Raw genomic sequence first — 57671 nt, 5'->3', positions numbered from 1 at the left:
GGCTGCAATTTTGCCATCGCCGAGACCGGCTCGATCGTGCTGTTCGAAAACGAAGGCAACGCGCGGATGGTGTCCACCGTGCCGAAAACGCAGATCACCTTTATGGGCATGGAACGGATCATTCCGTCCTGGACCGATCTCGAAGTGATGGCGACGCTACTGCCGCGTTCGGCGACGGGACAAAAGCTGACCGTCTACATGTCCGGCATTACCGGCCCGCGGCGAACCGGCGATGGCGACGGTCCGGAAGAAATGCACATCATCATCCTCGACAACGGGCGCTCCGAACAGCTCGGCGATCCGGAGTTCCAGGAGCTGCTGAACTGCATCCGCTGCGGCGCCTGCCTGAACGCCTGCCCGGTGTACCGCCACATCGGCGGCCACGCCTACGGCGGGACGTACAGCGGCCCGATCGGGGCGGTGCTGACGCCGGCGCTCAACCGCAATGTGGCCGAATGGGACGACATCGCTTCGGCCTCCAGCCTGTGCGGGGCTTGTTACGAAGCTTGCCCGGTCAAAATCCCGCTGCATGACATGCTTGTCTACTTGCGCAGACGCAAGGTCGAGCAGGGCTACGGGAACAAGCTGGAGAACGCCGGGATGAAGGGCTTCGCCGCCGTGATGGCGAACTCCAAGCGGTTTCACCAGGCGCTGAAGCTCGGGCGCATTGCGCAAAAGCTCGTCGTGCGCGGCGGCGAAATCCCGGCGCGGATCGGCCCGTTGAAGGGCTGGAACAGCTACCGCGTCGCTCCGAGCTTGGACCGGCAGCCGTTCCGCGAGCGCTGGGGCGGGCTGGAGCGGGAGCTGAACGCGGCGGCCCAAGCGGCGCAGCCGGCGGCGCGCCGGAACACGCAGGAGCGGCTGCAGGCCGCGCTGAAGAAACGTCCGGCCGGCGGGCAGCAGCCTTCAGGCTGGCAACCGGCCGGTCAGGCATCCGTAATGAAAGAAGGTCATACGTATGATGGATAAGGACTACGGCCGTTGGCTCAAGGAAATGGAAGCGGATTCGCGCGCCAAGCAGGAGCAGTTTATGAACCGGATCGCCGGGCGTCTGAAGCGGCCGAGACTTCAGGAAGCTCCGCAGCGCGCTTTTAAGGGAGCGCCGGATTACTGGCGGGAGTTTGAGTGGAGTCCGGAGGAGAAGCTTAACCGGTTTGCGGAAAGCTTCACGAGCGCCGGGGGGCATGTGGTGCGGCTGGCGGATATGGAAGCGGCCAAGACGTTTATGCTCGGTAAAGCGGAGGAAATGAAGGCGCGGTATATTTTGCGCCAAAACGATCCCGCGCTGGCGGAACTCGGGCTGGAAAGGGCGCTCGCCGCTTCCGGCGCCCGGCTGTCGGTGTGGAACGGAGGCGCCGAAGAGCCGTGGATCGCCCGCGCCGCGGAGGCGGACTCGGCATCGTGATGGCCGATTGCGCCGTGGCTTACACCGGCTCCCTGGTCGTTAAATCGTCCCCGGAAAAAGGCCGCTCGGTCAGCCTGCTGCCGACGGTGCTGATCGCCGTCGTTCCCGTCGGGCGGATGAAGACACGGCTCGGCGAGGTGCTGGACGAATTTGACGAAGCGGGACGCTCCGCCCTGCCGGCCGGCATCCATTTCATCTCCGGGCCGAGCCGCTCCGCGGACATCGAAAACGACCTGACGATCGGCGTGCACGGCCCCGGCGTCGTGTTTGCCCTGCTGGTCGGTTAGTACAGCACCTCGATATTTTTGTCCCGCAGCAGCTTTAGCCAGGTTTCGGATGGACGGCGATCGGTGATCAAATAATCGATCTGCTCCCAATCGGCCAGCTTGACGAAGGCGGTTTTGTCGAATTTGGTGTGGTCGGCGAGCAGGATCACTTTGCCGGCATGGCGCAGCATATGCTTCTTGAGCTCGCATTCCGGCTCGTTGGAATCGGAGACGCCTTTGGCGAGCGACATGCCTTTGCAGCTGATGATGGCGGTGTCGGCGTTGTATTTTTGCACCGTCTGTTCGGCGGTCGGCCCGACCAGCGACAGCGAGCGGCCGCGCAGCGTACCGCCGGTCGAGATGACCTGCAGCCCGGCGCCGGCGAATTCCTGCAGCACGCTGACGGAATTGGTGATGACGGTGACGTTGTTTTTCGGCGGCAAAGTTTTCAAAAACTCAAAACAAGTCGAGCTCGGGTCAACCATCAGCGTATCGCCGTCATGGATCAGGTCCATCGCTTTCAGGGCGATTTGCCGCTTGACCTCCACGTTCAGCGTATTGCGGGTCGTATACGGAAGATCCTCGTTCGTGTGCAGGACCAGCATGGCGCCGCCGTAGGTGCGGTTGACGATCCCCTCCTTTTCCAGCTTTTCGAGATCGCGGCGGATCGTCTCTTCCGTCACCTCGAACATCCGGCTTAATTCCGACACCAGCACGCGTTTGTCCTGGTGCAGCAGGTCGATGATTTTTTGCTTTCGTTCAGCCGCCAGCATGGCGTTCACCTCGGGATTTCTTTTTATAAGGCCCCAAATTGGCCTAGTCTTCCATTTCATCATAGCGGTAATCCTTAACCTTTTGAACCTCTCGTGGCTAAAGCCGCGAGATTCTTGGGTAGTCCGTTCTGCTGAACAGAATTGGCACATAATGTGCCGCCAAGCTATCCCCGAAGTTCCTGCGGTTCCTGCATTTACGCAGATAGGAGCCTCTTGCCTTCGGCAAGGATGTTTTTGCTTGCATTGATATCCCGATCATGGCGGGTTTGGCAGGCCGGACATATCCACTCCCGAATATGAAGGTCTTTAAGTTCTTTATTTTGGTAACCACAACACGAACAGAGTTGAGAAGAGGCGAAGGTTTGGCCTACAGCAACAACGATACGTCCGTACCACATTGCCTTATATTCAAGTATCGTTCTAAATTGATACCAGGACACTTCACCAATCGCTTTGGCCAGATTGTGGTTTTTCATCAGGTTAGACACCTGCAAATCTTCAATCGCAATCATGTCGTGGTTTTTGACAATATGTGTTGATAGCTTTTGCAGGTAGTCTGTTCGGCAGTTAGCAATGCATTCATGGATTCGGGCGACCTTCACTCGTTGTTTATTCCAGCCCGAGGAACCTTTCACCGGTCTGGAAAGAATCCGCTGTTCCCGAATGAGTTTTTGTTCCATCTTCCGTAGGAATTTTGGATTCTCAAACATTTCACCGCTGGATAGAGTGGCGAAATCTTTTAGCCCCAAGTCAATTCCGACTTCTTGGTTTGTTTTTGGCAGGGGGTGTACATCGGTTTCCACTAACAGCGAAACAAAGTATTTGCCGGAAGGATTACGCCTAATCGTCGTATGCAATATACGACCTTCTACTTCTTTTGACTTGGCAAACCTTACTAACCCTATTTTAGGGAGTTTCATCTTGTTGCCTACGATCGAAATATTTCCATTGGTATAGTTGGTTTGATACGACTGTACAGGATTCTTTTTACTCTTAAATCTCGGTGCGTTAGTTTGTTTCTTATAAAAACGGTTAAACGAATATGCCAGATTTTTCAAGGCATTTTGCAAAGAAAATTTGTCCGGTTCTTTTAACCATTCGAGTTCTTGCTTCAATTTCGTGAGTTCGGCAGAACATGCAGCATACGACAGTCCTTTTCCTGTGCTGCGGTAAGCTTCATTCCATAATCCCAAAAAGTGGTTAAATACAAAACGTGAACAGCCGATCGTCTTGTTGATGAGAACAGCCTGATCTTTGCTCGGATAAATGCGAAATTTATAGGCTTTATGGATAAGCATGCTCTCACTTCACTTTCTGATCTTGAATATACTTTCGGATTGGTTTGTTCGCTCACCATAGTAACAAAATAGGATGATTCATCACCATAATAATTTTACCATACGTAACGACCATGTCGATTCATTGACATGTCAAATAACATGCCTGAACCGAAGTTTTCTTACTCATGACTAAAGTCGCGAGTTTGCGAAAGCTCGTGATCAATGTCATAAATCAGACAAAAACAAAAATAAAACAACACGAACAATCTTTATTTCGTTGACAACACAGAAAAACGGGCGTAGGATGGGATTGAAGAAAGCAAGTTTTAAAAATCGGCAACATTTCAAAGCGAGGAGCGCTGAAGGGATGAATCATCATATCGCTGTCGATATCGGCGCCTCCAGCGGGAGGCTGGTTGCGGGAGAACTGCGGGACGGTTTAATAACGCTGCGGGAAATCCATCGGTTCGACAACGGCTTTGCGGAGAAAAACGGGCATTTTTACTGGGATCTCGATCATTTGTTCCGGGAAATTTTGCGGGGACTGACGGAGGCCAAACGGCTCGGCATTGCAAAATGCACGCTTGGCATCGACACCTGGGCCGTGGACTATGCGCTTCTGGACAGCCAAGGCGAACGGATCGGGGACGTGTTCTCTTACCGCGATCCCCGCACGAATGAGGCCGTGGACGAGGTCCACCGGCAGATGCCGTTTGCCGAAATCTACGCCAAAACCGGAATTCAACACCTCTCCTTTAATACGCTGTATCAATTGTACGCTCATGACCGCCGCGAGCTGGCGGCCGCCGAGCAGATCCTGCTCGTTCCGGACTATTTGTATTATTTGCTGTCGGGGCGGCGGATTCATGAAACGACAAACGCTTCGACGACGGCTATGCTGAACCTGCAAACCCGGGATTACGATCCGGAATTGCTGGCCCTGCTCGGGTTGCCGCGGGCGAAGTTTCCCGCTTTGACCGAACCGGGAACGCCGCTTGGTCCGCTGAAGCCGGAGCTGATGCAGGCGCACGATCTTCCCGAATGCGAGCTGATCTGCGCCGCAACGCACGACACGGCTTCCGCCGTGCTTGGCGTACCGGCCAGCGGAGCATCCTGGGGGTACCTCAGCAGCGGAACATGGTCGCTGATCGGTGTGGAGCGGGACGCGCCGCTGGCTACGCAGGAGGCGATGGAGCGGAATTATACGAACGAATGGGGCGCCTACGGGACGTACCGCTTTTTGAAAAACATCATGGGTATGTGGCTGATCCAGGAGGTCCGCAAGGATTACGGAAAACAGTACAGCTTTGCCGAACTCGTTACGCTGGCCGAGGAAGTTTCGCCTTTCCGTTCGCTGATTTCCTGCAACGACGACCGCTTTCTCAACCCCCGGCAAATGACGGAGGAAATCCGGCGTTACTGCGCGGAAACCGGTCAACCCGTTCCGGATACGCCGGGCGAGGTGGCGAGGTGCATTTTTGACAGCCTGGCCTTATCTTATGATTTTTACATTAAAGAGCTGGAACGTTTGACCGGGGAAAAAATCAACACCCTGCATATCGTCGGCGGCGGGGCCAACAACGAACTGTTATGCCAGCTGACGGCGGACGTGCTGGGGATCGCGGTGGAAGCGGGGCCGACGGAGTCGACCGCTTTGGGCAATCTGGCCGTGCAGATGGTGAGCTGCGGCGTTATCTCGAATATCGGCGAGGCCAGGGAAATCATCCGGCGCTCTTTTGCGGTTCGCAGCTATGCCCCGCAGCCGGTCGATCCGGAAGCGATCGCTGAGGCACGCAGCCGGTTCGCGGCGCTGACGGCGCCGACGGTCCATCCATAAATGAAAAAAAGAGGAGGAGAACACGATGGAGCAAAGCATTGCAAACAGCTACAACGAAGCCAAAAAGCTGTACGAACAGCATGGGATTGACGTTGAAGGCGCGCTTAAGCAGCTCGCCCGGATCAAAGTATCCGTACACTGCTGGCAGGGGGACGACGTCCGGGGATTTTTAAGCAAAGACAAGGAACTGAGCGGCGGCATCGCGGTCACCGGCAGCTATCCCGGCCGGGCGCGGACGCCGGAAGAGCTGCGAAAAGATTTGGAGCAGGCGTTCGCTCTGATTCCGGGAAAACATAAGGTGAACCTGCATGCCATTTACGCCGACACGGACGAAACCGTGGATTTGGATGTCTTGGAGCCAAGGCATTTTACCGGATGGGTTGACTGGGCGAAGGAGCAGGGGCTTGGCCTCGATTTCAACCCGACATGTTTTTCGCATGATAAAGCCAAAGACGGGTTTACGCTCAGCCATCCCGACCCGGAAATCCGCCGGTTCTGGATCGACCACTGCAAAGCCTCGCGCAAAATCGCCGAATCGTTCGGCAAAGCGCTTGGCCAGCCGTGCGTGACAAATGTCTGGATTCCCGACGGTTTCAAGGATTCCCCGGTCGACCGCCTGTCGCCGCGGGTGCGGCTGAAGGAAGCGCTTGACGAGGTTTTCGCCGAGGAGATCAGCGAGGAATACAACATCGACGCCGTCGAAAGCAAGCTGTTTGGCATCGGCTCGGAAAGCTACGTCGTCGGATCGCATGAATTTTATATGGGCTACGCGCTGACTAGAGGCAAAGCGGTGTGCTTCGATTCCGGCCATTTCCATCCGACCGAAACGATTTCGAATAAGCTGTCTTCCTGGCTGCTGTTCGGCGATCAATTGCTGCTGCACGTCAGCCGTCCGGTCCGCTGGGATAGCGACCATGTCGTCACGATGGACGATGAGCTGCTGGATATCGCGCGGGAACTCGTTCGCGGCAATTTGCTGGACCGCACGCATATCGGACTCGACTTCTTCGACGGCAGCATCAACCATATCGCGGCTTGGGTGATCGGCACCCGGAACACGCTCAAAGCGCTGCTGCGCGCGATGCTGGAACCGGTCGAGCGGTTGAAGGAGCTGGAGTTGGCCGGCGATTACACGTCCCGGCTGGCGCTGGTCGAAGAATTCAAATCGTATCCGTACGGGGCGATCTGGGATTATTTCTGCGCTGCGCAGGGCGTTCCGGTGAGAGAAGCGTGGCTGGCGGACGTGAAAAAATACGAAGAGAACGTCCTGGCGGTTCGCGGGTAAAGTAAAGCGGCGTTTACGGATTTTTTTCAAAATATATAAGAGGTTGTTCAAAAAGTCATCTTTTGATCACGAAGCAGGTCAAGAAGCGGAATCGACGTCGAATCTTGAATTCAGCCGGGCCTTCCGGTGCTCACGTACCCAAAACGTACGCTCCGCTCCTGACGTCCCTAACTTCATCCAACCTTCTCGGTGCTGAAAAGCCGACTTTTTGAACACGAACTAAAAGGAGAGAACCTGCTGTGAATACGATAACGGAGATGGAGAAAAGCCGGGTTTCGCGGGACTTGGAAATTCCTTTTGTCCGGGAAATGGCGGAGATTACGTACCATATGTGGCGGCTGGGCTGGGACGAACGCAACGGCGGCAATATCAGTTATTTGCTGGACGAGGCGGAGGTGCTTAAATATCTTGGCGCCGGGCAAGGGGAGAAGACGAGAAGCATTCCGCTTTCTTTTCCGGTGAAGGAGCTGGCGGGCAAATATTTTGTCGTGACAGGGTCGGGCAAATATTTCCGGAACGTGATCTCCGATCCGGCAGCGAACCTGGGCATCGTGCGGGTCGCCGCAGACGGGGAGCGGGTCGACGTGCTGTGGGGACTGCGCGACGGCGCGGTTCCGACCAGCGAGCTGGCCTCGCATTTCATGAGCCACATCGAACGGTTGAAGGCCGATCCTGAGCACCGGATCGTCATGCACTGCCATGCCACTAACGCGCTGGCGATGACGTTCATCCATGATCTGGACGAGAAAAAGCTGACGAAAACGCTGTGGGAAATGTGCACGGAGTGCCTGGTTGTGTTTCCGGACGGCGTCGGCATCGTGCCGTGGATGGTTCCGGGCAGCCCGGAAATCGGGCGGGCCACCGCCGCCAAAATGCGCGATCATCGCGTCGTGATTTGGCCGCAGCACGGGATATTCGGCAGCGGCCGCACGATGGACGAAACGTTTGGGCTGATTGAGACGGTGGAGAAGGCGGCGCAGATTTACATGCTGGTCGCGCACCATCCGATCAAGCAAAGAATCACCGATGCGCAGCTGCTTGATTTGGCTAAAGCGTTTGGGGTCACGCCGGCCGCGGGGATATTGGAATAAAGGATGTGCACCGAAAAACGGGCTCCGATTTGGGGGTCCGTTTTTTTGACATTATGGTGTCTTTCATTACGATAGACCATCAGCCCGACCTAAATCAACTGCCAAACGAATTAAAGTTTTCTTTTCAGGCTCAACCTTATAAACCGTACTTGAAGTTAGCCCCCGGCAACCGATCGTGGCAAGAAACGCGGAAGGGCTTTGAAAGCTTGAGGACAAGGAAGGCCGGTGGGTGGGCGGCAGATCAACACTCGTTGTCCGGGTGCTTTGCATGATTATCCCGTTTTATCAGGTAGCAAGGAAATGGACAAGCTCTATAAAAGTAAATATTTGGTGGAGAATCAGATCGATTCGAGAAAATGAGACAGTCTTGGGAGAGGGAAGCAGGTTTATAGGAGAAGAAACAGACCGGACAGGAGATCAATACAGGAGACCAAGAGTTGAGATTCAAGGACAAGACGCGGTGGAAACGAAAAGACCGTGATTTTACTTCAGCCTGAACCCTTCCGTCTGCAACAACGCCCGACTGTTCATGCTAACCCCCATACCGTTCATGCTAACTACCAGCTATCAAGTTGATCCGCATCAAACTCCCCCTCCACCGTTCCAACGTCTCGATCAGGCTGCAGCCGCAAGGGGCGGATTCGTTTGACGCCCGATCAGCCGGCGGTAGGGAAGCACCGGTATCGCCACACACATCTGCAGCAACTTCTGCCCCCTGAACGAAGGGATAATCGTGCAAAGGCAGCGGGCAGGGACTCCAAGGTAGAGCCACCAAGACACGAACCCTTTAGACCGCCCCCTCACCTGGCGTTGATTTCGGACACTGCTCGGAGCGGCTACGGTGCAAAAGGTACATCAAGGCTTGTCTGCCGATTTCTTGCTGTGAAAGTTGAGTTTAGGGCAGCGTCTACAGATTGGAAAGAGCCTCCCCCTGCGCCCAGCGTTGAAGTCAGATCCAGACAAAGACGCTGTCAGACGTTTTTCTTAATTAACGAAAACGCTATTGCCTTTTTGAACGGACGACTTTAAAATAAAAGTATCAAAATTTGTACGTACAACATTTTATCTCAAGTTTTTTATAATCCGATGTATGTACAAGTTGGCGATCAAGAAACAATACTTTTTTGGGAGGCGTTTTATATTATGATGCAATTGAAACCGCATTCTTTTTGGTTTGTGACCGGCAGCCAGCATTTGTACGGTCCGGAGACCCTGGAACAGGTTGCCGAGCATTCCCGGATCATCGTCGAACAGTTTGGCAAAGATCCGGTGTTTGGTTTTCCGGTGGTGTTTAAACCGATTGTTAAGAGCTCTGATGAAATATACAAATTGATTTTGGAAGCGAACGGCGATGAGACGTGCGCGGGGATCATCACCTGGATGCACACGTTCTCCCCGGCCAAGATGTGGATTGCGGGGCTGTCTCAGCTGCAGAAGCCGCTGCTTCATTTCCATACGCAATTTAACCGCGATATTCCGTGGGAAACGATCGATATGGACTTCATGAACCTGAACCAGTCGGCGCACGGTGACCGCGAATACGGCCACATCGGCGCCCGCTTGGGGATCGCCCGCAAAATCGTCGTCGGCCACTGGGAGGACGCGGAGGTGCGCGCCAGCATCGCCGGCTGGATGCGGACGGCCGCAGCTTACGCCGAAAGCCGCCAGCTGAAGGTAGCCCGGTTCGGCGACAACATGCGCGAGGTGGCCGTGACCGAAGGCGACAAGGTGGAAGCTCAAATCAAGTTCGGCTGGTCGGTGAACGGCTACGGCGTAGGCGACTTGGTGCAGGTGCTGAACGAGGTGAGCGACGCCGAAGTGAAGGCGCTGCTGGAAGAATACGCGGAAACGTACACGATCACGCAAGCCGGCTTAAGCGAAGGACCGGTCCGCGATTCGATCGCTTATCAGGCCAAGCTGGAAATCGCCATGAAACGCTTCCTCGAGGCCGGCGGGTTCGGCGCGTTTACGACGACGTTCGAAGACCTGCACGGACTGAAGCAGCTTCCGGGCCTGGCGGTGCAGCGCCTGATGGAAGCGGGCTATGGCTTCGGCGGCGAAGGCGACTGGAAAACCTCGGCCCTGACGCGCGTGCTGAAGGTGCTGGCGAACAACAAAAGCACGTCCTTTATGGAGGACTACACGTATCATTTCGAGCCGGGCAACAACATGATTCTGGGCGCGCACATGCTTGAGGTATGCCCGACGGTCGCGGCGACGAAGCCGACGATCGAGGTGCATCCGCTCGGCATCGGCGGCAAGGCGGATCCGGCGCGGATCGTGTTCGACGGCCAGGACGGACCGGCGGTGAACGCCTCGCTCGTCGACCTGGGACACCGGTTCCGGCTGCTCGTCAACGTCGTGGACGGCGTGAAGGTCGACAAACCGATGCCGAAGCTGCCGGTGGCCCGCGTGTTGTGGAAGCCGCAGCCGTCGCTGCGCGAGTCGGCGGAAGCGTGGATTTTGGCCGGCGGGGCGCATCATACCGTCCTGTCCTACGCCATCACGGCGGAAAATCTGGCGGACTGGGCGGAAATGGCCGGCATCGAAGCGGTGTTCATCGACAAGGACACGTCCGTACAGCGCTTCAAAAACGAGCTGCGCTGGAGCGACGCCGCATACCGCTTGCGTTAATCGCAGCCAGGCCGGACCGGCGGGTGGATATTGCTTGCGCTAACCGCAGCCGCTTCACGGCTCCGGCGGTTGCATTGGTTTCGTATTTTGCTTAACCTATGCGTTCACCCGGCATGTGATACAATAGCGGGTATATAGGTGATTGTGAGGGTGGACGAGAAATGAACGATAAAAAAATTCCAAAATATTTGCAGTTGAAACGCGAACTGCTGTCGTGGCTGGAGTCCGGAAAATTGCAGCCCGGCGATCAGTTTCCTTCGGAAAACGAAATTGCCGAGCAGTTTGGCTTAAGCCGTCAGACTGTGCGGCAAACGTTCGGGGAGCTGGAGAAAGACGGCTGGCTGGAGCGGATCCAGGGCAAGGGGACGTTCGCCCGCAATCCGGAGCGCCGGGAAGGCGAAGCCGTCAAAACGATCGGCATCATTACGACGTATATTTCCGATTATATTTTTCCCCATATCGTCAGGGGGGCGGAAGCGGAGCTGCGCAGCCGGGGGTACCGCCTGCTGCTGTCGAGCACGGACAACACGAAGGAGAAGGAAATGGACAGCCTGCAGCTGATGACGAGCCAGCCGCTCAGCGGCCTGATCATCGAGCCGACGAAAAGCGCGGAGGGAAATCCGAACCTCGGGTATTTTTTGGACCTGCAGGAAAAGGGGATTCCGTATTTGATGATCAACGAGAAATACCGCGAGCTGGAATGCCCCTGCCTGAAGGTGGACGATGAGGCGGGGGGCCGCAAGGCGGCGCGTTATCTGCTGGAGAACGGGCACCGGCAGGTCGCCGGATTTTTCAAAAGGGACGACCTGCAGGGCGTTAACCGTTTGAAGGGTTTTTTGTCGGCGCATCGGGAATACGGAATTTCCGTCTCGCCGCAGCACGTCGTTACTTATACAACGGAGCAGAAGGCCGACTTTACGTATATGCGGACCATCGAGCTGTTGCAAGGGCCGCCCGAGCAGCGGCCGACCGCTTTCGTCTGCTACAACGACGAACTGGCGGTCATCCTGATGGACGCTGCCGCGGCCTGTGGTTTGCAGGTTCCGGAGGACATTTCCGTCATCGGGTTCGACGACTCCAGCCTGGCGGCCGCCTCGGGAACAAAGCTGACGACGCTGACCCATCCGAAAACCGTCATGGGCGAGCTGGCGGCGAGGCAGCTGATCGGCATGATCGAACAGGGCGATAGATATGAGGATACGGTGTTTGAACCGGAGCTGATCGTGCGGGATTCCGTGCGGCATCTAAGCGGCAACTAGAGCACGGATTCCGTGCGGCATCTAAGCGGCAACTAGAGCGGGATTCCGTGCGGCAGCCAGAACGGGAACCCCGCGCGGCAGCTGAACGCTAATTCGAGCGGGAATCCCTCCGCCTGCAGCGGGAGTATTTTTGGGAATGTGAAATTTTGGGTTAACTTTGAAATGGGTTCGGAAAGGAGCTGGACGAACGATGCTGGAAACGTTAAAACAGCAGGTGCTGGAAGCGAATCTGGACCTGCCGAAACACGGGCTAGTCACTTTTACCTGGGGGAACGTAAGCGGAATCGACCGGGACAGCGGTTTGTTTGTCATTAAACCGAGCGGTGTGCCTTATGAGGAATTGAAGGCGGAGCATATGGTCGTCGTTGACCTTGAGGGCAACGTGGTGGAGGGCGATCTGCGCCCATCCTCCGATACGCCGACGCATATGGTGCTTTACCGTTCGTTCCCGGATATCGGCGGCGTCGTGCACACGCACTCGCCTTGGGGCACAAGCTGGGCCCAGGCCGGGCGGGCGCTGCCGGCGTACGGGACGACGCATGCGGATTATTTTTACGGGGAAATTCCTGTGACACGGCCGATGACCAAGGCGGAGATTGATGGGGCTTACGAGTTGGAGACAGGCAATGTGATTGTGGAGCGCTTTAAAGGGCTCGATCCAAATCAGGTGCCGGGGGTGCTGGTGCATTCCCATGCGCCGTTCGTGTGGGGCAAGGATGCCCACAACGCCGTGCATAACGCGGTGGTGCTGGAGGAGGTAGCGAAAATCGCCGCCCGCATGCTGCAGATTAATCCGGACACGCCGCCGATGGACCAGACGCTGCTGGACCGCCATTTCTTGCGCAAGCACGGGGCAAACGCGTATTACGGGCAGAAGTAACCAAGGCAAGTTGTGCGAAAGTCAAGGCAAATGAAGTGAACGTCCAAGCTAACGTCCATGGGGAAACAGCAAGTTTTGCCGCTAGCTGGCCGCTAGCAGGTGTTCGCTATTTTTGGGGGAGGGTATGAACATGGGCAAAAAGTACACGATTGGCGTCGACTACGGGACCCAGTCCGGACGCGCCGTGCTGGTCGATCTGGCGGACGGCCGCGAGGTGGCCGATCACGTTACGCCTTATCCGCATCATGTGATCGATGAGCGTCTTCCCGGATCCGGGATCAAGCTGGAACATGACTGGGCGCTGCAGCATCCCGGCGATTACCTGGAAGTGCTGCGGCGTTCCGTACCGGCGGTGCTGAAGGAGTCGGGGATCGATCCGGCCGACGTGATCGGCATCGGGATCGATTTTACCGCCTGCACGATGCTGCCGGTCGACGCCAAGGGGCAGCCGCTCAGCTTCGACCCGGAGCTGACGGACAATCCGCACAGTTGGGTGAAGCTGTGGAAGCATCATGCCGCACAGCCGGAAGCCGATAAAATCAACGAGATCGCCGCCGCGCGGGGAGAAGCCTTTTTGCCGCGGTACGGCGGGAAAATCTCGTCCGAGTGGATGATCGCGAAGGTATGGCAAATTCTCGACGAAGCGCCGGAAATCTACGAAAAAGCCGACATGTTCCTGGAGGCGACGGATTGGGTCATCGCGCAAATGACCGGCAACATCGTACGCAACAGCTGCACGGCCGGCTACAAGGCGATCTGGCACAAGCAGGACGGCTATCCGGGCAAGGAGTATTTCAAAGCGCTTGATCCGCGGCTGGAAAACTTGACGGACACGAAGCTGCGCGGCGCGGTGATTCCGCTCGGAACGAGCGCGGGCGGGCTGCTGCCGGAGATGGCTGAGATGATGGGCCTTGCGTCAGGCATCGCCGTCGCGGTCGGCAACGTTGACGCGCATGCGGCCGTGCCGGCCGTTGGCGTTGTAACGCCGGGGAAACTGGTGATGGCGATGGGGACGTCGATCTGCCATATGCTGCTGGGCACCGAGGAGAAGCAGGTGGAAGGCATGTGCGGTGTCGTCGAGGACGGCATCATTCCGGGCTATTACGGTTATGAGGCCGGGCAATCGGCGGTAGGCGACATTTTTGAATGGTACGTCGAGGAAGCGCTTCCCGCCTACGTCAAAGAAGCGGCCGACAAAGAGGGCCTGAACGCGCATCAATGGCTGGAGCGGGAAGCGGCCGCCTACAAGCCGGGGCAAACCGGTCTGCTGGCGCTCGACTGGTGGAACGGCAACCGTTCCGTGCTCGTCGATACCGATTTGACCGGGATGATCCTCGGCATGACGCTGCTGACCAAGCCGCAGGAAATTTACCGGGCGCTGCTGGAGGCGACCGCTTTTGGCACCCGCAAGATCGTCGACGCGTTCCATGAGAACGGCGTCAGCGTCGACGCGCTGTACGCCTGCGGCGGCCTGCCGCAAAAAAACCGCCTGCTGATGCAAATCTACGCGGACGTGACGAACCGTGAGATTTTCGTGGCGGATTCCAAGCAGACGCCGGCGCTGGGCGCGGCGATGTTTGCGGCCGTGGCGGCCGGCGCGGCGGCGGGAGGTTACGACACGATTCTCGACGCGGCGGGGAAGATGGCCCGGGTCAAGGAGGAAACGTTCAAGCCGATTCCGGAGCACGTGAAAGTGTACGACCGTCTGTATCAGGAATACAGCAAGCTGCACGACTACTTCGGCCGCGGCGAAAACGACGTGATGAAGCGGCTGAAGCGGATTAAGAAATCGGCGGAGTAAGGATGTTCTGATTGGAATTTTCCAATAGAATGGAAAGTAAGTGGAAAATGCAGCGAATTGATTGGATATATCCAATAGATTAAGCTCGGTAGGCTCGAAATGGGCGATTTGAGCGAAAACTATTGGATATTTCCAATGAGCGCACGAAACGGCGTTCGAAATTCCGACAATCTGTTGGATTTTTCCAATGAGAAGTGGAGGGCGTCAGGTTGCGGAGAAATGTTTCATTGGATTACCGGCGTATGGTATGCGACAATATGGGCAGGCAGTGCGTTCTTGTGAATAGTAGGTAAGCTTATGTGATAGTAGGCAGGTTTATGAGAATAGGAGGGAGAGGGATCATGCTGGAGATGGATGGTTGGCAATTGCAGCATCTGGAGCGGATTGAGCTGGAGCGGGGAGTGCTGCGGGAGGTTGCGCCTTTTTTGCGGGAGCGGGAATATCGCCGCTCCATTCTGGTGGCGGACGAGAACACGTACAAAGCGGCGGGCGAAAGGCTGGCCCGCGAGCTTGAGGGCGCCGGACTCGCCGCCAAGCTATGCTTGATCCAGCCGAACGACATGGGCGACGTCGTGGCTGATGAGGCGTCGCTGGTCCAATTGCTGCTGGAGGTGGGTCCGGAGGAGACGGATGCGCTGATCGCCGTCGGGTCGGGCACGATCCACGATATCGTTCGCTTTGCCGCCCATAAGAGCGGCAAGCCGTTTGTTTCCGTCCCGACGGCGCCTTCCGTGGACGGCTTCACCTCCGCCGGCGCGCCGCTCATCATCCGCGGCGTCAAAAAGACCGTCCCGGCCGTGCCGCCGGTCGCCATTTTCGCCGACCTCGAGATCCTGATGTCGGCACCCCAGCGCCTGGTCGCCGCCGGCTTCGGCGACATGCTGGGCAAATACACCTCCCTGTTCGACTGGAAGTTCTCCAGCCTGACGGCGGGGGAACCGTATGACGAACAGGCGGCGCTCATTACCGAACGGGCGCTGCGTTCGTGCGTGGAGCATGCCGGAGAGATCGGCGCCCGCTCGGAGGAGGGCATCCGCGCCCTGATGACGGCGCTGATCGAGTCCGGCATCGCCATGCTGCTGTTCGGGCAGTCGCATCCGGCCTCGGGCGCGGAGCACCATCTCTCCCACTATTGGGAGATGGAATTTTTGCGCCGGGGGGAGCGGGCGGTGCTGCACGGCGCAAAAGTGGGCGCGGCCTGCGCCGAGATCGCCCGCGTTTACCATGACGCGGGCGAGCGGGGGATCTGCCCGGGCGCCGAGCCGGAGGCGCTCCGGCGGCACGGCGCGCAGGTCCGCGAATGGCTGAAGGATGTGCCCGAGGAGGGGCAAATTCGCGATTTGTTGCGCCAGGCGGGCGGACCGGCGAGCCGCACGGAGCTGGGCATCGACGATGATTTGTTCGCGCGCAGCCTGCGCGAAGCCCATCGGGTCCGGGACCGCCATACTTTGCTGCGGGCGCTTAACGAAGCGGGCGAGTGATCACGGAACGGAAGCGTTGTGGGGACCTATCGCAAGGTAGCGGTGAGGAACTCCGAGGCTTTTAAACGATTCGAACAAAAACGAGCCGAAGGCGGCATAAACCGCGGGTCGGCTCGTTTTTTTAGCAATCGTTTGCTTTAATATTCGCTCGCTTTGTTCATGAAGAGATCCTTTCCGCTTCTCCGATGTTCAGCATGGCCATAAGGGCGAGCAGGGCGCTGGTGGGATGCGAGTTTTTCCGCACGACCAGTTCGGTTTTCGTTTGCCGGAATGACTCAGGAACCTGGTGAACGTAAAGATTGCCGGCGTTCGCTTCTTTCTCGACGACAACCCGCGGCAGCAGCGAGATGCCTAGCCCTGCGGATACGCCGCCAATTATCGCCTCCAGCGTGCCGAACTCCATCGTGTGCGGGTAGTTCTGGCCGCGGGTGTGCTGCCAACTCTCCAGCAATTCCCGGTACGCACAGCCCCTGCTGTACACGAGATTCGGTTTGGCGAGCGCTTCGTCGAGCTCCGTGATGTCCGGCGGGGAAATCAGCACCACTTCTTCCTCAAAGACGGGATAGGCCTCCAGGTCAGGGTGGTTGCAGTGGCTGCTGATGAAGGCGACGTCCAGGTCGTATTGCAGCATTTTTTCCATCAAACGATCCGACAAGTCGGTGATCAGCGAAATTTCCACTTTCGGGTACCGTTTGTAATATTGGCTCAGCAGCTTGGGCAGGCGTACGGCCGCCGTCGTCTGCGAAGCGCCGATCAGAAGCGGGCCGCCCGGTTCGCCGGATGAGGTAAGGGCCGCGGCGGCTTCATCCAGCAGGCCGATGATTTTGTCGGCGTAATCCAGAAGCATTTTGCCGCTGGAGGATAACGTCATCCCCCGGTTATGGCGATGAAACAGCGCGGTTCCGAGTTCGGATTCCAGCTGCCGAATGCGCGAGGTCACGTTGGACTGCACGTAGCCAAGCCGCAGCGCCGCTTTCGTAATGGAACCTTCTCTGGCCACCGCCTGAAAGATGCGCAAATCCGCGCTCTCCATGGTCGTTCTCCTCCGTTTCTTTTTGATATCAAAAAACATGATATCAGATATCTGTATCAATCATTATACATAATTGCAGGCCTCCGGTACAATACAAACATGATTCGCGAAAGGGAGGCTGCAACATGAAAATGAACGGGTTCAAATATACCGGCCTGCTCCTGTTGACCACGTTTTTGATGGGAATTGCTTTTCCGGTCGGCAAGCTTGGGTTAAATTATGCTCCGCCTTTCTTACTGATGGGGATGCGGTTCGTTTTGGCCGGAGGTTTGCTCGCGCTGTTGACGATGAAAAAGCGGCAGCCTCGCGGGTTAAAGCAATGGCTGCAAGCCGCAGCCCTCGGCTTGTTCCAGTCGGCCGGCGTCATGGGCTGCGCCTACTACAGCATGCATTGGATCACTTCGGGGGAATCGGCGATCATCACCAGCACGAGCCCGCTGATGCTGCTCGTCATCGGGGCGGTCATGAACCGCGGCGCTTACCGCGTATGGCAATGGCTTGGGGTAGCGATCGGGTTTGCCGGCGTGATATTAACGTTTGGACTGCATATGAAAATCGAGCCCGGCACCTTTGTTTCCTTCGCGGGTGCGGTTTGTTTCACCATCGCCACGCTGATCATCAACCGTATTGGCCCGGCATTTGATTTAAAGGTCCTCGCCGCTTATCAGATGATGGCCGGAGGGACAACGCTGCTCGTGTTAAGCTGGCTGACGGAAAAGCCGTTTTTCTCCGTGACCTTGACATCGGTGCTGGTGCTGCTCTGGCTGGTGGTTATGTGCTCGATCGTGCAATTTTCGGTCTGGTTTTATTTGCTTCAAAACAGCGATCCGGCCAAAACGAGCGCATTCCTGTTTTTGGTGCCGCTGTTCGGCGTGCTTACGAGCCGGCTGCTGTTGGGCGAGCAGGTGAACTGGTATGTCTACGCGGGCGGAGCGCTGATTTGCGCCGGTATTTTCATGGTGAATTGGCAGGGGAAAAGGGAGCACGGCAGCGTCAAAGAAAAAGAGGCCGGAGCAAACGTCAAGGCGAAGTCGAAGTCGAAGGAGAAAGGTCAGAGGGGCCGTACCTTAACGGACATATAAAGAGGAGGAGCAGATATGAGCTTTCACAACAAAGTAGTTTTAGTCACCGGCGGAGGCACGGGAATTGGCCGGGCCACCAGCCTGCTGCTGGGCGAAAGAGGAGCGGCCGTCGCCGTCAATTACTCGCGGTCCGCCGAGGAGGCGGAGGAGACCGTGCGGGAAATCAAACAGGCCGGGGGCCGGGCGCTGGCCATCCGCGCGGACGTGTCGCGGGACGACGAGGTCCGGAACATGGTAGCTCAGGTGGTACGCCAATTCGGCACGATTGATTATCTCGTCAACAACGCCAGCATCACCCGATATATCGCGATGCAGGATCTGGATGCCGTAACCGAGGAGATATGGGACGATCTGCTTGGAGTGAACGTCAAGGGGATGTTCAACTGCGCGCGCGCCGCGGCGCCCTATTTGAGAGAGGGAAAGCAAGGGGCGATCGTCAACGTCGGAAGCGTCGCGGGAACGACGGGAAAAGGCTCGTCCCTTCCCTACGCCGTTTCGAAGGCAGCCGTGCACGGTTTGACCAAATCGCTGGCGCACGCCCTGGCGCCGGAGATCCGCGTATGCGGCATCGCTCCGGGAGCGGTTGCGACGAGATGGTGGGAAGGTAAAGAAGAGCAAATGCGGTCGCTCATCACCCAACTGCCCCTGGAGCGAATATCCCCGCCGGAAGAGATCGCCCAGCTTATTTGCGCCGTTCTGGAGCAGCCTTCGCTTACCGGGCAGATCATTACGGTGGATAACGGGCAGACGATGTAGCCGGGCAGCGTGGAACAAATTGTGAAACTCCGGCTCTAACGGACCTGAGCGACCTTATTCGCTCGAAAAGACAGAGTTTCTTTTTCTAACGGGCCTGCTTGCGGGACCACCCTCATAGAAAATAGCGGAACTTTATGGCCTTATTTTCCGGAACCCGACATGTTCATCCCCATTAGCGACAATTTTTGTCTTTATTTTTCAATGAACGGTGCGAAAAGTGGTCATCTCCCTGTGATTCACTAGAATAGCGACATAAATTTCCCCTATTCCTCTCCAACTGGGTGATCCCGCCGAATTAGCGACATTTTTTGTTCTTATTTCCTGGCTTGTGTTTAGCCCAAAGCGCAAGTCTGCCAGAAGTTCAATAAACGATCTCCCGGGCAGACTTTTTGTTATGCCGCCGTTCGGCTATCGTCTTCGGCTATCGTCTTCGGCTATCGTCTTCGGCTATCGTCTTCGGCTATCGTCTTCAGTTATTGTCTTCGGCTATCGTCTTCGGCTATCGTTTCCGGCTATCGTTTTCGCACGTTGTTTTCCCGCTCTCCTTTTCTTGCAAACGGCCATTGCCGCATCGCTTATGAGACGGCAAAGGCGACGCGCCTAGTGGACCTGGTGCACCAGGACAACAAACTCGTGTCCTGCCCACCGCTTGCCTCACTCCTCATGCACGTCGTACAGCACGCGGGCGAGCAGGTCCTGGCTGTAGTTGCCGAAGTTTTTGCCGTAGATCGTCAGCCCCCGCTTGTTGACGGCTTTGTCGGTGACGGCGATGCGCAGCGTCAGCTCGGATTTGTAGTCCAGTCCGATTTCAGCCAGCGTAACGTCCGAAATCCGGCAGCCGTCGATAAAGCTGCCGTCATGGTTGATGCGGATCAGCTTGAGCATGCCGTACTGGTTCAAATGCGGCGGCCACCAGTCCGGGTTGAAGGTTCCGCGGGCGTCCCCAAAATCCCCTGGACTCGTCCAGAAGCCAAGCTCCACGCCGTTCAGATAAAAATAAATGTCCGACGGATAATTGTCGTTAAAACCCGGGGCTTCCGAACCAAGCTCCAGGGAAAACTGGATCTCGCGGAACGTCTGATTCGGCTTGAGGTAGTTCGGAATCCGGTATTCCAGGTAACCTTCGGACAGCCAGATGATCTCCGAGTCGATCCGCTGCGGATCGGCGAAATAACGGGGATCGTCGAAATCCCCGATGATGCTGTCCTTGGTGGCCAGCCCGCAGGTAGGGGCCACTTGATAATTGCTGTAGTGCCCGACCTGAATTTCCACTTCGTATAAATTGTCCACTTCCTTGCTGCGCAGATCGACCATCAACTTATCCTTGTTCAAATAGCAAATTTTCTGAATCCCGTGTTTGCCGACGGAGGTGTTGATTTCGATCAGTCCGCTCTCTTCCAGCTTCTTGATATGCATCGTAATCGCGCCGTTGCTGAGGCCCAGCTTGGTGGCCAGGTCGTTTAAATTCAGCGCCTGATTTTTGGCGAGCAATTCGAGGATTTGAATTCTGATCTCCGAACTCAACGCTTTAAAAATATCAATCCCGCTCATCAAATCCTTAATGTAGATCATCGTCATGAACCTTCTTCCGCTAGAGATAATAGAGTTCTAATTTTCATTTATTTTAGATAATTATAAACTAACAGCACTATTTAATAAATAGTTAAATGAAAAAATGTAAATTCAACTTCAAAATTACTTAAAATTTGCAGAAAAAATGCACTTCAATTCACTTGATTATAAAACAAAATGCCAAAGTAATGCGGATTAAATGCTGATTTCGCCGTGAAACCACGGTTTTACAGCTTGTTTTAAATTGATTTCATAAAAACATAAAAAGATTTAGAAAAATATATTTACAACGATATTCTCATGTGCTATTTTATACCTGTAAGCGGATTCATTCAAGTTAATTCAAATCAGTTTATAAATTTATAAAACGGAGGGTGATACATTTGTCGTCAACCGCACCAAGAGCAAGCATGGTCGTAGACAAAGCATTCAAGATAGCCGAAGTAGATAAACGTATATACGGCTCATTTATCGAGCATCTGGGCAGAGCGGTATACGGGGGGATTTACGAGCCTTCGCATCCTACGGCGGACAGCTTAGGCTTCCGCAGCGACGTAAAGCGGTTGATTCAGGAATTAAACGTACCTATTATCCGCTATCCGGGCGGCAACTTTGTTTCCGGTTATAACTGGGAGGACGGAGTCGGCCCGGTGGAAGCCCGCCCCAAACGGCTGGAGCTGGCCTGGAGAACGGTGGAACCGAACCATGTGGGAACGAACGAGTTTGCGGCCTGGGCGAAGGAAATCGGCTCGGAGGTCATGATGGCCGTAAACTTGGGCACCCGCGGCGTGGACGCCGCCAGAAACCTGATCGAATACTGCAACCATCCCGGCGGCAGCTACTGGAGCGATTTGCGCCGGAGCCACGGCTACGAACAGCCGCATCGCATCAAAACCTGGTGCCTGGGCAACGAGATGGACGGGCCGTGGCAAATCGGGCAGAAGACGCCTCAGGAATACGGCCGGATCGCTTATGAGACGGCCAAGGCGATGCGCCTGGTGGACCCGGACATCGAGCTCGTATCCTGCGGAAGCTCCAGTTCTTCGATGCCGACGTTCCCGGAATGGGAAGCGATTACGCTCGATCACACCTACGAGGTGGCCGATTACATATCCCTGCATCAATATTACGGCAACCGGGACAACGATCCGGCCAACTACTTGGCCAGATCGATGGATATGGACCATTTCATCCGCACGGTGATCGCGACATGCGACTATATCAAGGCGAAGAAGCGCAGCAAAAAAACGATGAATCTCAGCTTTGACGAATGGAACGTCTGGTACCACTCCAATCAGGCGGACGCGCAAATCGCGCCGTGGAGCATCGCTCCGCCGCAGCTCGAGGACATCTACAACTTCGAGGACGCGCTGCTCGTCGGCAGCATGCTGATTACGTTCCTGCGCCACGCCGACCGGGTCAAAATGGCCTGCATGGCCCAACTGGTCAACGTCATCGCCCCGATTATGACCGAAAACGGCGGCCGGGCCTGGAAGCAGACGATTTTTTATCCATATATGCATGTGTCCAAATACGGACGCGGCACGTCGCTGCTGCCGATCGTCGACTCGCCGGTTTATGACGCCCGGGATTTCACCGATGTTCCTTACCTGGACAGCGCCGTCGTCTACAACGAGGCGGAAGAGGAGCTCACGATTTTTGCCGTCAACCGTCATCTGCAGGAAGCGCTGGAGCTTACCTGCGATATTCGCGGCTTTGAGGGTTACCGCCTGACCCAGCATCTGGTGCTGGAACATGAAGATTTGCAGGCCGTCAACACGGCGGATCGGGAGAACGTAAAACCTCATGCCGGGGGCGATGCGGTGTGCCGTGACGGCATGGTGAGCGCCCGTCTTGCCAAAGCTTCGTGGAACGTAATTCGCCTAAGCAAGCGGGCAACCGAATAGTATAGAGCGTGCCTAGAAATTCAAATTCCAAGGAGGGTCAAGTATGAAAAAAGGAATCGCCATGCTTTTGATTTTAACGATGGCCACGTTTTTGTGGGGCTGCAACAAGTCCTCGTCGACGGCCGGAGGGGAAACCTCCGTGCTCGATGGGGGGGCCGGCGAAAGCGCGACGGAGCTGTCCTACTGGACGTTTGTGGAGCTGCATGGACAGCATTTCGAGAAGATGCTGGAGAAGTGGAATGCCGAAAATCCGGACCGGCAGATTAAGTTGAACGTGACGGTTATGCCTTATGACGATATGCACAATAAATTGTCCATCGCCGTGCAGACAGGCGTCGGCGCGCCGGACATCGCCGATATCGAGCTGGGGAAATATCCCGACTTCATGCAAGGGACCCCGCAACTGGAATCATTGAACGACGTGGTAGAGCCTTACAAGGATACGGTCGTTCAGTCGCAATTGGATCTTTACAGCAAAGACGGAACGGTATACGGCCTTTCCACGCATGTCGGGGCTACCGTAGCTTTTTACAACACGGAAATTTTAAATGAAGCGGGCGTTGATTATAAATCGATCGTCACCTGGGACGATTTCAAAAAAGCCGGGATGCAGGTATATGAAAAAACCGGCAAATACATGGGGACCGCGGATACGAGCGCAACCTGGCAAGCCTCGATGCTGCTGGCCCAGCAAGGGGCCGATTTTACCGATGATGCCGGCAATCCCAAGGTGAACTCCGAAGAATTGGTCAAAGGGCTGTCGATCCTTAAAGATCTGCAGGACAACAACGTCATCGCCACGATCGCCGGCGGTCAACCCGATACGGAAGAAGCTTATGGCGAATTTAATGCCGGCAACTATGCGACCGCTTTCATGCCGCTCTGGCAAATGTCGAGATATACGAACTATATGAAGGATCTCTCCGGCAAGATCGCCATCGCTCCTTTGCCCGTGATCGAGAAAGGGATGCCTCGTTCATACGGCGGCGGCGGTACGGCAACCGTTGTCACCAAAACGGCCAAGGACGTTCAGCTGGCCAAGGAGTTCATCGCTTACGCCAAGCTTTCGCTCGATGCCAATATCGAAATTTGGAATACGCTGGGCTTTGATCCGATCAACATGGATGTCTGGAATATGAAAGACGTGACGCACAATCCGGAAAACCAGTTCGTGAAATACTTCGTCAACAACCCGTTTGACGTGCTGAACGAAATTAAAGACGAAATCCAGCTGATCAAATCGACTTCGGCTTCACCGACGATCAACAACGTGTTGTGCACGGTTACGTTAAACGAAATTTTCGAGGACGGCAAAGACATCAAGCAGGCGCTGGACGATGCCCAGGCGCAAATCGAACAAGAACTGAAATAGAATGATAAAGTTACGGAGCTGCTCTTTTCCGCAAAGAGTAGCTCCGTTTAAAAAGGAGTAGAGTGATGATAAAAAAATTCCTATACTCGCAAAAAGTTGCTCCTTACGTTTTTGTGTTGCCGTTTGTGCTGGTGTTTCTGATGTTTTGGGTGTACCCGCTGGCGAACTCGGTCGGAATGAGCTTCCAAAAGGTCACGTTGGGACAGGAACCGGCCTGGATCGGCTTTGACAACTACGGCAAATTGATGGGCGACGGCGTGTTTCTTAAAGCGGTGATAAACAGCGCCGTCTATATGGTGCTGACCTTGGTGATCCTCATCCCGTTTCCGATGCTGTTTGCGGTGCTGATCAACACCAAATTCATGTGGGGAAGGGAATTTTTCAAATCCTCGTTTTTCTTTCCCGCACTGACTTCCGTCGTCGTGGCCGGGACGATCTTCCGGCTGATGTTCGGCGAAATGGAAGGCTCGCTCATCAACAGCTTTTTGGGCTGGTTCGGCGTGGATCCGGTCAAGTTCCTGAAGGGACAGGCGACCGGGATGATCGCTTTGGTGGCATTGGCGACGTGGCGGTGGACGGGGGTTAATATGCTTTATTTTTTATCCGGACTCAAAAGCATCCCCGAAGAATACTACGAAGCCGCGTCGATTGACGGAGCTTCCCGTTTTCAGCGCTTTACGAAAATCACTATGCCGCTGCTGAAGCCCACGACCATTTATGTGCTGACGATCAGCATTTACGCGGGGCTGGCGATGTTTATCGAGAGCATGATGTTGTGGAACGGCAACAATTCTCCGAAAAATATCGGGCTCACGATCGTCGGTTACTTGTACCGGCAGGGCATCGAGAAGAACAATTTGGGATACGCGGCGGCGGTGGGCATCGTGCTGCTTGTCATTACGATGGCGATTAATTTAACGCAGCTGGCCTTCACCGGCATGTTCAAAAAGGAGGAGGAAGCATGAAAAAAGAACTGCCGCTTAAAATCGTCCTTTTTGCTTTTTTCGCCGTGCTGTGCGTGCTGATCCTCATTCCGTTTTACGCGGTGACGATCGCCTCCTTCAAACCGGGGGAAGATTTGATCCGTTATGGGCTGAATTTGCGGTTTGACCTGTCCGCCATGAGCCTCGACAACTTCATTTATTTGTTTACCGGGGATCATTCCTATTTTCTATGGTTTTTCAATTCACTGCTGCTGACGGTTGTGCAGGTCGTTCTGACGCTGCTGGTCAGCGCAACGGTCGCATACGGCTTCTCGGCTTATGAATTTAAAGGAAAAAACACTTTGTTTGTTTGCGTTCTGCTCATCATGATGGTTCCGTTTGAAATTTTGCTGCTGCCGCTTTATACGCTGACCTACAACATCGGGTTGATGAACTCGTATTCGGCGATCATTTTGCCGGGCATCGCCAGCGCGGCGACGATTTTCTTCTTCCGCCAATATTTGCGCGGGATTCCGAAGGAGATCATCGCGGCCGGCCGGGTGGACGGAGCTAGCGAATACGGCATTTACGTCCGGCTGATCCTTCCGGTGATGAAGCCTTCTTTTGCGGCGATGGCGATTTTGAACGGGATGAACAGCTGGAACAATTTCCTGTGGCCGTTTATGGTGCTGAGCAACGCCGATAAATATACGCTGCCGATCGGGCTCAAAACGCTGCTGACGCCTTACGGCAACAACTACGACTTGCTGATCGTCGGCTCCTTTTTTTCCATCATTCCGATCTTCATCTTGTTCGTCGCTTTTCAAAAGTACTTTATCGACGGGATGACGGCGGGAGCGGTGAAAGGCTGAGCGGGTAAAAGAGCATTTGGGAATTGGGGAGCTGTATTAAAATTAGGGCGAGGCTCTGGGCATAAGCAAGCTATAAAAACTCGGGCGAATCGTGCGAAAAAATAACGGAAAAAAACGGCGCTAATTCGGCAAGATCGCCCACTTTGGGAGAAATAGAGGAAATTTATGGCGCTACTTTCTTGAATCGCAGGGAGATGACCGCTTTTTGCACCGTTCGTTGGAAAATAAGTACAATAAATTCCGCTAATGGCGATGAACAGATTCAATCCCCGAAAATAAGACCAGAAAATTCCGTAATTTTCCGAACACATATATAAAGGAGAGAGAACCGATGGACAAAAATAGAGAATTTGTAAATCCGATCGTGGAGCAGCGGGCCGACCCGTGGGTATACAAGCATAGCGACGGATATTACTACTTTACCGCTTCGGTCCCCGAGTACGACCGGATCGAAATCCGCAGATCGGCGACCATTCAGGGATTGGGGGAGGCTGAGGCGGTCGTGGCTTGGCGCAAATACGACTCCGGCCCGCTGAGCGCCAACATCTGGGCGCCGGAAATTCATTATATCGACGGCAAATGGTACATTTACTTTGCCGCCGCCCGTACGACGGAGACGAGGGAAGGTCTGTTCGACCACCGGATGTACGTGCTGGAGAATGAAGCGGCCAATCCGCTGGAAGGACGGTGGGAAGAAAAGGGGCAGATCCGCACCCGCTGGGAAACGTTCTGCCTCGACGCAACGACGTTCGAGCACCGCGGGGTACGGTATTATGTCTGGGCCCAGAAGGACCCGGACATCGAGGGCAACTCCAATCTGTACATTTCGAAAATGAGCAACCCGTGGACGCTGACCGGGGAACAAGTGATGATTGCGACGCCGGAGTATCCGTGGGAAACGATCGGCTTTAAAGTGAATGAAGGTCCGGCGGTGTTAAAGCGGAACGGGCGTATTTTTATCGCTTATTCGGCCAGCGCCACCGACCACCACTACTCTATGGGGCTGCTGACGGCCAGTGAGGAAGCCGACCCGCTTGATCCCGCAGCCTGGACGAAATCGCCGGTTCCCGTGTTCCAAACGAACGAGGAGACAGGGCAATACGGGCCGGGGCATAACAGCTTTACCGTGGCCGAAGACGGGCGGGACGTTCTGATTTACCACGCCCGCAATTACAAGGAGATCGCCGGTGATCCGCTGTACGATCCAAACCGCCACACGCGGGCCCAGTATTTTGGCTGGAACCCTGACGGAACCCCGAATTTCGGCATTCCCGTGAAAGACGGAGTCCGCTCTTGAGACGAGTAAAGACGGGTTAGACCCGGAGAAAAAAAGCAACCAACCGCTGCCGGATGGCCGCGGGGAGGCTGCTTTTTTTCACATATAGCAGAATATTATAAAATTTCCGGCGGAGTAGAGTACGGTGCGCAGGTAGAGAAGGGAGGGGAAGAGGGAACTGGAGGCCAAAGGACATCAGAGGCGTTATCTGCGGAAAAACGAAGGTTTGTAAAATGTAACGGACAGAGATGCCGCTATTTCCCTCGAATCGGCCAGGGTGAACTCGTTTAGAGCAAAATAGCGACATTTGGGTCCGTTAGGTTGGGAAATACCCGGGAAATGGATGGATAAGGTCGCTGGAGTCCGTTAGAGCAGCATCCCCAGCTTAGAAAGGGCCGAAGTACCCGGAACTGCGGATCTTGTAAGAAGGGGAAGGGTACTCGTAGTAGAACAGAAGAGGGAATGGGTATGGGGGGGAAAGTTTACGGCCCGCCTTTAAAGTCGTTCTGACCTTATAATCCATTGAATAAGAACACGACTTTAACGGCGGGTTGAACCCCATACCCATCCTCTGATCGCTCTAACGTAGAAGTCAGAGTCATAAAAGGACGCCGTTAGGCGTTTTTCTTATGGTTTGCGCCGCCGGAGGATCAAAATAGTGCTATAACGAAGCAGGATAATGTTTGTTCCTCTTTTTGCGAATAACTTATAATTATTGTAAACGTTTCATCAGACCATTCGCTGGAAGGTTGGTGCATGTGAAACATTTTCCGGCTGGAGGAATGCAACATGATTAAAGTGCTAATTGTCGATGATGAACCGAAGCTGCGCGAAGGACTTCGTACGTTTATCGATTGGAATGCGCTCGGGTACGATGTGGTTGACACGGCCGCAAACGGCAACGAGGCGTTGGATAAATATAGGCGGCATCATCCCGGCTTGGTTGTGGCCGATATCCGGATGCCCGGGATGGACGGTTTGCAGCTGATCGAAAAGCTGCGGAGCGAGGATCCGCAGCTTCATATCTTGATCCTCAGCGGTTATGCGGACTTCAGCTACGCCAAACAAGCGATAACGCAGCGGGCCGACGGCTATTTGCTGAAGCCGGTCGACGAGGATGAGCTTAAGGAATATCTGGCGAAAATCAAAAAGGCGGTCGAGGAAGAGACCGCTTCCGAGGAATGGCGGCATGTTACGGCGGAGTGGACCCGCGAATCGCTGATCCAGTCCGTATTGGCGGGTACGGATGAGCAGCAGACGGCGCCGCTGTATGAGCGGGCCGGAGAAGTGGGGATCACGGGCAAGGCGTATCAGGTTTTGCTGGTGGCCGTACATGCCGAGGATGACGCCGATATGAGCGCAGGGGACCCGGTGAGAAAAAAACTGGCCCACCTGTTTGAGGATACCGGGCGGGGGTGGGTGTTCGGCATTCAAGCCAAGCTCGGCGTGCTGTTAAGGGAACCGCTGCTCGCTGTGGAATACGAAAGCGTATACAGAGAGATCCGGGAAGAGCTAAACGGCGCCGGAGCGGAATTTACCGCGGCGCTGGGGAACAAGGTCGGCTGTCTGCCGGACATCCGCAGCTCTTACCTTGAGGCGTGCGAACTTATTAAGCTGCATTTCTTTTTGGATCAGGGCGCCATACTTTCCCCCGAAGCGCTGCGGAGCGGGGCGCCTGCGGAATTGCCGGACTCCTCGATCGAAGAGATCGGCGAGCAGCTGTATTATGCCCTGGATATCGGGAATCGGGAGGCGGTGAAGTCGCTCGTTCGTAAAGCCGGGCGGACCCTTGCCGCCGGCGGGTATCCGGAGAAGGAAATCAAGCGCCGTTTTGTGGAAGTGTTGACGTCGATTCTCGGCAGGGCCTTGAAGCAGTCTTCCGCTTTGCAGGACCGCAGCAAAGAATTTTCCGATTATATATCGGAAATACACAAAATGCGGACGATCGAGGGGCTGTACGAGAAAACGGAATTCCTGCTGCAGCAAATCATGCATCAGCTGGGCGAAGGCGGCAAACACCGCGAAGTGAAGATCATGCTGGATTTGATTCACCGCAATTTCAACGAAAATTTGAAGCTGGAGACGTTGTCGGGCATTTTTAACTATAACAGCGCTTACCTGGGCAAATTGTTCAAAAACGCCACCGGGGAATATTTTAATACTTACTTGGACAAAGTGCGGATCGAAAAGGCCAAGGCATATCTGGAGGAAGGGCTGAAGGTGTACCAGGTGGCCGAGAGGGTCGGTTATACCAACGTCGATTATTTCCACAGCAAGTTCAGAAAATACGTCGGGACTTCCCCGTCCGCATACCGCAAAACAGCGAGCAATGTGTAAGGAAAATGGCGCAGGATTGGATGAAGTGCCTGAAGCCAAAGCAGCGAATGTTGGTTGAACAACGAACATCGCTGCTTTTTGCGGTTAAGCCGGGGAGAAGGGACAAGCGCGGCTTTCTGATACATCCAATTGTACGTACAAGATAATTTATTGAATGCGTTGTATAGAGGGCGTTTAATAGTTTTAGACTTTTTATTTTAAACAAATCCATAATAAATACGGCATAAAATCGCTAAATCCACATTTTTAACATCATTTAATAGGTACGTACATAGATTCGGAAAAACAAATAAAATATTGACATGTACGGACAATAGGATTAGTATTTTAACCATAAGCATGAAGATTATGGGTTTGAGAGGAGGCTGGTTCCAAAGTCAATGTTTTTGTAAGGGGTTACAAACGGGGTTGTTAAAGCATGATTTTGACCTGCATGTATGTACATTACACGACTGCACAGAAAAACAAAGCTGGAGGGGAATAGGTTGAGAAAAAAATGGACGGTTACGTGTATCCTTGTTTTTGTGGTAAGCGCTTTATTGGCGGCTTGCGGCAGCGGTGCCGATAAAAACACGATCAGCTTTTGGACGCCGCTGACCGGGGATGACGGGGCTTACATGGATCAGCTCGTCAAAGATTACAACGCCACCAATCCGGAGTTTAAAGTCAAACATATCGTAACGGCGGACATGTATACAAAGATTTCCACCGTGCTGAATACGGGAAAAGGCGTGCCGGACTTGGCCATTATCCATGCCGACCGCGTGCCCGGCTACGTCAAGCAGGGAATGCTCGAGCCGATGACGGCCGTCCTGGGGGCGCAGCCTGAAATCAAAGAAGCCAATTATTTGCCGCAGGCGTGGGCGACCGGCAATATCGGCGGAACGCAATATACGGTGCCGCTGGACATCCACAGCAACGCGATGTATTACAACAAAGATCTGCTGAAGAAATACAATGCGGAATCGTTCCTGGACGATAACGTCGTCACGATCGATGAGATGCTGTCGCTTCAAGGAAAGCTGGACGAAGGCGATTATGTCGTAAACGACGCTTTGCTCGGCTGGGTGATTCTGGCGCAGGTGCAGAACCTTGGCGGGGACATTCAGCAGGACGGAAAACCGGCCGTAAATACGGAGGTGATGAAGCAGGCGTTCGAAAACGTCAAAAAAATCGCCGACGCGGGGCTGATGACGCCGTTTGGCGAAGACGGCTACCTGATGTTCCAATCCGGGAACGTGCTGTTCTCCACGGACGGAACCTGGAGCTCGACGGCGCATGCCGCGGTGGAAGGCCTGAACTTCGGCGTGACCAACATTTACTCCCCAACGCCCGAGAAATTTACGAACCGGGCTTCTTCCCACCTGTTTGCCATGCTGAAAAACGATGACCGCAGCGACGAGAAAGAAGCGGGCATCGGCGCCTTCCTGGAGTTCATTCGCCAAAATTCCATGGAATGGGCGAAAGCCGGCCAAATCGTCGCCAGCAAGCAGGTGATCGAAAGCCCGGAGTATCAAACCTACATCCAATCCTTCTTCACGTCCAACGAGGAGGAGATTAAATCCCTTTACATTTACACCTATGAATATTATCCGTATGTGGCCGAGGCGGTGGATACGTACGCGGCCGATATCGTCCGCGGCAACGTCGGCATCGACGAAACGCTGCAAACGATGCAGAAATACGTGGAGGATAAAATCGCGGAAAGCAGCAAAGCGGCGGAGTAGCACGCGATGAAAAACAAAAACAAACTTGCGCCCGTTTTTTTTGTTGGTCCGCACTTCATTTTGTTTGTCATTTTTGTTTTCGTGCCGACGATTTACGGAATTTATGCTTCGTTTACCCAGTGGAATCTGATGAACGATCCGGTATGGGTCGGGCTGCAAAACTATAAAACGATCCTGTTTGACGGAGATTCGACGTTCTACAACCAATTCCGCAACGGGCTGAAAAACACGTTTATTTTCGTCGGACTTAGCGTTCCGATTTTGATCGTGCTTCCTTTGCTGATCGCCGCCGCGCTGGAGCACAAAAAAGTGAAGCTGAAGGGCGTCATCCAGTCCATCCTGTATGTCCCCGGCCTGATCTCGATTTCGGCGGCGGCGCTGATCTGGCTGCTCATCTTCAACAAGCAGCTCGGGATCGCCGGGAACGTGTTCGGCTCGGACGTGGCCTGGGCGGCCAATCAGCCTTATGCCTGGATCATCATTATCGTCATTACGGTATGGGGCGGCGTCGGCGGGAACATGATCATTTACCGCGCCTCCATTAACGGGGTGGCCAAAGATTTGTACGAAGCCGCCGACATCGACGGCGCGGGAGCGGTCCGCAAATTTTTCAGCATCACCCTGCCGTCGATCCGCTTTCCGGTCATTTATACGTTTGTGATGACGACGGCCGGCGCTTTTAACGTATTCGGCCAACCGCTGATGATGACGGACGGGGGGCCGCGGCAAAGCACGCACGTCCTGATGATGTATATCCGCCAGCTCGCCTTCGGCAACGGGGAATCGATCGCCGGGATGGCGTCCGCGATGGCGGTGCTGCTGGGGCTCGTTATTTTGGTCATATCGGCGCTGCAGTACTATGTGATGAACCGGAACGCTGCATAATCCGGGAGCAACGAATGGAAGAAAAGAACAGGGGGTGTCAACTCGCATGGAGAACCGCGCGCCAAGCGAATTAAGCCGGCTTCCGGGTCCGGGGATCGGAACGGGCTCCAAACGCATATCCTTCACCGTTTCCGTTTCCCAGCTTATCGCTTATCTGTTTTTAATCGCGCTGTGCGTCATTTGGGTCGTTCCGGTAATCTTCGGCGTCACCACATCGTTCCGCTCCCAATCGGAGGTCGTGTCCACCGGGTTCAGGCTGCTGCCTGCCGAGTGGATTGTCGATAACTACGTGACGATTCTGGAAAATACGTCAACGGCGCCCATTTTGCGCTGGCTGATCAACTCTTTATATATTGCGGCGTTTCATACCTTTTTGGTGATCGTCGTCATTTCGCTGACGGGATACGGTTATTCCCGCATGAACTTCAAAGGCAGAGACACGCTGTTTTTCACGCTGCTGGGCATCTCTTTTTTTCCGGCTGTCGTGAACCTGATCCCATCCTATAAAATCATCGACGCGTTAGGCTGGGTCAATACGTCCTGGGCGATGATCGTTCCGGGGCTGGCGGGCATGGGCAACATCTTTTTGGTACGGCAGTTTATGAAAGGAATTCCCCATGAGCTGGACGAATCCGCCCGCGTCGACGGGGCCGGCGATTTGCGGATTTATTTTTCCGTGATTCTGCCCTTAATCAAACCGGTGCTGATCGTGTGCGGCTTATTTTCGTTCGTCGGGTCCTGGAACGATTTCCTTTGGCCGGTCATCGTGTACACCGATGTGGTGAAGATGCCGGTGACGGCGGGGCTGCTGCTGCTGCAGGACATTTACGGCAACTACCGGATGATCGGGCAGCTCATGGGGTCGGCGATTCTGGCGATCATTCCGACGTTCCTGCTGTTTGTGTTCGCGCAAAAATATTTTTTGCAATCGATCAATCTGAATTCGGGGATTAAGGGCTGACGGTTCGATAATCCATTCGATTGCAGGGGGAGGACTATTCATGGAAATAAGAGCGTTTGGCAGGTGCCTGATTATGGTTTTGGCGTTCGCGATGCTGATGCCGGCCGCGGCTTCCGCCGGCAGTTTGCCGGCGAAAAAGCCGGGAAAACCCCCGGCGTTTACGAACGTCTCCGTGCACGATCCTTCAATCGTAAAGGACGGCGGGACGTATTACGTGTTCGGTTCGCATATCGAAGCGGCCAAATCCGCCGATTTGCTGAATTGGGCGACGTTCACGAACGGGTATGAAACGCCGGGCAACGCGCTGTACGGGGATTTATCGGAAAATTTGGCCGGTTCGTTCGCCTGGGCCGGGGAAAACGATTCGGACAGCAAAGGCGGCTTTGCCGTCTGGGCGCCGGGCATTATCCGGAACGAGCATTTCGTCAATGAGGACGGCACGACCGGGGCTTACATGATGTATTACAGCGCGTCCTCCACCTATATCCGTTCGGCGATCGGGCTGGCGGTATCGAAAAATATCGAAGGACCTTACAAGTACGTCGATACCGTCGTATATTCGGGTTTTACGAAGGATGAAGCGTACGATGCGGACAGCAAGGTGAACAAAAAATGGACGAATACGAATATCGGAAGGCTGATCGAAGACGGAGATCTCGCGGGCGTGAACACGAGCTGGTTCAAGACCGACGGCTCCTATAATAACGCACTTTATCCAAACGCGATCGATGCCGCACCGTTTTTTGACCGGGACGGGAAGCTGTGGATGGCTTACGGCTCCTGGTCGGGCGGCATCTTCCTGCTGGAGCTTGATCCGGCGACAGGCCGGCCGGTTTATCCCGGGAAGGACGGGACGACGGCGGACGGCCGGATAGTCGACCGCTATTTCGGCACGAAAATCGCCGGCGGGCACACGAAGTCCGGGGAAGGCCCGTACATCGTTTATGATCGGGAGGCCGGCTACTATTATTTGAACGTGTCGTACGGATGGCTCGGAGCAAACGGCGGATACAACATCAGGCAGTTCCGCGCTTCGCGCCCGGACGGCCCTTACGTGGATGCGGCGGGCCAAAATGCGGTACTGCCGCCAAATACGGAAAACTCCGCTTACGGCATCAAAATGATGGGCAACTTCCTGTTCCCGCGGGAAATCGGAGAAAGCGGCACGGGGATCGGCTACGGTTATGCGTCCCCAGGGCATAATTCGGTGCTGTATGATGAGCGGACCGGCAAATATTTTCTTGTGTTCCATACGCGTTTTCCGCAAAAAGGAGAGCTGCACGAGCTTCGGGTTCACCAGATGTTCCTGAACCGGGACGGTTGGTTTGTCGTCGCTCCGGAGCGTTATGCCGGGGAAAATCTGCAAACGGTGAAGGCATCCCAGGTGGCCGGCGATTATAAATTCGTCAACCACGGGTTGGCCTACTCCGGGGATATCGTTAAATCGGTGAACATCCGTCTGAACAAGGACAACACGATTAGCGGCGATGTGACGGGGAAGTGGCAGCTGTCCGGCAAATACGAGGCGACCCTTGACTTGGGCGGTCAGGTCTTTCGCGGCGTATTCGTCCGCGGCTGGGACGCCGATTTGGGCGGCGAAACGCTGACTTTTACGGCCATTTCCGGCAAAGGGGAGTCCGTATGGGGAATTCGGCAGCCGGATATGTCCGACCGGCAGGTCATCAAAGCGGTGGTTGAAGACTTGGATTTGGGGGATACGAGCCGGGTGATGGCCAATTTGAACCTGCCGGGGCGGGGGACCCGCGGCGCTGCGATCGCATGGAAATCTTCGGACCCGGGCGTCATTTCCGATACCGGGGTGATTTATCCGCCGGAGGTTGGGGAAGCCGCCGCGACGGCCAAGCTGACGGCGACGATAACGAAAGGAAAAGCTACCGCCAGCAAAACGTTCGCGGTTGTGGTGGCTCCGATCGATCCGGAGTACGGTTTGCAGGCGCGGTTTTCTTTTGAGGACAATTTAAGCGATTCCTTTGGCCAGTTTGGCGAAGGGGTGGCGACCGGCGACCGGATTGACCGTACAGGCGGTACGATCGCTTATGCGGACGGCGTTGACGGCAAGGCGGCGGTGTTCGATGGAAATTCCGGGATCAAGCTGCCCGGCGGACTCATTTCCGGAAACCGTTATTCGGTCTCATTCTGGGTCAACCCGCAGCAGTATACGCAGTTTACGACGACGTTTTTCGGCGCGAATTCCACATCAAGCTGGATCAGTCTGGTGCCGGAATCATGGGACAACAACACGATGCTGTGGTCGGGCGAAGCCTGGTACGACGGGGCGACCGGCGCCAAGCTCCCGTTGAACGAGTGGCACCATGTCGCCTTCACGGTCGATGAGGGTACGGTGAAGGTCTACATCGACGGGGAGCCGAAGTTTGCCGGCACCGGATTCCCCGACGTATTCACGACGGAAGCCGGCACATTCAGCTTGGGCGTAAACTGGTGGGACCCGCCGTTCAAAGGCCTGCTGGATGAAGTGCGGGTGTATAACATTCCGGTCACGGAGGCCGTGATCAAGAAGCTCGCGCAAGCGAAAGGATGATATATAGAAAGCCCAGTTGGACGTTGGCAGCGGCCGTTTTCCGAGTGCGGAAAGCGGCCGTTTTGGTATTGGGCGGCGGCTGGCGATTCCTAACGTTTTGGGGATATTTCTCTGCTTCTTTTCCCAACCCAGTGTCCAAATATGCTAAAGGAATAAAGGACCAGTGTATTTATGATAACCATGGTTGGTTTATACTCATAGATATACTCTACAACGCCGTCGCGTCTCATTCCAGTAATTTCGCTCACATTAACCCAAACGCCTAGGTCTTCATTGAGATCCCTGTCGTTAAGGATGCTGTTAACCGAGCCTTGCACGATTATCCCTTTTGTTCAGGGAGAAGAGGAGGAGGCTAATCACGGTCCTTTCATTTTTCCCCGGTGTCTTGTCCCATTCCTCCCGTCAAGTCTGCCTCACTTCCTCAAAACCTCCTTCTCCTAAATCTCTTCTCCTAAACCTCCTTCTCACAAACCTGTCTAACGATCACGAACATATCTGCTCCTTCCAAACCTATTTTCTTTTCCTGAATGTAACTTCCTCTCTGCTTCCGGATCAAACGGGATAATCGTGCAAAGCGTCCGGACAGCGGATGTTGATCTGCCGACCAGCCCTCATTTGCTTGATCCTTAAAATCGTCCTTTAATTTCTTGTTGATTAAATTCTTGGATTTGAGAAAGCGGCTCCTTAAGCGGATAATCTAGATTTTTACATGAAAACATGACTAATTATCGTTGTATAAAGCGCTTTCGGACCATTGTATGATGGGGGGGATGAAACGGAAGCGGTTTTGGAACGCGTGATTTGTGCAGCGCTTACAAACCGGAAATTCAAAATGAGATGGGGTCGTGACATGAGTTATCCTTATCAAAACCCGGATCTTCCGCTAATGGAACGGGTGAACGATTTAATATCGCGTTTTACGCTCGAAGAGAAAATCGAACTGATGTGCCAATATCAAACGGATATTCCGCGCCTTGGGGTGAACAAATACAAGCATGGCACGGAGGGGGCGCATGGCGTGGCCTGGCTTGGCGAAGCGACGGTGTTCCCGCAAAATACGGGGCTGGCCTGTACCTGGAACCCCGAACTGCTGCAAAAAATCGGCTCCGTCATCGGGGACGAGGCCAGGGTTTACTACCAGCGCGATCCGGCCGTTAACGGGCTGACGATTTGGGCGCCGACGGTCGATATGGAACGGGACCCGCGCTGGGGGCGCACCGAAGAGGCGTACGGGGAGGATCCGCATTTGACCGGTGCCTTGACGACCGGGCTGGTCAAAGGTATGCAGGGCGATCATCCTTTTTATTACAAAGCTGTGGCAACCTTAAAGCATTTTTACGGCAACAATAATGAGGTGGACCGCGGAAGCGCATCGGTCAGCATTGACCCGCGGAACAAGCGGGAATATTACTTGAAGGCGTTTGAGCCGGCTTTTCGCGACGGGCGCGCAGGTTCGATGATGACGGCGTACAACGGCATCAACGGCACGCCGTGCAACTTTAATCATGAGGTGAACGAAATCGTCAAAGGCGAATGGGGCATGGACGGCTTCGTCGTGGGCGACGCCGGGGATGTGCTCGGCACCGTGATGGATCACCATTACGTGGACTCTTACGCCGAAGCGGTCGCCGGCTCGATTAAGGCCGGCATCGACAGCATTACGGATGATCAGCCGATCTCGCAGCAGGCGCTGCGCGATGCGTTGGAGCGGGGACTGCTGACGGAGGCCGATTTGGACCATGCGCTGCGCAATACGTTCCGCGTCCGCTTTCGGCTTGGCGAATTCGATCCCGCGGAGCGGAATCCGTACAGCCATGTGCCGGAATCGAAGCTGTGCGCGCCTGAGCATGCCGCGCTGGCGCTGGAAGCGGCCCGCGAATCGGTCGTGCTGCTGAAGAACGACGGGCTGCTGCCGCTGGGCAAGGACGCGGCTTCGGTGGCGGTGATCGGCCCGCTGGCGGACGAGGCGTTCACCGACTGGTACAGCGGCACGCCGCCGTACCGCGTAACTCCGCTGCAGGGCGTAACGGAGAAAATGAACGGCCGTTCGGTGCATTTTACGACGGGGCTGGATCGGATTCGCTTGCGTTCGGCGGCTACCGGCAAATACGTCGGTATCGCCGCCGGCGAAGAGGGCGGAGCTGCTCTGGCGGCAAACTGCGAAGACGCGGAACAGGCCGAAGTGTTCGAGCGGAACGATTGGGGCTGGGGACAAATTACGCTGCGGGCGCTCAGCAACGGGAAGTTCGTAACCGAAAGCGAATCGGGCCGGCTCGAGGCGACGGCGGACGAGGCGCGCGGCTGGTTCGTGAAGGAAGCGTTCGGGTTCGAGACGCAGGAAGGCGGCTCCGTGCGGATACTGTCGTGGGAAGGCAAGCCGGTGTCGGTAGACGTCCGGGGATACATGAACGTCGAAGCGGACCAGGAAAAGGGCCCCGGTGAAACTGAAGAAGCCGTAATGGTTGGCGCTGGTGCAACAGTTGATGCGGAAGCCGCGGTAAGCGAGGGAGCCAACTTCGCCAATAGAGGAGCCGCTGCCGGCATATATGACGGATTTATCGTTGAAGTGGTGCAGAGCGGTTTGCAGCAAGCCGCCGCAGCGGCGAAAAACGCGGAAACGGCGATCGTGTTCGTCGGCAACAGCCCGTTCATCAACGGAAAGGAAACAATCGACCGGCCGGACATTACACTGCCGCCATCCCAGCAGGCGCTGATTCAGGCTGTTAAAGCGGTTAACCCGCGAACGGTTGCCGTCATTGTCGGCGGGTATCCGTTTGCGGTGAACTGGGAGCAGGAGCATGTCCCGTCGATCATGTTTACATCCCATGCAGGACAAGAGCTGGGGCATGCCGTGGCTGACGTGCTGTTCGGCGGCTACAACCCGGCGGGCCGGCTCAATATGACCTGGTACAAGTCGGCCGATCAGCTTCCGGATATTATGGATTACGACATTATCAAAGGAAAGCGGACCTATCAATATTTTGACGGAGAAGTGCTGTATCCTTTCGGACATGGGCTGAGTTACACGACGTTTAGATATGAAGGATTGTCATTGAGCCCTGCTGAAATCGGACAGGACGGTACCGTCACCGTGTCGGTGAACGTCCGGAATACCGGTGAGCTGGACGGGGACGAGGTTGTTCAATTGTATGTCCGGGCCGAAGCTTCCCGCGTCCCCCGGCCGCTTAAGACATTAAAAGGCTTTAAACGGATTCATTTGGCGGCCGGCGAGTCCAAGACGGTAATACTTGAATTAAAAGCATCCGAGCTCGCTTTCTGGGATGTGACCCGCGAACGGTACTGTGTGGAAACCGGCGCCTACACGATTATGGTCGGCCCGTCCTCGGGGAAAATCGCGGCAGCGGCAACGCTTCGGGTCAACGGGGAGACGGTTCCGCCGCGTTTGCTCCGCGAATCGGTCAAAGCGGTGAATTACGATAATTATGACCGGGTCTTTATCGACGAATGCCGTGAGGGCGGGGAGAGCATCCGCACCGTTCAAGACAGCGGCGGCTGGATCGCGTTCCATGATGTGGATTTCGGCACAGGGGCGTCAGAGTTCGAGGCGAGAGTTTCGGGGCATCTCAAAGGCGGGGAGATCGTTGTTACGCTCGGTTCGCCGGATGGGGAAACCGCCGGAACGTGCCGGGTGCTGCCGACCGGCGGCCGCCAGGCCTGGACGACGGTGACCGCGCCGGTAACGGGGGCGGCGAGCCGCCGCGACGTATACCTTCACCTCAAAGGTGAGGTGCAGATCAGCCGGTTCCGTATCCGCTAGGGTAGCAGGGGACGATAAGGGCTGAGAAATTGGCAACTATGAAAAAGAAACGACTGCCCCGCCGCCATACGGGCCAAGCGCGCTGCTCCGCCGCCATCATACAAGCGTGCCGCCCCCTGCCCTAAGCCTCGACCGGCTCCTGCAGCTTTTTGCGGAACTCCGAAGGCGAGCAGTTCATCGTCTTGCGGAACACCCGGATGAAGTAGCTGATGTTGTCGTAGCCGACCTCCAGCGCGATGTCGGAGATTTTCCGCTCCGGCTCGCGCAGGAGCTCGGTGGCCTGGCGGATGCGGTACGAGTTGATGTAATCGATCGGCGTCTGCCGGGTCATCGACTTGAAGAAGCGGCAAAACTGCCCTTCGCTCATCGGAATCAGCGCGGCGAGTTCGCCGAGGCGGATCGGATGGCCGTAGTTTTGCTGGATGTGCAAAATGACCGTTTTCAGCCGCTCGATTTTGGACGATTCGCTGCGGCTGCTGGCTATGCGGCTGACGGCACGGCCTTCGGCGGCGATTTCGGCCAGCATCAAATACAGATGGCCTTTCACCGCGCCTTCGTACCCGGGCGTTTCGTTGCTGCAGCTCCGCATCATCGCGAGAATATGCTCGAGCAGCGCGATTTCATAAGGCTGCTCCCGCCGGATATGGCGGGGGAACGTCGCTTTCCGTTCCTGGAGAGGGAGGACGAGATTTTCCTGGACCGCGTCATAATGGGCGCTGGCCAGCAGCTGCGTATCGAACACGAGGGAGAAAAAAGTGCAGCCTTGCTCCCCAAGCGCATGCGCGGCGTGAATGTCGCCCCCGTCGATAAACACCGCTTCCCCGGCGCGAACCGGAAAATAATCGGTGTCGACCTGGAACAGCGTTTCCCCTTCAAGACAGTAAAAAAACTCGGCTTCCTCGTGCCAGTGGCAGTCGATGACATGCTCGCCCGGCCCGAAGCGGTACCAGTATGTGCCGAACGGCAGGCGCTCGGTGCCGTGGCTTTTGTTCTCGTGCAAAGAGCGGCGCAGCGCTTGGTCCATGTTCGTTCACCTCATCAATATAGTGTTATATTATCGTCGAATTATGTTAGTTTATTATAATGCGTATCAGTATAATGCAAGTATAGAACGTTTTTCATTTTAAAACAATGCGCTAGAGGAAGGACGGTAATGGAAAAATGAAATTTACCGATGGCAACTGGCTGATTCGCGATGGCATTACATTGTCTCCCGCGGTACAAGCATACGATTTCCGAGCCCAAAACAACACGCTGATCGCTTCCGCTTCAACGACGCCGCTGCGCGGCCGGGGCGATATGATCAATACAACGCTGCTGACGATGCAGTTCCATTCCCCGCTTCCCGGCGTGATCGGCGTCAAGCTGTTCCATTTCGCCGGGGTTGTTGACCATGGCCCGCACTTTGAATTGAACGAAGGCGGCGCCCATGTTGAAATCACCGAAAACGAGCAATATGCCGAACTGAAAAGCGGCAGCCTGAGCGTCCGCATCAACAAAGGCCCGCAGTGGTCGGTCGATTTCTACCGCGAAGGCGAGCGGATCACCGGCAGCGGCTTCAAATCGATGGCGCATGTGACGGATTCCAACGGCGACGCGTATATGCGCGAGGAGCTCGACCTGCGCGTCGGAGAATGGGTTTACGGCCTGGGCGAACGTTTTACATCGTTCCTGAAAAACGGTCAGGTTGTCGATATCTGGAATAAAGACGGCGGCACCAGCTCCGAGCAGGCTTACAAGAACATTCCTTTTTACGTCACCAACAAGGGGTATGGCGTACTTGTCAACGATCCGGGAGCGGTTTCGTTTGAAGTCGCTTCGGAAAAAGTGAAAAAAGTGCAATTCAGCGTTCCCGGGGAATCGCTGGAATATTTTGTGATCGACGGTCCCGAGCCGAAGGACGTGCTGAACAAATACACCGATTTGACGGGCAAACCTTCGCTTCCCCCGGCCTGGTCCTTCGGCCTTTGGCTGACGACCTCGTTTACGACCGATTACGATGAAGCGACGGTAAACTCCTTCGTCGACGGCATGGCGGAGCGCGATCTTCCGCTGCACGTTTTCCATTTCGACTGCTTCTGGATGCGGGAATTCCATTGGACGGACTTTAAATGGGACGAACGCGTTTTCCCGGACCCGCAAGGTATGCTGAAGCGCCTCAAAGAAAAAGGGTTGAAAATTTGCGTGTGGATCAACCCGTATATCGGCCAGCGCTCCCGCCTGTTTGAAGAAGGCATGAAAAACGGCTACTTGGTCAAAAAAGCCAACGGCGACGTTTGGCAATGGAACCTGTGGCAGCCCGGCATGGCGCTCGTCGACTTCACGAACCCGGCCGCTTGCGAATGGTTTGCCGGCTACCTGCGCGAGCTGGTCGACATGGGCGTCGATTCTTTCAAAACCGACTTCGGCGAGCGGATTCCGACGGACGTCGTTTATTCCGACGGATCCGATCCGGTGAAAATGCACAACTATTACACGTACCTGTACAATAAAGTCGTATTTGAAGTATTGGAAGAAAAATTGGGCAAAAACGAAGCCGCGCTGTTCGCCCGTTCCGCAACGGTCGGCGGCCAGAAATTCCCGGTTCACTGGGGCGGCGACTGCTACGCCGATTATGAATCGATGGCGGAAAGCCTGCGCGGCGGCCTGTCGCTCGGACTCGCCGGCTTCGGCTTCTGGAGCCACGACATCGGCGGATTCGAAAACACGGCCCCGGCCCACGTATTTAAACGCTGGCTCGCCTTCGGCCTCCTGTCCAGCCACAGCCGCCTGCACGGCAGCAGTTCGTACCGGGTGCCGTGGGCGTACGACGATGAAGCGGTGGATGTGACGCGATTCTTCACGAAGCTGAAATGCCGCCTGATGCCTTACATGTTCGATACGGCGGTGCAAGCCACGCAGCAGGGCGTGCCGACGATGCGGGCGATGTTCCTGGAATTCCCGGACGATCCGGCCTGCGACACGCTGGACCGCCAGTACATGCTCGGCGACTCGCTGCTGGTGGCCCCGGTATTTAGCGAAAAAGGCGATGTAACGTATTATTTGCCGGAAGGCAAGTGGACGCATCTGCTGACCGGGGAAACGGTCGAAGGCGGAAAATGGCGTAAAGAGAACCATAATTTCTTCAGCCTGCCGCTGTTCGTTCGCCCGAACTCGATCCTGGTCACCGGAGCGAATGATACTCGTCCGGATTACGATTATGCGGACGGCGCAGAAATCGGTTTGTACCAGCTTGCCGACGGAGCCGCGGTATCCCGCACGGTGCGCAATGTCAAAGGGGCCGCGGAGCTGAACGTGACGGCAGCCAAGAGCGGCAACGTTGTGACGCTGAGCGCCGAAGGCGCAGGCAAGCCGTTCCGCGTAGCGCTGCACGGCATGGGCGAAATCGCTTCCGTCCAAGGCGGAACCCTGGCCGCGGACGGAACGATCGAAGTAGCCGCGTTCACCGGCAAGGCGGAGCTGCAAATCGCCTTGAAATAATGCTCGATTGCCTGCCGCGGCGATGGCGCGCAGGTGTACAATTAAACACGGACAGGCGGACCGTGCGAACGGCCGCCTGAAAATATCCCCTTTTCCCCTTGGCAAGAGGGGATATTTTCCTTTTAAGGAGACTAAGGAGGAATCGCTTATTCCAATGTTCAGTAAAATCGTGCAGTTCACGAACAATTTGAAACTTAAGCACAAGCTGCTTATCTCCTACATCGTTGTCGTGATGATTCCCGTGTTGATTGTCGGCGCTGTCGTAACCGCTTATTTCCGCAATCAGGCGATGGACCGGGCGATCGCCCAGACCGTCAACAACGTCGAAAGGGTGAAATCGCGCGCGGCGTCGATGCTTCGCGTGCCTAGCGACATCTCGGATATTTTTATGCTGGATAAAAAACTCGAAGCCCTCGTCACTACCCGGTATCCGTCGGTGCTTGAGCTGACCAAAGCTTACTTGGAATATGACGATTTTCGCGCATACGTAAGGCTATACCGGGAAATTTCGGGGATCCGGTTCTATTTTGACAATCCGACGTTAATCAACAATCTGGAGTTTATACCGGTCGATGAACGGACCGCTTCGGCGAACTGGTACCAAAAGGCGATGGCGGAAAAAAGGATCGGCTGGTTTTACATTAACGACAAAGAGGATGAGGAGCTTCCAGTCCACAGGCTCAGCCTCATCCGCCGGATTTCGTTTGAAGGCACGCGGAAAAGCGGAGTGCTTATGGTCATCCTGAATCAGGACGAATTGAACCGGATGCTGCAGCAGGAGCCTTTTGAAACGTTTATCGCCGATGAGCAGGGTTATGTCGTGGCTGCGAAAAACCCGGCGTTGGTCGGGACAACGCTGGAATCGCTCGATTTCGGCACCGATTTGCGGAACCTGCAAAAAGGGACGTTCAAGGCGGATGTCGGGGACGCGCCTTCCTATCTGGTGGTGGATACCTTGATTCCTGATTCCAGTATGAACGGGCTGAAGATCGTTTCCGTGTTCACGACGGAGTCGATCGTCAAAAGCGCCAATGCGGTCAGTCTTTTCGGGTTGGGCATTATTTTGCTCGTCCTGCTGATCGCTCTCGTATTCGTTTATATCGTTTCTTTTTTGACCACAAACCGGATGCTGCGGTTAAGCCGCCATTTAAACCGGCTGGCGCTCGGGGACCTAAATGTCGTATCCCCCATAGACGGGAACGATGAAATCGGGCAGCTGTCGCGCCAATTCAACTACATGGTCGGCAGCATCAACCGGCTGATGCATCAGGTGGTGGAAAAAACGGAGCAAAACAACGCTTTGGAGCTGGCGCAGCGGGAAATCAAGCTGAAAATGATGGCCAGCCAGATCAATCCGCATTTTCTGTTCAATGCGCTGGAATCGATCCGGATGAACGCGCATCTGAAAGGGGACAAAGAGATCGCCAACGTTGTGCGCCTGCTTGGGAAAATGATGCGGAAAAGCCTTGAAGTCGGCCGGGAAAGCGCGCCGCTTAAAGAGGAATTGGAGATGGTGCGCTCCTACCTGGAGGTCCAGAAATTCCGCTACGAGGACCGCTTGAAGTACGAGCTGCGGATCGATCCGGCGGCTGAGGACATCCGGGTGCCGCCGCTCATTATTCAGCCGCTGGTAGAGAATGCCGTCGTTCACGGCGTGGAGGGCAAGGAGGACGGCGTCAACGTGGAGGTTAAGGTGGAAGTGAAAGAAGCGCTGGTGCATGTGACCGTCAAAGACAACGGGATGGGAATGACGGCGGAGCGTCTTGCGGAAGTGAAGCGTTCCATTTCCGCCGCCGAGGAATCGCAGCGGACGCGGATCGGCCTGCGCAATGTCCACCAAAGATTGGTGTTGTCCTATGGAGAGGAGCACGGCCTGCATATCGCCAGCACGCCCGGCTCCGGAACGGAAATCGCTTTTACGATCCCGTCCTGACCGCGATCTTTGGATTTTCGCCGGACGATGTCTAATTTTTATATGGTTTTGTTTGAAATCTGTCGGGTATTACCGTTTTCCCCCTTCACTTATGATAGAACTATAGAAATGAAGGGGGGACTGGAACCTGTGGAAACGCTGTCATCAAAACCTGGAACTAATGTAAGCGTTGCCCCTGAGCCGTTGAAGAAGCGGAGAAAAGGTACCTGGCAGAGTTTAATGCAGCAAAAGTATTTATATTTGATGTCCATGCCGTTTGTCATATGGTTGTTCGTATTTAACTATGTTCCGATCTGGGGCTGGACGATGGCTTTTCAGAACTATAAACCGGCCAAGTCTTTTACTGAACAGAAATGGGTAGGGTTCGATAATTTCGTGGACCTGTTCCAGGACGAAAGGTTCTATCTCGTGCTTAGAAACACGCTGGCCATGAGCGTCATGGGACTGATCGCCAATTTTATTTTCCCGATCGCTTTTGCGGTGCTGCTCAATGAACTGCGGGGCAAACTTTTCAAGCGTACGGTGCAGACGGTTTCCTATTTGCCGCACTTCGTATCCTGGGTCGTCGTGGCCGGGATCATCACGAAAATGCTCTCCATTGACGGAGGGGTTGTCAACGAGCTGCTGATGGCGCTTCATATTACCAACGAGCCGATCCAGTTCATGGCGCAAGGGAAATGGTTTTGGGGGATTGTAACCGCTTCCGACGTATGGAAGGAAACCGGCTGGAACGCCATTATTTATTTGGCGGCGATTACCGGGATCGACAAGGAGCTTTACGAAGCCGCCCGCGTTGACGGGGCCGGGCGTTTCCGGCAAATCTGGAACATCACCCTGCCGGGGATCCGGACGACGATTTCGGTATTGCTGATCATGTCGATCGGCCATCTCATCGGCATCGGCTTTGAAAAGCAGTTTCAGCTCAGCAACTCGCTGGTTACCGATTACTCGGAAGTGCTCGATATATACGCCTTAGAGTACGGCATCAATATCAGCCGCTTCTCGTACGGTACGGCGATCAGCATGTTCACTTCGGTCGTAGGCATCATCCTGCTGCTCGTGGCCAACGGCATTATGAAGAAAACGACGAAAGAAAGCATTATGTAGGGGGAGGGAACATAGATGGCGAGCAGCAAAGCGTTTAACCTCACCAGAGGCGAAAAAGCATTCAATGTATTCAATATCATTCTAATGTCGGTCATTTTGGTCATTACGTTGTACCCTTTCCTGAACGTGCTGGCGATTTCGCTGAACGATTCCACGGATACCGTTCGGGGCGGCATACATATTTGGCCGCGCGAATTTACCTGGAAAAACTACGCAACGATTTTCGGCTATACCAGCTTGATTCAGGGCTTCAAAATTACGATATACCGGACGGTGCTCGGCACCGTGCTAGGGCTGATCAGTTCCTCGATGCTGGCCTACACGCTCAGCCGGCCCGATTTCAAATCGCGTAAATTCGTGTCCACGTTCCTGGCCCTGACGATGTACTTTACCGGCGGCCTGGTGCCGACGTACATGCTGATGCGCCATCTCGAGCTGATCGGGACGTTTTGGATTTATATTTTGCCCACGTTAGTCAGCGCCTTTAACGTATTCGTCATCCGCTCGTTTATCGACGGACTGCCGTACGCGCTGCAGGAATCGGCGAAGCTCGACGGGGCCAACGATTTCACGATTTACTACAAAGTCATCCTGCCGCTGTGCAAGCCTGTTTTGGCGACGATCGCCCTGTTCCTGGCGGTTGGCCAGTGGAACTCGTGGTTTGATACGTATTTGTACAACGGCAGCAAACCGCATTTGACGACGCTGCAATTCGAGCTGATGAAAATACTGCAAAGCACCAACCAAGGCGCGAATATGGCCAACGCCAACGATTTGGCGAATCAAATGGCCCAGGTGTCGCCGGAATCGATTAAAATGGCGATCACCATCGTCGTCACGGTTCCGATTCTGGTGGTCTATCCGTTCCTGCAGCGCTATTTTGTGGACGGGATGACACTGGGAGCGGTTAAAGCCTAAGATGATTGGCTCTCAGCCGGTAGACACAGGTCTATATAGGTTGAACAGAAATACGGAAGCTAGGCAAGAGTGTGAAATGATTCTGAAGAAACTAACAGCTTTCTGGAAGAAAGCTGCATCGGAAGCATATGCTTGGTCGCCTTTGTGACCGGATTTCTACCTTGTATGAATCTACTTAATCAAAGAAATCTGGGGCGGGCAGCGATTGTAAGAACATTTCACACGGCTGCCCTGATCCGTACAATCAATAGTTCAACTAATATAGCCTGTTATACAATATATTTTTTTGAATAAGAATACGGGGGGAAAGAAGATATGAAATGGAAAAGCCCTAAAACCTTCGCGGCGATTTTGCTGGCCGGCACCTTGCTGGTCGGGGGCTGCGGCAGCAACAACGGCGCGTCCGGCAATACGAAGGGCTCCGGGGGAGAAACGGGCAATGATACGAGCCCGGTCACCTTTACCTTCTTCGGCGCTGACGCCAGCCCGAACTGGAACAATATGCAGGACGAAGTGGGGAAAGCGATTACGGAAAAAACCGGCGTGACGATCGAAGCCGAGTTTGACGTGGGCAGCGGCGGCGGCGACAACAAAATCGCTTTGATGGCGGCCAGCGGCGATGTGCCGGACCTGATTTTCGCCAAAGGGAATCTGTCCAAACTGGTGGATGCCGGCTATATTGTGGATATGACCGAACTGATCGATAAACATGCGCCGAACATTAAAAAGATATTCAGCGAAAACATGAACCGTCTGAAATACAGCAACGAAGATCCGGCGATTTATTCGATCCCGACCAACGTGGGCGTGGACCAGCAGTATTTTGACGCCGGCGGCGGGTTTGAAATCCAGCAGCGCGTTCTGAAAGAGCTCGGATACCCGAAGGTGCGCACGGTACAAGACTTTGAAAACGTCCTCAAGCAATATGTGGAAAAAAATCCGACCACGGACGGACAGCCGACGATTCCGCTGACGCTGAACGCCGACGACTGGAGAATCATGATCACCGTGACGAACCCGGCGTTTATCGCCACCGGTGCTCCGGACGACGGCGAGTACTACGTGGATCCGCAAACTTACGAAGCGAAGCTGCACTATAAACGTCCGGAAGAGAAAGAATACTTCCGTTGGCTGAACCATATGTACAACGAAGGTCTGCTCGATAAAGACACGTTTGTGCAAAAAGACGACCAATACAAAGCGAAAATCGCCAGCGGCCGCGTGCTTGGCCTGATCGACCAGGAATGGGGTTACATGGATGCCGAAAACGCGCTGAAATCGGCCGGCAAAGACGAATACACGTACGCCCATTTCCCGGTTACGCTGAGCGAAGAATATAAGGATCACTCCTTCCAATCCGCCGGCGTTGACGGTTACGGCATCAGCATCACGACCGCCTGCAAAGATCCGGTGCGGGCGATTAAATTCATCGACTGGCTGTCTTCCGATGAAGGCCAGGTTCTTGTAAACTGGGGGATTGAAGGCAAACATTACACGGTCGACGAGAATGGCAAACGCGTTATACCGGAAGAGATTACAGATCGTAGAGTAAATGATACGACGAATTTTACAAAACAAACCGGTCTCGGCAATCCGGACGGCTTGTACAAAATTTTTGGCGCCCGCTACGGCGACGGTGTTAAAGATCCTTCCGGCAATTATTATACGACCAACTTCCCGGAACAAATCGTAGAAAACTACACCAAAGCCGAGAAGGAAACGCTGAAAGCTTACAACGCAACCACCTGGAAAGACTTATTCCCGCAAGAGGACGATTTCCCGGCTAAAGAATGGGGCGCTCTGTACAACATGCCGGTTCCGACCGACGGGGATTATCAGGTTATTTTCCAGAAAACGCAGGACATTGTCCGCAAACGGATTCCGGAAGCCATCTTGGCCAAGGAAGCGGACTTCGACAAGGTGTACGACGCATTCCTCGCCGAGTTGGACAAAGCCGGCGCTCAAAAGATGGAAGCCGAATATACCGAACTCGTTAAGAAGAGAGTGGAACTGTTCACCGGCAAAGATTTGCAATAAATTAGGATCACCGGAATTGCCGCAAATATGAAAATTAACGTAAAGGCCCGTATTTTCATCGGGCCTTTTCTGCGGATTTATCGTAGAATTTAGAAGTATACACGTATAGTCAATAATTCAACTTATTATAAAATTGAGAGAAGGTGGCCAAACTGGAACGTTCGGCGGAAGCAGAATGGAAGTTATGGTATAAGCAGCCCGCATCGCGTTGGGAGGAAGCGCTTCCCGTAGGCAACGGGCGAATCGGCGGCATGATCTACGGCGGAGTGAAGCAGGAGCTTATCGCTTTAAACGAAGACACGCTCTGGTCGGGTTTTCCGCGCGACACGCAAAACTACGACGCGCTGCGGCACTTAAAAAAGGCTCGGGAGCTGATATTTTCCGGGAAATATAAAGAGGCCGAGCAGTTGGTTGAAGCCAAAATGGTCGGCACGGGGACCGAAGCGTATCAGCCGCTTGGCAACTTAAAGCTGGACCTGCTGGAGGACGTTCCGGCGGTTTCGGATTACCGGCGGGATTTGGATTTGGACGCGGGGGTGGCGACCGTTTCGTACCGGCTTGGCGGGACGGTCTACACTCGCGAGGTGCTGGTCAGCGCGGAGGACCAAGTGCTTGCGGTACATATTCGCGCCGAAGGAGAGGGGACTATCGACCTTTCGGCATCGCTTGATTCCCCGCAGGTGTTCCAAACGAAAGCGCTCCCGGGGGAAGCGGGAATCGTCATGACAGGGCGCTGCCCCAGCCATATTGCCGACAATTACCGCGGCGACCACCCGCAATCCGTCTTGTATGAAGAGGGATTGGGGATATCCTTTGAAGCGCATGTGCAAGCGCTGACGGAAGGCGGGACCGTCTGGACGGACGAATCCGGCCGGCTGATCGTCCGCGGAGCGCGGGCGGCGACGTTTTTGCTGGCCGCGGCGACTGATTTTGCCGGTTATAAGGTCATGCCCGGAACGGGGATGGAGGAAGGCGAACTTGTCAAAAAATGCGGCACCGTTTTGAAAGCAGCAGCTTCGCTGGGCTATGAGCGGCTGCGGGAAAGACATATCGCGGATCACCGCGGTTTGTTCCGCCGCGTCGAGCTGCGGCTTGGGGACACGGTACCACCGGTGTTGCCTGCCCATGGGCGGCTTGGGAGCGGTGAGCCTTCGAAGCTGTCTGCCGGCGAACGGTCTGGGAGCGGGAAGCCTTCGGAGTTTCCTGCCGGCGAACAGCTTGGGAGCACGGCGCTTTCGGAGTCTCCTGCCGCTGAACGGCTTGGGAGCACGGCGCCTTCGGAGTTTCCTGCGGCTGAACGGCTTGGGAGCACGGCGCCTTCGCAACTGCCCACCGACGAGCGGCTCGAAGCTTATCGCGATGGAGCGCAGGATCCGGGGCTGGAGGCGCTGTATTTTCAGTACGGCCGTTACTTGCTGATGGCTTGCTCCAGGCCGGGGACGGAGCCGGCCAATTTGCAGGGGATCTGGAATCCGCATATTCAGCCGCCCTGGAACAGCGGGTATACGACCAATATCAACGCGCAAATGAATTATTGGCCGGCGGAGGTGGCCAATTTAAGTGAGTGCCATGAGCCGCTGTTCCGGCTGATCCGGGAGCTGAGCGATACGGGGGCAAGGACAGCGCGGATTCATTACGGCTGCCGGGGATGGACCGCTCACCACAACGTCGACCTGTGGCGCCAATCGACGCCGACGGACGGCCAGGCCAATTGGGCGTTTTGGCCGATGGGCGGCGTATGGCTGTGCCGGCATCTTTGGGAGCATTACGAATTCACGATGGATGATAAGTTTCTGCGGGAGACCGCCTATTCGCTGATGAAAGGTGCGGCGGAATTTTGCCGGGACTGGCTGGTCCCCGGCCCTGACGGGCTGCTGACGACGGCGCCGTCGACCTCACCGGAAAATCAGTTTTTAACGCCGGAGGGCGAAAAGTGCAGTGTATCGGCGGGAACGACGATGGACTTGACGCTAATACGCGAGCTGTTTGCGCATACGGTTCGGGCGGCGGAAATTTTGGGCGTGGATGAGACGTGGCGCCGCGAACTGGTGGAAACGGCGGAGCGCATGGTCGGGCCGCAGGTAGGCCCTGACGGGAGGCTGCAGGAATGGAGCGAAAACTTCGCCGAACCGGAGCCGGGACACCGCCATGTCTCGCATTTGTACGGGCTTTATCCCGGCGATTCGATTACGGTGCGGGATACGCCCGAAATAGCGGAAGCCGTGCGGAAATCGCTTCAGCACCGGATTCAAAACGGCGGCGGCCATACCGGCTGGAGCTGCGCTTGGCTGATCAATCTGTACGCGCGTCTGGGGGACGGAGAAACGGCGCACCGGTTCGTGGAAACGCTGCTGTCCCGTTCGACGTATCCGAACTTGTTTGACGACCATCCGCCGTTCCAGATCGACGGCAATTTCGGCGGGGCGGCGGGAATCGCCGAAATGCTGCTGCAAAGCCATATGAACGGCATCGATTTGCTGCCGGCGCTGCCCAAGGCCTGGGCGTCCGGCCAGGTCCGCGGCTTGCGGGCGCGCGGCGGATTTACCGTCGATATCGTCTGGGAGAGCGGTGGGGTCGCATCGGCCTGCATCACATCGGCTGTCGGCGGATGGTGTACGGTGCGCGGCCTAAACGGGCGGCGCGTTCATCTGCCGGACGGAAGCACGGCCGGGGACGGGGAGCGCTTTTGGACCGAAGCGAATACGCCGTATTTGATTCAATAGGCAGATCCGACTGGTGAAGGCTAGCGGACCTGTACGGCCTTATTTGCCTGAAAAGCCGCCCTTTTTATTTCTAACGGGGGGAGCTTGTTATTTGTGCGAAAAAGACCGCAACCTTACGTATTTGTGCCAAATAAGATCGATGGTGTCCGTTACACTTTGAAAACTGTTGATTTCGCCGAAATAAGGTCACTGCCGTTCGTTAGGATTAGGCTCATCAGAGTAACTTACCAGAGTAAACCATTAGGCTAGTATGAACCGAACTACTGCAAGACTGCAGTTGCTCGGAAAGATCGGAGTATCGTGTCGGAGCATCGTGCGGGAGTATCGTGTCGGAGCATCGTGCGGGAGCATCATGCCGGAGGATCGTGCGGGGGAGACCAGCATTTTTGCAGCATTGCGACTGGCGGAATTCTAACGGTTGTAACAGCCGCTATTTTAACAAAAAAGTCCCCTTCTAAATTCTAACGGTTGTCAGCGCCGTTATTTACTCTAATTCAGGTGAAATTAGCCTAATTTAAGTGGAATAAGCGCTATGACAACCGTTAGAATTTGAAATCGGCGTTTTGGGATCAATTAGCGGCTGTGGCAACCGTTAGAGTTTGTTTTGGGGTCAGAAATGATCTGTCGCAACATCACTGGCCGCCGGAATTGCTTGCACTGCTTGGGCATCGTGCCGGGCCGAAATGGCGGTCGGCGGAGCTAGGTGTCCCGTACGCACGGTCAAGCTGTATTGCAAACAGCGTTACTTGAGACGTTTACGCCGGGCCGGGCTATACGGCAAGCAGCCAAACTTGGTCCGTTTGCGGCCAGTCAGCGCTTTATGCAACCGCCGGCCACAACCAGTGCGACCACGGCCACAAACTAGTGCAACCGCCGGCCACAACCAGTGCAACCACGGCCACAAACTAGTGCAACCGCCGGCCACAACCAGTGCAACCACGGCCACAAACTAGTGCAACCGCCGGCCACAACCAGTGCAACCACCGGCCGCATCTAATACAGCCACCGGCAACAACCAATGCAACCACCGGGGCCGCATCTAATGCAGCCGGCGGAACTGCTGCGGTGTCATGCCGGTATGCTTGCGAAAGGTGGCGACAAAATGGCTGGCATCGCGGAACCCGGTTTTGCCGGCGATGGCGGCTACGGTAACTCCTGGTTCGCCGGCCAGATGCTCCTTGGCTTTATGGATGCGCATTTGGGTGAGATAAGCGTAGGGAGATACGCCGAGCGTCTGCTGGAACAGCTTGCTTAAATGGCGGCCGGACATGCCGATCTCTTGGGCAAGCTTATCCAGGCCAATGTCGGGGTTGCCGTACTCCTGCTCCATCCAATGCAGCAGCGGCGCCAGCTTCTCCATATTGCGGGAGACGGACATGTTGCTGGCTTGCCCGAATTTGCTGAGCATGCCCAAAAAACGGTAAGTGCCGGCTGACGTCTCCAGGCCGAACAGGTCGGTGCCGCTGCCGACCTTGTTCAGCATTTCGCCGAGCATCGGGGCCAGAGGGGCCTCCGGGTCCCAGCGGAACAAGGCGGAGTCGCGGATCCCGAAAGCCGACAGAATCGCCGCGGCAGCCACGCCGCCGAAGGTTAGGTAATACGTTGCCCAGCCAGCGCCCCGCTTCGCCTCATAGGCGTGGGGCATCCCGGGAGGCAGCAATACGCCGCAGCCGGACGACAACACGACACTTTCGCTGCCGTAGGTAAGCAGGCCTTGGCCTTCCTCGGTTTGTAGCCAATGATAATAAGGATATCCGTTCGGGCGGGTGATTTTTTCCTGGTTCGGGTTGTAGCCGATGCTCTCCACGAGAAGCGGAAGATCGGGATTGGCGGCGGGAGAAAAAACAAAACGGGTAAACGCGCGCGCGCTCATATTTTTCCCTCCTGGGATGAGTTCCACATTATTATATATCAAAACAATAATATTATATATAAAGCGGATAAGAAACTTCCTACAATGGAGATATAATTATATTATTCTCAAAAGGATGTGTGTGCAGTGATCAACGAAAAACTGCCGAAAATATGGTACGGCGGTGACTATAATCCGGAGCAGTGGGGACCTGAAACTTGGCAAGAGGATGAACGGATGTTCAAACTGGCGGGCATCGACGTGGCAACCGTAAACGTGTTCTCCTGGGCGATGCTGCAGCAGGACGAGGATACTTACGATTTCAGTTTCCTCGACGCAACGATCGACCGTTTATATAAAAGCGGCGTGCACGTGTGCCTGGCGACCAGCACTGGCGCTCATCCCGCCTGGATGGCCCGGAAATATCCGGACGTGCTGCGCGTCGACGTGCAAGGGCGGAAACGCCGGTTCGGCGGCCGTCACAATTCGTGCCCGAACTCGCCGGCTTACCGGAAGTATTCGGAAAAGCTCGCCGGGCTCTTGGCCGAGCGGTACAAGGATCACCCGGGCCTTCTGATTTGGCATGTATCCAACGAATACGGCGGATATTGCTACTGCGACAACTGCGCCGCGGCGTTCCGCACCTGGCTCAAGGAGCGTTACGGCACGTTGGATGAAGTAAACCGCGCCTGGAATACCCGCTTCTGGGGGCATACGTTTTACGATTGGGAAGATATCGTCGTTCCGAACGAACTGAGTGAAGAATGGAATGGAAACCGCACCAATTTCCAAGGGATTTCCCTGGACTATCGCCGCTTTCAGTCCCAGTCGCTGCTCGACTGCTATAAGCTGGAATATGAGGCCATCAAAAAGTATACGCCGGACATACCGGTAACGACGAACCTGATGGGTTTCTATCCGGAGCTTGATTACTTCGAGTGGGCCAAATACATGGATATCGTGTCCTGGGACAACTATCCTTCCCTCGATACGCCGGTCAGCCATACGGCGATGACGCACGACCTGATGCGCGGGCTGAAAAGCGGAGCGCCGTTTATGCTGATGGAGCAGACGCCAAGCCAGCAAAACTGGCAGCCGTACAACTCGCTCAAACGGCCGGGCGTGATGCGGCTGTGGAGCTACCAGGCGGTCGCCCATGGGGCCGACACGGTGCTGTTCTTCCAGCTGCGCCGGTCCATCGGAGCGTGTGAGAAATACCACGGCGCCGTGATCGAGCACGTCGGCCACGAGCATACCCGGGTGTTCCGCGAAGTTGCCGAACTCGGCCGGGAGCTCCAGCAACTGGGCGGCACGCTGCTCGATGCCCGCACGGAAGCCAAGGTGGCGATAGTTTATGATTGGGAAAACCGGTGGGCGACGGAGCTCTCCAGCGGACCGACCGTCGCGCTGAATTACGTTAATGAGGTTCACAAATATTATGATGCGCTCTTCCGGATGCATGTGGAATGCGATATGGTGTCGGTGGAAGAGGACTTCGGCAAATACGAGATCGTGATCGCGCCGGTCATGTATATGGTGAAGCCGGGTTTTGCGAAAAAGGTGGAGGAATTTACCCAAAACGGCGGGACGTTCGTTACGACGTTCTTCAGCGGGATCGTCAACGAGAACGATCTGGTTACGACGGGCGGGTACCCGGGGGAATTGCGTCCGGTGCTGGGCATTTGGGCGGAAGAGATCGACGCGTTGTTCCCGGACCAGAAAAACCAAATCGTCATGAAGCAGCCGTGGGGTGAACTTACAGGACCTTACGAATGCGGCTTGCTCTGCGACCTCATTCATGCGGAAGGCGCCGAAGTGCTGGCGGAATACGACGCGGATTTCTATAAAGGCATGCCGGTGCTGACGGTAAACCGCTTCGGAAACGGCCGGGCGTATTATGTCGCCAGCAGTCCGGAGGCTTCATTCCTGCAAGGGTTCCTCAAAAATCTGTGCGAGGAAAAAGGAATCAAGCCTCTGCTCGAAGCTCCCGCAGGCGTTGAGACGGCGCGCCGGGTGAAAGACGGCAAAGCTTATCTGTTCCTGCTTAACCACAACGCGGAAGACACCCAAGTGGATATCGGCGCCAATACCAAAAAGGAACTGCTTAGCGGGGAGACACTAGCTGGAACCGTAACCGTGTCCGGCCGCGGCGTGCTCATCTTGGAAGATAAATAGAATTACGTTCATCAAGCACCCTGCAAGCGGTTTTGTGTGCAGGGTGCTTTTACATAAGGAGGCAACAGTATGGAAAGCGCAATCAAGCGGCGGTTGTCCGGCGAGGAACTCACGGCCTTAGTGGAGCGGGCATTTCAAGGTCAGAGACGATTGGACGGTTATGAGGAATTAAAGGACGGCTGGTTCAACTCCGCGTACGCCTTGACCCTGGATAACGGCATGAAGACGGTGCTGAAGCTTGCTCCCGGTTCGGAGGAAGGGATGCTGCGGTATGAGCGGAATGTGATGACCGCGGAAGTGAAGGTGCTTCGTCTGCTCGCCGCGGCGGACGGCATCCCGGTGCCCGGGATTCTGTACGAGGAGCGAGGCGTAGAGGGGAGCGAGTGGTTCCTGATGGAGTTCGTTCCGGGCGATCCTTACAACAAGGTGAAGGAGCAGATGGGGCCGGAGGAACGGCGGGACATTGAAGTTGAACTTGGACGGGTGAACCGGCGGATTAACGAAATTCAAGGAAAAAGATTCGGGTATTACGTACGGGAAGACAGTCAAGGGGATAGCTGGCCGGCCGTATTTACGGACATGATCGGCGGCGTTTTGGCCGATGCCGCGGATCAAGCCGTTGCCCTCCCGATGGATGCGGAGGAGGTATTCGGCCTGCTTCGTGAGCGGCAGGCCAGCTTGGGGGAGGTCACGGTTCCGCGGCTGGTCCATTGGGACTTGTGGGATGGGAACGTATTCGTCAAAGACCGGCGTCTTATCGCCATCATCGACTGCGAAAGGGCGCTCTGGGGCGATCCGCTGATGGAATACTACTTCCGCTCGTTTGTGGAAAACGGGGCGTTCCTGGACGGCTACGGCAAGCAGGATTTTACGGTGGCGGAATGCGAGCGGATGGCCTTGTACGACCTGTACATCGCGTTGATTCTTCACATTGAATGCAGGTTCCGCCAGTACATCGACGCGAATCATATCCGCTGGGCGGAGGAGCATTTAGCCCGTACTTGGAGTGGCTTAAATAGGGATGTTTAATGTTGGCACGCATTCTGGCCGACTACCTGAATGAAGTATATTTTAGCGAGAAGAGGGAAGCGCAGGGCCGATGGCATGAATGACGCACGAGAATGGCTCGTATAGGCATAAGTATGACTCACGAGATACGCACGAGATGACGCACGAGATGACGCACGAGCAATATGCATGATCGTTGTATAACAACGGGGGGCCGCTCCATGCTGTAACGGTGGGAGCAACAAAAGCGCGGGCTGCAGGGAGATTCTCCTCGGCAACCCGCGTTTTTTTAGGAATAAGATGTAAGTTTCAGCGTTGGCATAACCAACTGCAAAAGTGCATTTGATTTTCCGTACTTCCCCTATTCGAGGCAAGTGAGATGCAAAAGTGCAGTTGTTTTGTGCCTATTTCGGCAAAAAGTGGCTATTGGCCACAAATGAACTGCACTTTTGCATTTGAACCAAGAGTTTCGAGGAATCTCGACAAAAACCGCCTGCACTTTTGCATTTCGCATAATTCCTCGTCGAGGAACCGGTAAACCCGCGCAATGCTGCATCTACGGAATATGCACCATAGAGATGTAAACCATAGAGATGTGCACCATAGAGATGTGCACCATATAGAATATGCATAACATAGAATGCAACAACCCGCAATGTCACCTCTTCTTAATATTGCATCAGCAGACTGACATTTTGCCAACCGGCGCCAACCGTCCAGAAGACGAGGTAATCGCCGCGCTGTACTTTACCGGCTTGCACGGCCTCGTGAAGGGCGAGCAGCGGGCTGGTCGAAGCGGTGTATCCGAATCGGTCGCCGATGTAGACGACTTTGTCTTGATCGATCCCCAGGCCTTCGGTAACCCGTTTAATATTGCCGATGGTAAACTGGGAGAACAGGAAGCCGCCGATTTGCTCCTTGTTCAGATTGTTGCGTTCGAGCAAAATGCGGATGGAGTTCACCGCGGATTCCGCGCAAACCGAATCGTCAAACGGCGTAAACTGCACCTGCGCGTCTTTGGCCGTAAACTCCTCGCGGTACAAATTGGACAAACCGTGGGCCGGGAACAGGGAGTTGTCGATCACGGACGTATCGGTTTGATAAACGGAGTCGATCAGCCCGCGGGTTCCTTCCGCCTGCTCCAAAATGACGGCAACCGCCGACTCGGCAAAGTTGGAGTAATAGACGGGCTGCTCCGGACTGTGAATCGACAAATAATCCGCCCCGACGACAAGCGCCCGCTCTACCCGCGGGTTGGCCGTCATATACCGGCAGGCTTGCTCGATCGCCACGAGCATGCCCGCGCAGTTGGCGTTGATATCAAAACAGGCTGTAGAGAGGTCGCCGCCCAGTGCATGGTGCAGCTTCAGCGCATTGCTGGGGAGCAGATACTCCGGTGTTTGCG

General features: G+C 55.2%; 37 protein-coding genes and 1 pseudogene (2 of these 38 running past the window's edge). 31 read left to right on the top strand and 7 right to left on the bottom strand.

The window, feature by feature from the left end; all coding sequences use genetic code 11:
* Positions 1-969, top strand: the 3' portion of a protein-coding gene (locus tag NYE69_RS25690) for a LutB/LldF family L-lactate oxidation iron-sulfur protein (protein ID WP_340928514.1). Its footprint begins 678 nt before the window's first position; the window shows 969 of its 1647 coding nt (coding positions 679-1647); its start codon lies beyond the left edge, outside the window; it ends in the stop codon at positions 967-969.
* Positions 962-1692: pseudogene (locus tag NYE69_RS25685) on the top strand (LutC/YkgG family protein). Before NYE69_RS25690 ends, NYE69_RS25685 begins: the two are co-directional and overlap by 8 nt.
* On the opposite strand, the gene NYE69_RS25680 reads toward NYE69_RS25685, so the two are convergent.
* Positions 1689-2444 (bottom strand): DeoR/GlpR family DNA-binding transcription regulator, encoded by a 756-nt coding sequence (locus NYE69_RS25680; protein ID WP_328272666.1) that lies wholly within the window; start codon positions 2442-2444, stop codon positions 1689-1691. The pseudogene NYE69_RS25685 and the gene NYE69_RS25680 overlap by 4 nt on opposite strands.
* 194 nt (positions 2445-2638) lie before the next feature.
* Positions 2639-3742 (bottom strand): IS200/IS605 family element RNA-guided endonuclease TnpB, encoded by a 1104-nt coding sequence (gene tnpB, locus NYE69_RS25675; protein ID WP_340928512.1) that lies wholly within the window; start codon positions 3740-3742, stop codon positions 2639-2641.
* Positions 3743-4091: 349 nt separating this feature from the next.
* Here tnpB and rhaB point away from each other — a divergent pair, with 349 nt between their 5' ends.
* From rhaB to NYE69_RS25635, 8 genes are all read left to right on the top strand, one after another.
* Positions 4092-5561 carry a rhamnulokinase gene (gene rhaB / locus NYE69_RS25670; RefSeq protein WP_328272664.1) on the top strand — a complete coding sequence of 490 codons (1470 nt, stop codon included), beginning with the start codon at positions 4092-4094 and terminating at the stop codon, positions 5559-5561.
* 25 nt (positions 5562-5586) lie between these two features.
* On the top strand, positions 5587-6846 hold the full coding sequence (rhaA, locus tag NYE69_RS25665; RefSeq protein WP_328272663.1) for an L-rhamnose isomerase: 1260 nt from the start codon (positions 5587-5589) through the stop codon (positions 6844-6846).
* Positions 6847-7103: 257 nt separating this feature from the next.
* Positions 7104-7937, top strand: coding sequence for a rhamnulose-1-phosphate aldolase (rhaD, locus tag NYE69_RS25660; protein WP_445323421.1), 834 nt, complete (start codon positions 7104-7106; stop codon positions 7935-7937).
* 1143 nt (positions 7938-9080) lie between these two features.
* Positions 9081-10571, top strand: a complete 1491-nt coding sequence (gene araA, locus NYE69_RS25655; RefSeq protein ID WP_340928510.1) for an L-arabinose isomerase — start codon at positions 9081-9083, stop codon at positions 10569-10571.
* Between the two features lie 161 nt (positions 10572-10732).
* Positions 10733-11830: a GntR family transcriptional regulator gene (locus NYE69_RS25650; protein WP_328273934.1), complete on the top strand. Its 1098-nt coding sequence runs from the start codon at positions 10733-10735 to the stop codon at positions 11828-11830.
* A gap of 190 nt (positions 11831-12020) precedes the next feature.
* Complete coding sequence (araD, locus tag NYE69_RS25645; RefSeq protein WP_036620998.1) at positions 12021-12710, top strand: L-ribulose-5-phosphate 4-epimerase; 690 nt, start codon at positions 12021-12023, stop codon at positions 12708-12710.
* A 130-nt stretch (positions 12711-12840) separates the two neighbouring features.
* On the top strand, positions 12841-14511 hold the full coding sequence (locus NYE69_RS25640) for a ribulokinase (protein ID WP_340928508.1): 1671 nt from the start codon (positions 12841-12843) through the stop codon (positions 14509-14511).
* A 341-nt stretch (positions 14512-14852) separates the two neighbouring features.
* Positions 14853-15992 (top strand): sn-glycerol-1-phosphate dehydrogenase, encoded by a 1140-nt coding sequence (locus NYE69_RS25635; protein WP_340928507.1) that lies wholly within the window; start codon positions 14853-14855, stop codon positions 15990-15992.
* Positions 15993-16149: 157 nt separating this feature from the next.
* On the opposite strand, the gene NYE69_RS25630 is transcribed toward NYE69_RS25635, so the two are convergent.
* Positions 16150-17025, bottom strand: a complete 876-nt coding sequence (locus NYE69_RS25630) for a LysR family transcriptional regulator (RefSeq protein ID WP_340928506.1) — start codon at positions 17023-17025, stop codon at positions 16150-16152.
* Positions 17026-17150: 125 nt separating this feature from the next.
* On the opposite strand from NYE69_RS25630, the gene NYE69_RS25625 reads away from it, so the two are divergent.
* Both NYE69_RS25625 and NYE69_RS25620 read left to right on the top strand, forming a co-directional pair.
* A complete protein-coding gene (locus NYE69_RS25625; RefSeq protein ID WP_340928504.1) occupies positions 17151-18107 on the top strand; it encodes a DMT family transporter in 957 nt (318 codons plus the stop codon).
* A gap of 15 nt (positions 18108-18122) precedes the next feature.
* Positions 18123-18863: an SDR family NAD(P)-dependent oxidoreductase gene (locus NYE69_RS25620; RefSeq protein ID WP_340928501.1), complete on the top strand. Its 741-nt coding sequence runs from the start codon at positions 18123-18125 to the stop codon at positions 18861-18863.
* 654 nt (positions 18864-19517) lie between these two features.
* On the opposite strand, the gene NYE69_RS25615 is transcribed toward NYE69_RS25620, so the two are convergent.
* Positions 19518-20435, bottom strand: coding sequence for an ArsR/SmtB family transcription factor (locus tag NYE69_RS25615; RefSeq protein WP_326045472.1), 918 nt, complete (start codon positions 20433-20435; stop codon positions 19518-19520).
* Positions 20436-20845: 410 nt separating this feature from the next.
* Here NYE69_RS25615 and arfA point away from each other — a divergent pair, with 410 nt between their 5' ends.
* The 11 genes from arfA (at position 20846) to NYE69_RS25560 (ending at position 39033) form a co-directional block, all read left to right on the top strand.
* On the top strand, positions 20846-22342 hold the full coding sequence (gene arfA / locus NYE69_RS25610; RefSeq protein WP_340930533.1) for an arabinosylfuranosidase ArfA: 1497 nt from the start codon (positions 20846-20848) through the stop codon (positions 22340-22342).
* Positions 22343-22385: 43 nt separating this feature from the next.
* Positions 22386-23714, top strand: coding sequence for an ABC transporter substrate-binding protein (locus NYE69_RS25605; protein ID WP_316561608.1), 1329 nt, complete (start codon positions 22386-22388; stop codon positions 23712-23714).
* Positions 23715-23779: 65 nt separating this feature from the next.
* Complete coding sequence (locus tag NYE69_RS25600) at positions 23780-24679, top strand: carbohydrate ABC transporter permease (RefSeq protein WP_036621013.1); 900 nt, start codon at positions 23780-23782, stop codon at positions 24677-24679.
* The gene (locus NYE69_RS25595; RefSeq protein WP_213510412.1) at positions 24676-25509 is read left to right on the top strand and encodes a carbohydrate ABC transporter permease; all 834 of its coding nucleotides are present in this window, start codon (positions 24676-24678) and stop codon (positions 25507-25509) included. Before NYE69_RS25600 ends, NYE69_RS25595 begins: the two co-directional genes overlap by 4 nt.
* Positions 25510-25840: 331 nt before the next feature.
* Complete coding sequence (locus tag NYE69_RS25590; protein WP_340928497.1) at positions 25841-26806, top strand: glycoside hydrolase family 43 protein; 966 nt, start codon at positions 25841-25843, stop codon at positions 26804-26806.
* Between the two features lie 768 nt (positions 26807-27574).
* Positions 27575-29122, top strand: coding sequence for a response regulator transcription factor (locus NYE69_RS25585; RefSeq protein WP_340928496.1), 1548 nt, complete (start codon positions 27575-27577; stop codon positions 29120-29122).
* 485 nt (positions 29123-29607) lie between these two features.
* A complete protein-coding gene (locus NYE69_RS25580; protein WP_340928495.1) occupies positions 29608-30849 on the top strand; it encodes an extracellular solute-binding protein in 1242 nt (413 codons plus the stop codon).
* A gap of 6 nt (positions 30850-30855) precedes the next feature.
* Positions 30856-31734 (top strand): carbohydrate ABC transporter permease, encoded by an 879-nt coding sequence (locus NYE69_RS25575; protein WP_278739012.1) that lies wholly within the window; start codon positions 30856-30858, stop codon positions 31732-31734.
* A gap of 46 nt (positions 31735-31780) precedes the next feature.
* Positions 31781-32695, top strand: a complete 915-nt coding sequence (locus tag NYE69_RS25570) for a carbohydrate ABC transporter permease (protein WP_340928494.1) — start codon at positions 31781-31783, stop codon at positions 32693-32695.
* 91 nt (positions 32696-32786) lie between these two features.
* Entirely contained in the window at positions 32787-35255 is a 2469-nt protein-coding gene (locus tag NYE69_RS25565) for a LamG-like jellyroll fold domain-containing protein (RefSeq protein ID WP_340930532.1), read from the top strand.
* Positions 35256-36105: 850 nt separating this feature from the next.
* Positions 36106-39033 carry a glycoside hydrolase family 3 C-terminal domain-containing protein gene (locus NYE69_RS25560; RefSeq protein ID WP_340928493.1) on the top strand — a complete coding sequence of 976 codons (2928 nt, stop codon included), beginning with the start codon at positions 36106-36108 and terminating at the stop codon, positions 39031-39033.
* A gap of 121 nt (positions 39034-39154) precedes the next feature.
* Here NYE69_RS25560 and NYE69_RS25555 read toward each other — a convergent pair whose 3' ends face one another.
* Positions 39155-40057: an AraC family transcriptional regulator gene (locus tag NYE69_RS25555; RefSeq protein ID WP_270619349.1), complete on the bottom strand. Its 903-nt coding sequence runs from the start codon at positions 40055-40057 to the stop codon at positions 39155-39157.
* A 137-nt stretch (positions 40058-40194) separates the two neighbouring features.
* Between NYE69_RS25555 and yicI the strand changes: the two genes are divergently transcribed.
* From yicI to NYE69_RS25525, 6 genes are all read left to right on the top strand, one after another.
* The gene (gene yicI / locus NYE69_RS25550) at positions 40195-42513 is read left to right on the top strand and encodes an alpha-xylosidase (protein ID WP_270619348.1); all 2319 of its coding nucleotides are present in this window, start codon (positions 40195-40197) and stop codon (positions 42511-42513) included.
* A gap of 154 nt (positions 42514-42667) precedes the next feature.
* Positions 42668-44446, top strand: a complete 1779-nt coding sequence (locus NYE69_RS25545) for a sensor histidine kinase (protein WP_270619347.1) — start codon at positions 42668-42670, stop codon at positions 44444-44446.
* 129 nt (positions 44447-44575) lie between these two features.
* On the top strand, positions 44576-45553 hold the full coding sequence (locus tag NYE69_RS25540) for an ABC transporter permease (RefSeq protein WP_270619346.1): 978 nt from the start codon (positions 44576-44578) through the stop codon (positions 45551-45553).
* A gap of 15 nt (positions 45554-45568) precedes the next feature.
* Positions 45569-46471 carry a carbohydrate ABC transporter permease gene (locus tag NYE69_RS25535; protein ID WP_270619345.1) on the top strand — a complete coding sequence of 301 codons (903 nt, stop codon included), beginning with the start codon at positions 45569-45571 and terminating at the stop codon, positions 46469-46471.
* A gap of 315 nt (positions 46472-46786) precedes the next feature.
* Positions 46787-48508: an ABC transporter substrate-binding protein gene (locus NYE69_RS25530; RefSeq protein WP_340928492.1), complete on the top strand. Its 1722-nt coding sequence runs from the start codon at positions 46787-46789 to the stop codon at positions 48506-48508.
* Between the two features lie 143 nt (positions 48509-48651).
* A complete protein-coding gene (locus NYE69_RS25525; protein ID WP_340928491.1) occupies positions 48652-51231 on the top strand; it encodes a glycoside hydrolase family 95 protein in 2580 nt (859 codons plus the stop codon).
* Positions 51232-52270: 1039 nt separating this feature from the next.
* Here NYE69_RS25525 and NYE69_RS25520 read toward each other — a convergent pair.
* On the bottom strand, positions 52271-53104 hold the full coding sequence (locus NYE69_RS25520; protein ID WP_270619342.1) for an AraC family transcriptional regulator: 834 nt from the start codon (positions 53102-53104) through the stop codon (positions 52271-52273).
* Between the two features lie 126 nt (positions 53105-53230).
* Between NYE69_RS25520 and NYE69_RS25515 the strand changes: the two genes are divergently transcribed.
* Positions 53231-55258 (top strand): beta-galactosidase, encoded by a 2028-nt coding sequence (locus NYE69_RS25515; RefSeq protein WP_340928490.1) that lies wholly within the window; start codon positions 53231-53233, stop codon positions 55256-55258.
* 69 nt (positions 55259-55327) lie between these two features.
* Positions 55328-56287, top strand: coding sequence for a phosphotransferase family protein (locus NYE69_RS25510; RefSeq protein ID WP_340928489.1), 960 nt, complete (start codon positions 55328-55330; stop codon positions 56285-56287).
* Between the two features lie 647 nt (positions 56288-56934).
* Here NYE69_RS25510 and NYE69_RS25505 read toward each other — a convergent pair.
* A protein-coding gene (locus NYE69_RS25505; protein ID WP_326045671.1) for a ketoacyl-ACP synthase III crosses the window boundary here: on the bottom strand, positions 56935-57671 show its 3' portion. It continues 253 nt past the right edge of the window; 737 of the gene's 990 nt are visible here — the last part of the coding sequence; the start codon falls outside the window, past its right edge; the stop codon is at positions 56935-56937.

Origin of the sequence: Paenibacillus sp. FSL R5-0527 (assembly GCF_038008055.1) — a bacterium.
Lineage (GTDB): Bacteria > Bacillota > Bacilli > Paenibacillales > Paenibacillaceae > Fontibacillus > Fontibacillus macerans.
This window is presented reverse-complemented; position numbering and strand designations above follow the sequence as displayed.

Coding starts and splice junctions, on each gene's coding strand:
- NYE69_RS25680 (WP_328272666.1), bottom strand. CDS start 2,444: ATGCTGGCGGCTGAACGAAAGCAAAAAATCATCGACCTGCTGCACCAG.
- tnpB (WP_340928512.1), bottom strand. CDS start 3,742: ATGCTTATCCATAAAGCCTATAAATTTCGCATTTATCCGAGCAAAGAT.
- rhaB (WP_328272664.1), top strand. CDS start 4,092: ATGAATCATCATATCGCTGTCGATATCGGCGCCTCCAGCGGGAGGCTG.
- rhaA (WP_328272663.1), top strand. CDS start 5,587: ATGGAGCAAAGCATTGCAAACAGCTACAACGAAGCCAAAAAGCTGTAC.
- rhaD (WP_445323421.1), top strand. CDS start 7,104: ATGGAGAAAAGCCGGGTTTCGCGGGACTTGGAAATTCCTTTTGTCCGG.
- araA (WP_340928510.1), top strand. CDS start 9,081: ATGATGCAATTGAAACCGCATTCTTTTTGGTTTGTGACCGGCAGCCAG.
- NYE69_RS25650 (WP_328273934.1), top strand. CDS start 10,733: ATGAACGATAAAAAAATTCCAAAATATTTGCAGTTGAAACGCGAACTG.
- araD (WP_036620998.1), top strand. CDS start 12,021: ATGCTGGAAACGTTAAAACAGCAGGTGCTGGAAGCGAATCTGGACCTG.
- NYE69_RS25640 (WP_340928508.1), top strand. CDS start 12,841: ATGGGCAAAAAGTACACGATTGGCGTCGACTACGGGACCCAGTCCGGA.
- NYE69_RS25635 (WP_340928507.1), top strand. CDS start 14,853: ATGCTGGAGATGGATGGTTGGCAATTGCAGCATCTGGAGCGGATTGAG.
- NYE69_RS25630 (WP_340928506.1), bottom strand. CDS start 17,025: ATGGAGAGCGCGGATTTGCGCATCTTTCAGGCGGTGGCCAGAGAAGGT.
- NYE69_RS25625 (WP_340928504.1), top strand. CDS start 17,151: ATGAAAATGAACGGGTTCAAATATACCGGCCTGCTCCTGTTGACCACG.
- NYE69_RS25620 (WP_340928501.1), top strand. CDS start 18,123: ATGAGCTTTCACAACAAAGTAGTTTTAGTCACCGGCGGAGGCACGGGA.
- NYE69_RS25615 (WP_326045472.1), bottom strand. CDS start 20,435: ATGATCTACATTAAGGATTTGATGAGCGGGATTGATATTTTTAAAGCG.
- arfA (WP_340930533.1), top strand. CDS start 20,846: ATGGTCGTAGACAAAGCATTCAAGATAGCCGAAGTAGATAAACGTATA.
- NYE69_RS25605 (WP_316561608.1), top strand. CDS start 22,386: ATGAAAAAAGGAATCGCCATGCTTTTGATTTTAACGATGGCCACGTTT.
- NYE69_RS25600 (WP_036621013.1), top strand. CDS start 23,780: ATGATAAAAAAATTCCTATACTCGCAAAAAGTTGCTCCTTACGTTTTT.
- NYE69_RS25595 (WP_213510412.1), top strand. CDS start 24,676: ATGAAAAAAGAACTGCCGCTTAAAATCGTCCTTTTTGCTTTTTTCGCC.
- NYE69_RS25590 (WP_340928497.1), top strand. CDS start 25,841: ATGGACAAAAATAGAGAATTTGTAAATCCGATCGTGGAGCAGCGGGCC.
- NYE69_RS25585 (WP_340928496.1), top strand. CDS start 27,575: ATGATTAAAGTGCTAATTGTCGATGATGAACCGAAGCTGCGCGAAGGA.
- NYE69_RS25575 (WP_278739012.1), top strand. CDS start 30,856: ATGAAAAACAAAAACAAACTTGCGCCCGTTTTTTTTGTTGGTCCGCAC.
- NYE69_RS25570 (WP_340928494.1), top strand. CDS start 31,781: ATGGAGAACCGCGCGCCAAGCGAATTAAGCCGGCTTCCGGGTCCGGGG.
- NYE69_RS25565 (WP_340930532.1), top strand. CDS start 32,787: ATGCTGATGCCGGCCGCGGCTTCCGCCGGCAGTTTGCCGGCGAAAAAG.
- NYE69_RS25560 (WP_340928493.1), top strand. CDS start 36,106: ATGAGTTATCCTTATCAAAACCCGGATCTTCCGCTAATGGAACGGGTG.
- NYE69_RS25555 (WP_270619349.1), bottom strand. CDS start 40,057: ATGGACCAAGCGCTGCGCCGCTCTTTGCACGAGAACAAAAGCCACGGC.
- yicI (WP_270619348.1), top strand. CDS start 40,195: ATGAAATTTACCGATGGCAACTGGCTGATTCGCGATGGCATTACATTG.
- NYE69_RS25545 (WP_270619347.1), top strand. CDS start 42,668: ATGTTCAGTAAAATCGTGCAGTTCACGAACAATTTGAAACTTAAGCAC.
- NYE69_RS25535 (WP_270619345.1), top strand. CDS start 45,569: ATGGCGAGCAGCAAAGCGTTTAACCTCACCAGAGGCGAAAAAGCATTC.
- NYE69_RS25530 (WP_340928492.1), top strand. CDS start 46,787: ATGAAATGGAAAAGCCCTAAAACCTTCGCGGCGATTTTGCTGGCCGGC.
- NYE69_RS25520 (WP_270619342.1), bottom strand. CDS start 53,104: ATGAGCGCGCGCGCGTTTACCCGTTTTGTTTTTTCTCCCGCCGCCAAT.
- NYE69_RS25510 (WP_340928489.1), top strand. CDS start 55,328: ATGGAAAGCGCAATCAAGCGGCGGTTGTCCGGCGAGGAACTCACGGCC.